This window comes from Segatella salivae DSM 15606, from assembly GCF_000185845.1.
Taxonomy (GTDB): domain Bacteria; phylum Bacteroidota; class Bacteroidia; order Bacteroidales; family Bacteroidaceae; genus Prevotella; species Prevotella salivae.
This window is the reverse complement of record NZ_GL629647.1, coordinates 1667763-1725433: the sequence shown is the minus strand read 5'-3', so window position 1 is coordinate 1725433 and position 57671 is coordinate 1667763. Positions and strand designations below refer to the sequence as shown.

Sequence of the window (57671 nt, the reverse complement as noted above, 5' to 3'; positions counted from 1 at the left end):
TAATCGGCATTGTTGTGCTCATCGAGGAAGGCAAGTGACAGCGATGACTTGCTATCGGGATAGCAATTGACGTGTTCTGTGTGTACACCATTGTCATGAAGAAAGTCAATAACGGCCTTGCCTACACGGTCGTTGCCGGCTTCTCCAATAAAAGTGGTGTCAACACCCGAGCGTCCCAGCGAGATGATGGCATTGAAAGCCGAGCCTCCCGGCACTGCATTGATGGGCTTGTTGTCTTTGAAAATAATGTCAAAGGTGGTCTCTCCGATTCCTATTACCTTACGCATAATGATGTCAGTCTTTGAGTTTTGTTAGCAGAAATGAAGCTTGCCATCCCCTCATAAGGCGGTCAAGACAGGATAACTGCCGTTATATTTTACTGCAAAAGTAAACGATTCCACGCGCAAATGCAAATTTTTAAGTAACTTTGCACCATGAATTTATATAATACAATGACGCTTTCTAACGGCTTACGTGTCATTCATCAATCGTCTGATTCGAATGTCGTTTATTGCGGATATGAACTCAACGTTGGTACGAGAAACGAGGAACCAGGCTATGAAGGCATGGCCCACTTCTGCGAACATGTGTCGTTCAAGGGTACGAAACGACGCAAATCATGGCATATCAGCAATGCACTTGAGAGTGTGGGAGGCGACTTAAATGCGTATACAAACAAAGAAGATACGGTCTATTATGCGGCAGTTTTGAAGGAACATACAGCGAGAGCGATAGACCTTTTGACGGATATCGTGTTTTATAGTACCTATCCTCAGGCCGAGATAGATAAGGAAGTAGAAGTTATTTGTGATGAAATTGAGAGCTATAATGACTCTCCTGCCGAGCTTATCTATGATGAATTTGAGAACCTTCTCTTTGCCAATCATGCCTTAGGACATAATATTCTTGGCACAGCGGAACGTGTAAGAAGCTTTAAAACTGCCGATGCACAGCGCTTCACTCAACGCTATTATCGTCCTGAAAACAGCATTTTCTTTCTCTATGGTGACGTAGATTTCAAACGCGTTGTTAGACTTTTGGAGCGAGCAACGAGTGATTTTGCCCCATCAAAACCTATTATCGAGCCTGCATTAAATCAGCCATTACCTCCAAATATGCCCGATTTCATCGAGAAAAATCATGGCACTCATCAAGCTCATGTGATGGTAGGCACACGCGGATATGACATTCATGATAAGCGAAGAATGAGCCTTTATCTGCTCAATAACTTATTAGGTGGGCCGGGAATGAATGCGCGTTTGAATCTCTCTCTACGCGAACGACATGGTTTAGTCTATACGGTTGAGAGCTCAATGGTTAGTTATTGTGACACCGGTGTATGGGCAATTTACTTTGGATGTGACCCAAAAGACGTCGGCCGTTGCCTGAAATTGGTGCGTAAAGAGCTTGATCGTATCATCCAAAAGCCCTTGTCTGACACCCAGCTTAGAGCCGTAAAGAAACAGATAAAGGGTCAGATTGGTGTGGCATGTGACAACAGAGAGAGCTTCGCTTTAGACTTCGGCAAGAGCTATTTGCACTATGGTTGGGAGCGCGATCTTAACTCATTGTTCCGTCATATCGATGAAGTGACGGCGGAAAGTATGCAGCAAGTGGCTGCAGAGCTCATGCAACAAGAGCGACTAACGACGTTGGTGATAGATTAATTTACATCATAAGACGAGACGTCTTTATGGTGTTCGCAAAGTATTGACAGCCAAAAGGTTATGCGAAATGTGTGGCTTCTTTTTGTGTTATGAAAGAAAAGGCGTTGTGTTTTAGGTCATTTTGAGCCGCGATTTGCATCATTTTATGCGATGAAATCGGTCATTTTACACGATAAAGTGATAGCTTTTATTTTTCAAACGAATAGAGACAATTTGCAAAGCGGATAGGAGGCATTATTTAAGAAGAATCTGTTGTTGATGGATTATGCCTGTTTTGGGGAGGAAAACTTTGGCAAATAAGGTTAAGTTTTAGGGGGAAACGTCTTGCAATCTGTTTGGACTGAATACCTCATTCATTTTAAATCGAGAGGGCCTGCGACTCATTATGGAGTGCAGGCCCTCTGTCGTTAGTATGTTATGAAAAATTTGAGAGAATAGAAACTTCACAGTTTCATTGGTTGTTTTAACTAAACATGATTTATAGAGAAAGCATAGAAATATCTACTTTAGAATCGGTTCGGCCGGCGTTTCGACTGCTTCGATGCTGCTATGATGCATCGTATCGATGACGGCGGAATCGCTTAGTGCGACTGAATTGCCTTTATGTGTGGCAGAGTTCAATTGCATTGAGGGTGTTGTTGCCTCCGAATCACTGTTCATAGAAACCTGCGCCGCATTGCCCAATGTAAGCATAATTGCCACCACTGCTGCTGCTTTGAAAAGCGGTTTGAGCTTTTGTTGCAGTGTGATAATACGGACTTTGACAGGCGCAGGTTCGTTGATGAGAGACAGTATACGCTCGTCGAAGTCATTACTCAATACATCTTGTCTCGGCTCGGCAGTCTGATAGTCGAACAAAGGCTTGTATTTCAGCAATTCGACGGGTATGTCGTCTTGACTGAAAAAGGCTTTAAGAATCTGCTCTTCTTCAAGAGAAGTCGTGCAGTTCCAATAGCGTTCGAGTAATTGAGTAATGTATTTATAATCCATAATCTTCTATTTCTTGAAACTTAATTTTAACCGTCTGACGCGCTCGGTAGATATTAACCTTCACTTGTTCCTCGGTAATTCCGAGCACGTCAGCAATGTCTTTGTAACTCTTTCCCTCAAAATCTCTCAGCTGCATACAGCTTCGTTGTTTCTCGGGTAGGCTGTCTACGATTTGCTTTACCACGCTAATCTTATCGCGATGGATAATCTCTTCGTAGGGGTTATAGGCGCTTTCTGGAGCAGTTTTGTTGTCGAGTGAGTCGTTGTTGTTGTCGTACTTCTTGAGCGAATCAAGGGAAAGATTTCGACATATCGTGAGACTGAAGGCCTCTATTGATTCTAACTCGGTCCAAATATCACGTTTGTTCCAGACTTTTATCAGTGTTTCCTGCACAATGTCTTCGGCTTCTGCGCTGTTCATTGTAATGCGAAGCGCAAGCCGGTAGAGTTTATTCTTCAGCGGCAATACATCGTTTCGGAAGCTGATATTCTTCATCTGCGCTCTATATTGATGACGATTGGTGAACGGTTTTGTTACAGCAAATGTTATGCTTTAACGTCTTTTAAGTTTTGAAGTCAGGGATTTCTTACCTTATTTTAATAGTGTTCTATTCAAGATAGGTATATCCGTAGAGTCCTGATCGATAGTTGTTGAGGAACTCTTTGCCTTCTTCGAGCGATATTTTGCCTTGTTTTACGCTCTTAGTAACCCATTGTTCGAGCTGACGTACAAGCTTTTTAGGATTATATTGCACGTAATCGAGCACCTCTTCTACGGTCTCTCCGTCGAAGATTTGGTCGATATGGTACTTCCCATCCTTAACCGATACGTGGGCAGCATTGGTATCTCCGAAGAGATTATGCATGTCTCCAAGAATCTCTTGATAGGCTCCAATGAGGAAAACACCAAGATAATAGGGTTCGTTTTTCTTCAAAGGGTGGAGTGGAAGGACGTGACCGACGTGACCATCTGTAACGAAGTTGGCTATTTTTCCATCGCTATCGCACGTGATATCCTGTAGGGTTGCGTTGCGTGTTGGGCGTTCTGTAAGTCTCTGTATAGGCATAATAGGGAACAATTGATCGATAGCCCAGCTGTCAGGTAGACTCTGAAAGAGAGAGAAATTGCAGAAGTATTTGTCGGCAAGTAGCTTATCTAAGTTCCTAAGTTCCTCGGGAATATGCTTCATTGTCTTTGTAAGCATGTTGATTTCATGGCATACACTCCAATACATTGCTTCGATTTCAGCTCGTGTTTTCAAATCAACGATGCCATGAGAGAAAAGCTCTAATGCTTCTTCTCGTATCTGTTCAGCGTCATGCCAGTCCTCTAACATCGAGCGAGAATCAAGATTATCCCATATATCATAAAGGTCTTTGACGAGTTGATGGTCGCTTTCCTTAGGCTCAAAGTCCTCATTCATCTCTGGAAGACTGGCCGCTTCAAGGACGTCAATGACTAAAACGGAGTGATGAGCAGCAAGACTTCGGCCGCTCTCTGTAATGATATTAGGATGTTGAATGTCGTTCTTATTCGCTGCATCTACAAACATATAGACGCAATCATTGACGTATTCTTGGATGGAATAGTTAACAGAACTCTCGCTGCTTGATGACCTTGTACCATCATAATCGACACCAAGTCCACCACCACAATCCACAAAATCGATGTTGAATCCCATCTTATGAAGGTTCACATAGAATTGAGCGGCTTCACGAAGTGCTGTCTGTATACGTCTAATCTTTGTGATTTGGCTGCCTATATGAAAATGAATGAGGCGCAAACAATCATGCATTCCCATTGCATCGAGCTTGTCGAGGGCTTCTAAAAGTTCTGAACTGGTGAGCCCAAATTTAGAGGCATCGCCTCCACTTTCAGCCCATTTACCCGATCCCGACGATGCAAGTTTGATGCGAATACCAAGATTTGGTTTCACATTTAGTTTCTTGGCAGCGTGTGCAATGATATCAAGTTCGTTGAGTTTCTCTACGACAATAAAGATACGTTTACCCATTTTCTGGGCCAACATGGCCAATTCGATGTAGCTTTCATCCTTATATCCGTTGCAGATGATAAGCGAATCGCTCTTACACTGCACAGCAATGACGGCATGAAGTTCAGGTTTTGAGCCTGCCTCAAGACCGAGATTAAATTTCTGTCCGTGTGAGATAATCTCCTCAACTACAGGTTGCATCTGATTCACTTTAATCGGATAGATGATAAAGTTCTCTGCTTTATAGTCGTATTCTCGCTTTGCTTTCTGGAAACAACTAAAGGTTTTCTCTATCCGATTGTCTAAGATGTCGGGGAAACGCAATAGTACTGGTGCCGTGACATCACGCAAGGCAAGTTCATCCATGACGTCGCGCAGGTCGACTTCTGTATTGTCTTTACAGGGTGTTACATAGACATCGCCATTCTCATTGATGCCAAAATAAGAGGTTCCCCAGCCATTAATGTTGTAGAGTTCCTTTGAATCGTCAATCGTCCACTTTTTCATTATCAGTCAAAAAAACGTAATTATTAAAGTCGTTTATGTATGATTGCCTTGACATTAGAGTCTTAGCATTGTTTTTAATTGCTCAATAGAGCGTTCAATTTTATCGTAGTTATCAAGCAAATCCACATGATGCACATATTTAGCTTTGGCATAATAGGGTTCACGTTGCGTCAGTTGATCTTGTATAAACACCTTAACCTCCTCGGCAGTTTTATTCAAAAGTAAAGGTCTTATGACTTTACTCATCTTTAGATGTCCATAGAGAACCTCAGGGTTTGCTTTCAAATATATGGTCTCTCCCTGTTGATTCATGTAGTCGATATTATCGAAAAAGCATGGTGTTCCGCCTCCACAACTGATGATAACGTCCTCAAATTCGGCCACTTCATGCAGCATATTATACTCTATTTTGCGAAATCCTGTCTCGCCATTTTCATCGAATAGTTCCTTCACTGATTTGTGCATGCGACTTTCTATGTACCAATCAAGGTCATAGAAAGCCATACCTGTTGCGTTGGAGAGAGCCTTTCCAATTGTAGTTTTGCCGGCTCCCATGTATCCGATGAAGATGATTCGTCTCATTTATTTCTTCTTTCTGCTCTTTGGTTCGGGTGCATTGTTCACAATGTTCATACACTCTTCAAAGCTCAGTTCAGCGGCTTTTTCGTGTAAAGTCTTAGGCATACGATAGTTTTTCCCATCATAAGCAATGTAAGGACCATAGCGACCATTGAGCACTTCGAGTTTAGGATCTTCCTCAAATGTTTTGATGTGGCGTTTTTGTTCCTGCTCTCTTTTCTCTGTAATGAGTTGGATAGCCTCGTCAAGTGTTACTTTCATTGGGTCTGTTCCTTTGGGAAGAGACACATATTTCTTGTTATGCATGACGTAAGGACCAAAGCGTCCTGCGCCAATCACTACCTCACTGCCTTCAAATTCGCCTATTGTGCGGGGAAGTTTGAATAGCTCTAACGCCTCGTCTAAAGTGATTGTCTCAATACTTTTGTCGCTCGGCAGTTGAGAAAAGCGTGGCTTTTCCGCATCATCTGCAGACCCAATCTGGACTACCGGGCCAAATCTTCCTATCTTAACAAACACGGGTTTGCCCGTGCCTGGCTCTTCTCCAAGTTGTCTTTCGCCTGCTTTGTGCTCCGAACGAGCATTCATTACCTTGTCAACGGTAGGCTCAAAGCTTTTATCAAAGAGCTTCATCATGGAGTTCCACTCCTCATTTCCCTCGGCAATTTGGTCGAACTGCTGTTCTACTTTGGCTGTAAAATTGTAGTCCATGATGTCTGGGAAGTTTTCCATCAGAAAGTCGTTAACAACGATTCCGATATCCGTGGGCAGCAGTTTTCCCTTTTCATTGCCCACCATCTCTTTGCGTTCACGGCTCGTTACCTTTGTTCCTTTCAGCGTATCAATAGTATAGGTGCGCTCTTCTCCTTTCTTGTCGCCCTTCTGTACATACTCTCTTTGTTGTATTGTTGATATGGTTGGTGCATAAGTAGACGGACGTCCAATGCCCAATTCTTCGAGTTTGTGCACCAAACTGGCTTCCGTGTAACGGATAGGACCCATGCTGAATCGCTCTGTTGATGTGATTTCATGACGTTCAAGCACGTCGCCCACCTTCATAACGGGTAGAATATGTGCAGTCTCTTCCGTGTTGTTGTCTTCGTCATCGGTTGATTCTCGGTAGACTTTCAAGAAGCCATCAAACGTAATGACTTCTCCATTGGCAATAAACTTGGCTTGACTGCCGGCGATATCTATTGTTATTGTTGTCTTGTCTATCAGTGCATCAGCCATCTGACTGGCTGCCGTTCTCTTCCAAATCAGTTCATAAAGTCGTTTCTCTTGAGCCGTTCCGTCAATCTGAGTGTTACTCATGTATGTGGGACGGATAGCTTCATGCGCCTCTTGTGCACCCTTTGAATGCGTATGATAGTTTCTAACTTTGCTGTATTCCTTTCCCCATAGCTTGATGATCTCATCCTTACTGGTGTTTATAGCAAGTGAAGAGAGGTTCACAGAGTCCGTTCTCATATACGTGATATGACCGTTCTCGTAAAGCCGTTGAGCCACCATCATGGTCTGACTCACCGTGAATCCCAACTTACGTGCAGCCTCTTGTTGCAGTGTTGAGGTAGTAAAAGGAGGGGCCGGAGTGCGGTGTAATGGCTTCTTTGTTATGCTTCCAACGCTAAATTTGGCATCCTTACACTGCTCAAGAAAGTCAATTGCTTCCTTATGTGTTTTGAAACGAGTGTCTAATTCGGTTTTAACCTCTCCCTGACTACCGTCAGAATTGGTGATACTAAACACTGCGTTGATGCGGTAATATGGTTCAGAATGGAATGCTTGTATCTCTCTTTCACGCTCTACAATAAGCCTTACTGCCACGCTCTGTACACGCCCGGCACTGAGTGCCGGCTTTACTTTTCGCCAGAGAACTGGGGATAATTTGAAGCCAACTAAACGATCAAGTACACGACGAGCTTGCTGTGCATTGACCAAGTTCATATTCAAATGGCGAGGCGATTTGATAGCATCGAGGATGGCAGATTTCGTGATTTCATGAAACACAATACGGCTTGTCTTAGCCTCGTCTAAGCCTAACACTTCGCAAAGGTGCCACGAAATGGCTTCTCCTTCGCGGTCTTCATCGGAAGCGAGCCATATCTTTTTTGCCTTCTTGGCATTTGCTTTGAGTTCTGAAACGAGTTTTTTCTTCTCGTCAGGGATTTCATAGTCAGGTTCTAAAGTCTTAGGATTAATACTAAGTTCCTTTTTCTTTAAGTCACGAATATGACCATATGATGACATCACCTTATAGTCGTCACCCAAAAACTTCTCTATAGTCTTCGCCTTTGCAGGGCTCTCTACGATAACTAAATTCTCTTGCATACTCATTAATGAACTTTTATCTTGGTGCGCAAAAGTAATGAAAACTTTCACGCTATACCTTATTATATGATGTTTTTTCAACTTTTTTAAGAAATGAACGCAAGCACTTCAGACGCCATTGAAATCAAAACCATACCACGAATGTGGCATTTTTCAAAGAAAAATAATACTTTCTATTGGAAAATATTAATTAAATTGCTTATATTTGCAGCGTACTTTTTGATGTCGTTGATTTGACATCACAAGACTTAACAACATTATTAACGAAAAAAAATGATTAAACAATGGAAAGAATAACAAAGTTTGTAGAGTCAATTCTCCATTTAACAGCCTCACTAAACGGCTTGGGTGTGCATCTCATACGCGTTGCAATCTTCATTATTTTTATTTGGATTGGCGGCTTAAAGTTCTGGAATTATGAGGCCGAAGGCATCGTTCCGTTTGTTGCTAACAGTCCTTTCATGAGTTTCTTCTATGAAAAGAAGGCTCCGGAATACAAGGATAATAAGCTCAAAGAGGGTGAGTTTGATAAGAAAAAGCATGAGTGGCACGTGGAAAATAACACTTATGGTTTCTCACATGGCTTGGGATTGCTCATCATGTCGTTTGGAGTGTTGACGCTCTTAGGCATTTGGTTCCCCAAGATTGGCTTCGTTGGATCTGGTCTTGTCATTCTTATGACGTTTGGAACGCTGTCGTTCCTTGTCACGACACCCGAGTGTTGGGTGCCCGATTTGGGTAGTGGCGAACATGGTTTCCCGTTACTTTCTGGTGCAGGTAGACTCGTTATTAAAGATACAGCGATTCTCGCCGGTGCGTTAGTTGTGCTGTCTGACTGTGCACAACGTATCTTAAAACGGAAGTAAAGCTTTTGTTTTAAAGCCTCACCCCAGCCCCTTTCAGCCTCACCCCCAGCCCCTCCCCGAAGAGGGAGGGGAGTAGTTAGCCTTGAAAATATAGCAGGATGGCCTGGGGTTATTGGGGAATTGTTTTATAAATTATATATTTCAACGCCGTAGGTGTTGCGCTTTTTAAGCGCAATCCGACATAAATTTTAGCGTAAGATAACGCAATTCATGTTACGGATTGAATGCTTCAACGCCGTAGGTGTTGCGCTTTTGATAGCCCAGGGTTGCCAAACGATAGTGCAGGCTACCCTGGGTTAATGTGTGGTTTGTGGGGAACAACGCCGTAGGTGTTGCGCTTTTTTAGATTAATCCGCCATAAAATGTTTCATTGTTAGCGTGTCTTCACAGAAAAAGCTCAACACCTATGGCGTTGAATCTCCTTGCGAACGTTTACCCGGGGTAGGCTCGTCCCTTGCCAACCCCGGGCTATCAAAAGAACAACTCGTACCGAGTTGCATCATGAGGGCATTTATAATGTCAAACACATGTATTGAGTAATCATCATAAAATGCACGATGTTGTGTGCCGGAAACATTCACTATGGCAAATACAATTATTGGAATATTGGCACCAAACCTACGGCGTTGCGTCATTGCAATATCCGTAATGGCGGGTGCATTCATTGGGAATTTACTGCGACACCGATGGCGTTGCATCTCTATAACATTCCTTTTTGCGCATAATTTATATTTTGTGCGTATTCCCAATAATATTTATCATCTTTTCATTTGTTTTTAATGGTAAAATGGTTTGCGCCAAATCATCGTGCAATTTGATGTGTTTTATCCGATGAAATGACGCAAAATGTGGCATGAATTGGCACAAATCGTTTTATCGTTTGTTGTCTATTGACGTATGGTCCTTATTGATTGGTTGAATCGTTTGATTCACAACAGCTTATGAATTCAAATGAGGGGACTTGTGCTTCGTCATCTTCCACCACGTTTTTTCCTGAATTTTATACACGAAAACAGGTGAACTTAAATTCTAATTATGCCTTTTTGACGCTATCAATAGCATCTTGAAATCTTGCAAAATCCCTTTCCTTATCCTTTGTTTTATGGCACACGGCAAAATCATTTTTATGCAAGTGTGTGAAAAAATAAATCGAAAAATATTGTCAGATGCTTGCATCTTGATTGTTTTTATTGTATATTTGCCACGCAATCTCATTCGTGTTGTGCCCCATAATAGGGCATGATGCCATGCAAAACCTTTGTAACAATCCAATTTAACCTATCAATAACATGTCTATTAAACCATTTCTTATCAGTTTGTGCTGTGCATTTGGCAGCGTTGTTTGCCATGGACAGACCCTTTATGACCTATCCGATGTTTACTTAAAAAATGCCGATTTCAACGCGAATTATGACCATGCAGTCGGTGAAACGGGTAATGTTGCGCAACAAATTTGCGAACTTCCCGGTTGGAACAAAGACTTTTCAGTAAATTATACGATAGCGGGTGTCTATCAAATTGGTACAAACAAGACGTTCAATGGAGCAAAAGTACCTGATAAAGCCTTTGATGGGACGACATCAGGAGGCGTACTTGCCTTGAGCACGGGGTGGGAACAAGCGCTTAAGTATTATCAAACGGTGACGCTTCCAGCTGGAAATTACACGATGAAATCGGCCTTTTTTAATGGTAGTGATAAGTCTTCTGGCATCTCACTTATGGCCTGGTTACCTGATGGAGGCACACCTGTTAAGTCGTCGTTGACCTCGTTTTTGGTTGACAACTGGACCGAAGATGTTGTTCATTTCACCCTAACGGAGACGACAACTGGCCGTATTCAGCTTGGTTTTCAAGCGCCAGAGAGCAGAGGAAGCGCCAATTTCGCACGCGTATGTATGGACTTTATCCACCTTTATAGAGACACTCCAGTGGGTAAATTTGAGGTGGATATAAAGAAACACGACTTATTGAATGCTATTAACCAGGCCAAACAGCAACTTGGTTCGACTTCAAATGCGTCGGCAACTGCGTTTCGTGAGGCCATCACTAAGGCGCAAGAGGTGTATGATAACGCCTCGGCCACACTTGAAAATGTCATGCAGGCATGTGCTCATCTGGCTCAGGCTGCCCAGACATTTGCTTGGGCTAATCCCACCGGAGAGGTGCCATTGGTGACCACTGACAGTCGTTTCGCGTGCGGATCTACCATGGCTTTCGCCCGTATTCAAGTCAAAGGAGAAAACATTGTGGAGCAAGGTGTTTGCTGGAGTACGTCACCCAACCCCACCATTCGCGATGAACGAACAACAGAAGTCATTCATCACAAGGGGCAAATCTATTGGATGAAGAACCTCCTTCCAGCCACTTGTTATTACATACGTGCCTATGCTATCACGCAAGGGAAGCAGGTTGGTTATGGCGATAACATCAAATGTTACACCCTTCCGAAAGGAACGTTGTCGTATACGCTGCGAGATGGTGGCGACAATGAAACGAAAGCACGAATAGAAGCGGCTATGAAGACGGCCGTAAATTGGTGGAACAACCTCACTTCTATACATGGAGTTACGTTCAATGTTGGCTTTAATTCGGGCACGCCTACAGCCGATTGTTCTTATGGAGGCTATATCCGTGTGGGGGCAAACACAGCCTATCAACGCACTGGAACGATGCTACATGAGATGGCACATGGCGTTGGTGTCGGCACACATAACCCTTGGTGGGATGGTCGAATGCGTTCAAATGGAAATCGCGGACTATGGCTTGGCGACCGCGCTACAGCCGTTTTGCGCTTCTGGGAGGATGATAACACGGCAACATTAACAGGAGATCACATCCATTTTTGGCCTTATGGCATCAATGGAGCACATGAAGATGATGGGTCGGATGCCTTATATATCATTCAATCGCTTATCGTTCAAGCACTCGGAGAGGATGGACTTCCGCCGTCAGGAGGCTTTGCAACGCCGGCGTATAGCTTCGAACAAGAGGATAATCAGCGTTATTATTTGAAGAATGAAGCCATAGAAAATGGGCGTTATTCGATGTTTGTTACCGAACAAAAAGATGGGTGTTTGGCACTGAAAGAACTCTCTTCAGAAGATGTTTTGACGAATGATAGTGCGACATGGCACGTCATTTTTAACGCCGAAAAGAGTCTTTATAGCTTCAAAAATGTGGCAACTGGTCATGTGATTACCTATGACACACACACTTCTTCGATGCGAACTGGCGAGGCAGATGGGGCAACTGATGATGTGCTTTTCCATTTGATGCGTGGCCGAAAGGATGTTGTTGAGGGCAGTAGTGTGAGAGGTTATTGGATGATTCATAACGATGGGTCGGAGAGTCCGAAGGTAATGAGTGCGGAAAATGGTTCAACACTCACGACAGCCACTTATAATTTGGGGAATGATGCCACAGCACAACGCTGGTTAATCCTTGATAAAAACACGATGGAATCGATAGAAATGCAAGCTAAGAAGGATTATTCTAAACAATTAGATGACTATCTTGACCTTGTGAAGAAACTGCGTTCTACCCCTCATCGTGAGGATATTGCAGGCACAGATAAGGCTTTTGACAAAGGGTTGGAAGCCATTAAATCTCGCCGTTTGACGGCAACGAGTGCGGGAAAACTATCAAGTTTAGTAGCCGAAGCACATGCTTTGGCCTATAATTTCCTGTCACATGTGACGCCATTGAGTAAGTATGAACCTTTTGATTTGACGTTTATGGTGATGAATCCCGGCATGGATCAGCTGAATGGTTGGACTGGAAAGCCAGCCTTAAATCACTCTTCTGGTGAGTTCTATCAAGCCACTTTTGACTTCAATCAGACGGTTTCGAATTTGCCAGTAGGCAGTTATCAGCTGCGTGTTCAAGCCTTTCAACGTCCTGGTTCAGCAGAAACGGCTTACCAAGCACACATGTCAGGAGACGATAAAGTGACTACAGAAATCTATCTTGGTGACCGCTCTTGCAAGGTGAAACAGGCGGTAACTGAGGCTCGTGAGACGCCAATTGGGGTTGGAAATGAATCAATGTTGCCGAGCAATCCAGCCAAATATATTCCCAACGATATGCTTTCGGCGAGTGAATATTTTGCAAATGGGCTCTATGAAAACAATGTTTCAGCTCGGGTAGAGACTGAAAACTCAAGTTTGAAACTTGGTATTCGTTGTACGTTTAGCGACAATATGTATTGGAGTATCTTTGATAATTTCAGGTTATATTACTTTGGTAACATGCCGTTTGACGAGGTTATGCCGGTTAAAAAGATACAGGTGCAGACGCAAAGTGTTTCAGATAGGGTGTTTACTATAGACGGAAGAGCGATTAATATGCATGGAAAAGGGGTTGAAAGTCTGCCTCATGGTGTGTATATTATAGGCGGAAAGAAGGTTGTTCGCTAAGTCTTTATGGGCTGCAATGCATTGAAATATTCGCAGTTAAGTTTCGTTTGATAAAGAAAGGGACACCAATTGATGGTGTCCCTCTTTATGTATTAGGATAGGAATAGTGTTGTTTTAGAAAGCAAAGGATAACATTATTTCTCCTGTAACCAGTCTTTCAGTTCCTGAAGCATAGTCGTATGGAACTTGAAATTCGGTCGAATGCCCCAGCCATGTCCACCACTTGGGAAGACATGTAGCGTCGCAGGAACGTCATGTCTGTATAGTTCTAAGTAGTAATTTACGCCATTTGCGGGCATAACGGCCTTGTCATCATCACTTAAAGCAATGAAAGCTCGTGGTGTAACTCGAGTCACTTGGAGGTCACTACTGTAGTCTTTCTCGTCCTTCTTTCGGGCATCTTTCCCTAATAAATTGTCGTGACTTTGCTGATGAGTATAGCCAGGTAACATCGTAATGACAGGGTAGAAGAGAATCTGAAAGTTTGGTTTTGCATCGCCTTTACTATGTGTTGCTATGACCGAAGCTAAGTGGCCACCAGCCGAAAAGCCCATGATGCCAATATCGTTTCGGTTGATATGCCATGAAGAAGCATTGTCGCGAACGAGCTTAATGGCTGCTTCGGCATCGGCAATAGGTACTTCTAAGTTGCCATTTGGCATGCGATATTTCAATACAATGGCTGCAATACCGAGGTTATTTAAGTAACCTGACCAGTCTTTTCCTTCGTGATTCATGGCCAATCTGGCGTAAGCGCCACCGGGACAGATAACAATTGCGCGCCCCGTTGCAGTCTTTGTATCGGGCAGGTAGACATAAACCTTCGCCGTGTCTGCATCATTTCCATTGCTCACAGCGGGCTTTCCTTGCCACAAATTGATTTCCATGGGAGTTTGAGCCTTGGCATTTGTTAGACAGAAACAAGCCAAAAGTGCTAACATTAAGTGTTTTGTTTTCATATGATTATATTTAATTTTTCTGATGATTTTCGTCATTGTAGTTGCAAAGATAACGAAAAAATCGTAATATTGCAGCATTAATCAATGAATAACCAAAACGATGTTACTCTTAGAACGAATGGCCTTTTGCCCACTATGTGGCTCATCTCATTTTGTGGTTAATAGCGAAAAGAGTCGCCGATGCAAGGATTGTGGCTTCGAATACTTTATGAATCCCAGCAGCGCGAATGTGGCTTTGATCTTCAATCAGCGTCAAGAACTGCTCGTGGTAAGGCGTAAGAACGACCCCGCCCGCGGCACTTTAGACCTTCCTGGAGGCTTTGCTGATATGCAAGAAACGGCAGAAGAGGGAGTCATTCGTGAGGTAAAAGAGGAAACCGGGCTTGAAGTGACCTCGCTACGCTACTTGTTCAGTTTGCCCAATCGGTATAAATTCAGTGGCGTAGTGCTGCCAACTCTTGACCTCTTCTTTGCTTGCGAGGTGGCCGATGATAGCAAATTACAAGCTTCTGACGATGCTTCTGAGGCCTTTTGGGTGGCATTAGATAAAATTAATCCCAATGAATTCGGACTCGATTCCATTCGAAAAGGGGTTGAACGATATGTGAAAGCCATGGCAATCAAAAAGTAATTACTATGACTGGAAACTGTTTTGATGATTTTTACACCAAGTGATTAGCTCCTGAATAGCAGGTAAAAGTGATGTGCCTAAGCTTGAAAGCCGATAACATTCGTGGTCTTCCACGATGATGTTATCTTCTTTTAAGTGGGTTAAAGTAGTTATAATTTCTTGAATTTCCAGTTCCTTGATTTCCCTTTTGAAATCATTTTGTGTCAGCGTTTGGCTTTTCCCAAGCAATTGAATGACCCATAATGCGTCGGGTTCGCAAAGCCTTGAGAGGACATTACGAACCGGACAAGTGGGAAATTGCACGTCAACTACCATTTCAATTCATCGTTTAATATAACGCCATCTGAAGCATCTTCTGCAGTGAAAGTATTGCCCTTGTATTGTACACAAAGCATTAATAGCTCGTCATCTCCAGTATTTTTGAGTGCACGTCGACCCTCTGGAGCTACTCGAATGATGCTTCCTTCGGTCACAGGAACCTCTTCTCCGTCCACTTGATAAAGGCCTTTACCTTTAAGAATGAAATAAAGTTCCTCGTGATTCTTATGAGTATGCAAGAAGCCGCTATCCTGGTTAGGTGCTAAACTCTGAAAGGAGAGCTCACTTCCTGTGGCATTTAAGGCCTGACCTACAAACACTTTACCTGGTATTTTGATGTCACCTAATGTCAGCAAATAGTCCTTAATGTCGCTCAATTTGCCTACGTTTACTACCGTAAAGTTCTTTCCTTGTTTCGTTGTTTCAATTGTTTTCATCATCTTGTTCTTTTACTTTATTGTTTAATATGTTTGTTATTTCTGTTGCAAAGGTATTTGTTATCAATAGATTATACAAGTAGGTACGAAAAGGTTGGATAGTTACGGCGAGGTAAGTAATGTGGATTGAAAAGGTAAGTGGAATTGAAGTTTTACATTGTTTAACACTAAAACTTTCGTAATCAATGGCTCGGTTTCTATCTTTGTGATAGAAAATAGAATAAGAAAGCATATGAAAACTAATGAAATCCGTAATGCGTTATACCCTAATTGCCCTATCCGCAACGTGCTTTCTCGCGTTGGTGACAAGTGGTCTATGCTGATATTATTTACCTTAGAGAATCATCCCACGATTCGATTTAAGGAACTCCAGCGCAATATTCCTGACATTTCACAGAAGATGCTCACTGCAACGTTGAAGGCATTAGAGGCAGATGGGTTGATAAATCGTGAGGTTTTCCCCGAAGTTCCGCCTCGGGTGGAGTATGCATTGACGGAAAAAGGGAAGTCGCTTCTGCCACTTATTGATAATCTTCTTACCTGGGCATCAAATAATATGGAAGATATTATCGCTTCACGCGAGCGGTTTTATCTGAAATAATGCTATCAATAAGGTCTATCAATGAAGGTCTTCATCACACAATCCACCTTATTATAAAACCTGATAAAATAAGAATCGTGATTTAGAAGACCTATCGGTTGCAGCGCTTTACTATCTTTTGAGCTTCTTTTAGCGGGAATAACTCGGGGTCATATCTAAAGCCCAACCACTCCATTTCATTCAAAGCATCGGGCGAAGCCGGTTTTTCCATGAGCATACAAAGGCGTTGATAGCCCGGCACTCCACCGCAATCATTCGGCGGACACGCACGTTCGCCACCGAGAAGACTCACTTCTTTCTTCTCGTCTCCATATTCGTTGACGGCCAAAAGCGTTACCGTGTGCAACCAACAATCACCATAATCATATTCAAAGGTAACCGAATCGCCCTTTTGTTTCAGCAGATCGGCAATGCAATATTGGCGTCCATCCTTTGTCTCGGGTTGCATTCGGCTTTCCATTATCTCATGAATCGAAGTGGCATAAAACGTAGATTGTCGTCCATTTCGCATGATAAACTGATGTAAATGCTCTTCCGCCCAGCCCATAGAAAGCAGGATTATTGACGCAATGGAAGTCAAGGTAATCGACGAAGGGACTTCAATCTCGCGCCATATCGGTGGTTTTATCGTGTCAAGAACAATGCGAAGGCGATATTTCCACACGTGCATCACGGGCTTATATGTAGCCATTGGGTGCTCTACCCAGCCGTCAAAATTCTGCCAATCATAATCATCGACGTTGAGATTTTCAACGATTTCATCGGTGTTTTCAGTGTCTTCATGCTCAGGTGTAAGTTCTTCGGTCCAACGTTCTTCGTCTTCTTCATCAATGTTGGGGTGCGAAAAATAAGACAACGGCTTACCCAAAAGGGGATGAGAAGAGGTGTCTTGGCCTATGGTTTGCCCATGGAAGGGACGCTCTTTGGCTATCCTGAGCTCTTCATTGTCGTTGGAAGACGCGTCGTGAAGCATCGAAAGCACCGACTCTATATCAGCCGTTGTGAGCTGCTCACCCCCAGCTTGCTTGGCCACTAACTTGAAAAAGTCTTGCACAGGGCGTGTCTTCACAGCCTTCTTGATGTCTTCTTTCATGGCCTTTTCGGCCTGAACCTGCACTATTTCACAAAGTTTCTGGAAATGTTTTGCGGTCTTGTTTGCCTTCAACTCGGGCGCTTCAGCCAATCGTTTAGCCAACTTTCGCGACATAGAAAGGTTACAATGCCAAATGTCTTCAAGCGAAAGACGCAACCGAAGCACATCAGCTGCGGCGTTGGCTGCTGCATAGTTGATGACAAACTCGCTGTATTCACGTGCTTTTGAGGCAGACAACAATTTCTCTTTAATGAGTTCTGAACGGTTCTTCTCTATGAAGTCGAACAGGTCAGTGGTGTAATTTATGAAGTACTTCCTGCCCATATGCACAAAAATAAATGTTGTCTTGTATGCAAATATAACATAAATTTCGAGATAACAACGCATGTTATCCATACAAAAATAGGGTCTATAGATAAAGTTTTCGGCTTTTATTACAGGCCTTTTTGGGCCTTGTAGTCTTTTTTCAGCACTCGGTTTTATCCCCTATTTATAGGGGATTTTACTGCGGCTGGATAACTTTTGTAAAATGCGTAGTGTCAGAAGTATAAATTCTTAAGCCTAAAATGTAGTTTAATGCGAAGGGAGGTGCGGTGTGGAGATGTAAAGTTTATTGGCCGAAAAACAGGGGGTTATGAAATCGCCAAATAGAAATGATGGGTTCATGAAAGTCTCTTGGTTGGCCCATTTCATTGTAAAGAAATCACAATTTAGGGTGAAAGAAGTTGTGATTTTCGTCGTTTTGTTTCCTCATTTGCATGTTTTTAGAAATAAAATCGTTCATATTGTGTTATGAAATGACGTTTGTTGTCGTATGAAATGAGTCATTTCGCACGATGAAATGACTCAGTTTACAACTTAAATGTATGTAATATTGCACGATGTTTTCGGTCAATATGTATAAGTGTTTGATTGATAGAAGGTTGTAAAACCGCGAAAATCATGGGGTATTTTGAGGGAGAGGACTTTACGTTTCAAATACGCTCGTTGTGCGAAGGCTTTTGTTAAACTAATTCTGAACCTTTATTTTTTATCCCTTTTCCTGCTTTTTTGAATTATTAACGCAATGTTTTCATGTCGTCATTCAATTTTATTTTGTTTGAGAAGTGATTTGGTAAATCGCATGGCGTGAGCGGGGGCATTGGGTGAGTTGTGCGTTTCTATGCCGTTGGCGTTGTACTTTAAGCGCGTAATAGCTGTGGGGTTGTCATGCGCTTGATTGCAAAGGGCACACGAAATGATGTGAATCATTCGTCAAAATGGGGCAATAAATGGTATAATGTATGCCTCGTTTCCCTGTTTTTACGGGATAATCTATGCGTAGAACAAGGCAAAGAGCAACACAAGTTTATGCTAAGAGGAAGGCTTTTATGCGGTTGAGCTCAGCCAATCCCTGCTGTTTTCCCATGTCATATACCTCTTGCATGATTGCAGGGTCATGCGAAGTATGGTTGATTTTCAACTTCCTTTCTGGTGCAATAACAAGCGTTTGACCGAGTTTTTCCTGCTCTTCGAGATAACGAAGTTGGGCATTATACATCACATGTCGATGCATTAGGGCTGATAACATGTGGGGATATTTGCGCAGAGCAAGGCGCATTAAGGGCATGAACGATGTGGGCTGTTTCACGTAATTGCGTGGTTGTGTGAGAATAACCACGTTGCGTTGGAAGCCTATTTCTTGGAAATAGCGCAAAGGAATCGAATCAGACACACCGCCATCGAGCAGCTTTCGCCCACCAATCTCAACGATTCGTGACACTAAAGGCATGGAAGCTGAGGCTCGAATCCATTCGCATAGCTCGTCGATAGACATCTTTTGTTCGGCCTTTTGATAGACAGCACGACCAGTTTCGACATCCGTGCAGACCATATAAAAGTCGGTTGGGCTGGCCTTGAACGTCTCAAAGTCGAATCGGTCCAGCTGTTGTGGCACGTGATGATAGGCAAATTCGGCCCCGAAAAGGTCGCCTGTGCGTAGCCAAGAGCGTAGACTGCAATAGCGCCAATCATGAGAAAAGCGCTGGTTATAACGCAAAACACGACCCGGTTGGCGGCTTAAGTAGTTGCAACCAAAGGCTGCTCCCGCCGAAACACCAATCAAACCATCGAAGTGAAGGTTGTTTTCGATGAGCACATCTACAATGCCCATCGTGTAGAGTCCACGCAAAGCACCTCCTTCTAACACAAGACCTGTTTTTATTTTTGTGTCATTTGTTGTTGTCATATCCGTATCTTTTACCTTCAAAATGAAGATTCTTGCGACAAAGATAAATATTAATTCAGAAATAATTGGTATTTTTGTAGTCTAAAATATAGATATAACTAAGGCGTGCTATGATAAAGATTAAAGAAGTAAGGAACTTGAATGATTTGAGGAAATTCGTTCAATTCTATTATGATTTATATCGCGATTGCAAACAGGCTGTGCCATTTTTGTACGGTGATGAAATGAAAACACTGCGCAAAGACCGCAATCCCTCGTTTGAATGTTGCGATGCTTGCTATTTCATGGCATTCAAATCAGGGCGTATGGTGGGCCGAATTGCAGCCATTATCAACCATCGTGCCAATGAAAAATGGCATAGTAAGGTGGTGCGTTTTGCTTGGTTTGACTTCATAGATGACGTAGAAGTATCGGCTGCTTTGTTGCATGTGGCAGAACAATGGGGGCGTGAACGGGGCATGACAGAGATTGCAGGACCACTCGGTTTCACGGATATGGATCGCGAAGGCATGCTTATTGAAGGGTATAATCACCTTTCTACGATGTACATTAACTACAATTTTCCGTATTATCCGCGTCATATTGAGCAATATGGAGGCTTCCGTAAGGACAACGATTATTTGGAATATCGCATCAAAATCCCAGAAGTTGTGCCACCAAAGATGCAGAAAGTGGCAGAGATGATAGCCTCGCGATATCATCTGCGCACCCATAAGTTCACACGAGAAGAGTTGGTTCGCGGCGGAATGGGACGCGAATTGTTTGAGATTCTCAATGCAACCTATAAGGATTTATATGGCTTTTCGGAGCTTTCTGATAGGCAAATCAGCGGCTTAGTGAATGAATACATCAAGAAAGCCGACTTAAATCTCATCACGGCGGTTGTCGATGAAGAGCGTGATAACAAGATGATTGGCTTTGGAATTTCATTCCCTTCGTTCTCTAAAGCCTTGCAAAAGACACGCGATGGGAGGTTATTTCCCTTTGGCTGGTGGCCGTTGTTGCGCGTATTAAAGTGGCATAAGACCGACACAGTAGACTTACTTCTCATTGGTGTTTTGCCTGAATATCGGCGCAAAGGAGCTAATGCGCTCATCTTTAAAGACCTCATTCAGTGTGTTCATTCCTATGGTTTTAAGTGGGCAGAAGCCATGCCTCAGATGGAAACGAATACTGCTGTGCAAAGTGAATGGCAATATTTTGATGCCGAACAACACCGTAGACACCGCTGCTATCGAAAGGAAATAGGTTGAAACGGGGCTGAAGTTGTTGTTTGTTGTGGAGCAAACGAGTAATCATTCGCTTGCTGATGCTGACCTTTGTTGTGTGCAATGTTGATGAGTTTTGCCGTGTTTTGTGCAAAATATCGCCATTTCATCGTGTTTAAAAGCAAAGAAATCATTCGCTAAGGGCTTATGCTGTCTGCATTTTATAGCCCTATATCATGAAGAAAAGTGATAGGCATTTGGTGATGTTTGGTGCGAAAATACTATCCAATCACTGTGCATAACTTAGCCACTTCGCTTTCAAACGGATCTTTGAGTATAGCCTTTGCCTTGATAGCCGACCTGTAATTATAAATGGTTTGTGGGGAGTAGAAGAGCAGGTTTGCTATTTCTGCGCTTTCGTTTACACCCAAACGGACGAGTGCCATGATGCGTTGTTCGGTTGTCATTGCATGCGAACTGGGTTGTATTATCTGGCAATCGGGTAGCAGAAGTGCGTTGAGTTCCTGAGGAAAGGTAGGGTAGAGGTCGAGGAAAGCGCGGTCAAAGCGCGAGAGAAATGTAGCTGCATCCTCTTCGGAAAGACGCTCAGAAGACAACAGACTGAGTAGTTCTTGGGCTTGATTAGCCTTGATTTTTCGCTTCACGAGCGTCTGTTGCTTCTTTAATCTGTTGATATATCGAGAACAAAGGTCAATATATAAGCGCACGAGTCCTTCGCGTTTCTTATTCGTTTTGACTAATTGCTCGTTGAGATCATGCAGTTGTTCGTTGAGGCTTCCTTGTCTTTTATTCATTTCAGAGAGTCGGTTGTTGGACTCTTGTAACTTTTGTCGGCTTTGGGTTAGACGGCTGTTTTGTTTGAAAATGAAGCCAACGGCAGCGATAAGGAATACAGCCAACAGCGAAATGGCAAAGAGAGTGTTGCGCAAGTTGGTGTTGCGTTCACTGAGTTGTGCCTGATAACTATCGACAATGGCAGGCAAGCGGTCGGATATTTCGAGAATACGTAGGCGGTTGTTATAGAACTTTGCGTTCTCAAGAGAGATGTTAATATAACGTTGTGCGGCTGCAATGTCGAGATTACCATGGCCGTGTTCGAGGATATACATGGCCAAAACTTGGAGTGCAAGGTTCTCCATGGTCAGACTACGGGCATCACTAATGCATGCCATTACAATGTAACGTTCGTAAAGAGAGATTTCATTTGGGGCCGAATATGTACAGGCTAAGGCGAAACATGCCATGGCATGAACACGTGAATTCTCTGGAGTCATGGCAATAGCCTTAAGATAATGTTGCTGCGCCTCTATTGGATTATTGAGAATATAGCCACAATACTCGCCCTGATAATACTCATAAGTGCGGTCTGTTTTATCGAGAAAAGGCATGGCAAGACTAAGATTTGTGCGTGCATATTGGCGGTAACGAGGAGCATAGATGGCATCGTTGCAGAAGTCACTCCAGTAGGAATAGATGCGGAAATGTGTCAAATAATAGTTGAAAAACTGTCGTCTGCTGAGGTCTGTTGTGTCTACAAGTTCGATGGTTTGCAGTGCCTCATTGTATAATCCGCCGATAGCCAGCAGCTCAGCCTTATGAATAAGGTTGTCGGCATAATAGGTTTTATTATGTAAATTATTGGCAAGTTGCAGTCCCTTCTCTACGTAAGTCATGGCTGAATCAAATTGAAACACATGGTAAGCTTCATAAAGTTGGTCGCAGAGTTGAAGCTTTTGGAGTCCATTTCTCTCGTGATTTAATCTTGTCTTTAGCGTCTTTATTTCTCGTTCTTTGCCTTCAATTTGCAGAGATTGGAGCTTTAATATGCTATCCAATCGGTCGATAAGATGGTCATTAACTACTGCCTTCATGGGAAGAAATCCCATGAGTAAGCATGTCAATAGCATTAGTTTGTTGTGCATTATATAATGTCTCTTATTTGTTATTCAAACAAATGATTTGGTCATTTTATAGCAAAAGTAATGAAATCTATTATATTTTGTTGTTCTACTTGAATGAATTTAATAAATTTTATAATATCAAGAGAATCAACACTTTATGCAAATAATGATTTTGTTACAATCTACTTGCACCCTACTAACAAGCAGATTTAGGTTCAAAATACATTACCTTTGCGAAAAAGTAAATTAAAAGAAACCTAAATTTAAGATTATGCTGAATTCTAACAACCGATTAACAAGTAGACTTCTTGTTATTCTTTTCATGATGTGCATACCTCTTATAGGAGTTGCACAGAATGCATTCTCTGTTGAAGGTGTTGTGAAAGACGCCAACGGAGAGCCTATTATCGGTGCCAGCGTTGTAGAGAACGGTACACAAAATGGTACGGTTACCGACATCGAAGGTGCTTACAAGTTGAAAGTTAAGAATGGAAACGCCGCCTTAAAGATTTCATATTTAGGGTATAAAACACAGACAATTGCGTTGAATGGACGAGGAAAACTCGACGTGAAACTTGTCGATGATGCTGCTAATCTCGGTGAAGTTGTCGTGATAGGTTATGGCACTATGGACAAGAAAGAGCTTACTTCTGCGGTGTCACATGTGTCATCTAAGGACTTCACTCGTGTGGCAAGTGTAGACCCTTCCATGATGATTCAGGGTAAGGTTCCTGGCGTTTCAATTACCAATACGGGTGCAGGTGACCCGAATAATGAGGCAAGTATTCAGATACGTGGAGTCTCTTCACGTGCTGCAGGGCTTGGTCCTTTGATCGTAATTGATGGTGTTGTAGGGGGTAATTTGACGAATCTTAACCCCAATGACATTGAGAGTTTCGACATACTTAAAGACGGAGCAGCCAGTGCTATCTATGGAACGCGTGGTTCAAATGGTGTGATTCTCGTCACAACTAAAAAGGGAGAACGCGATGGAGTGCTGCATACTTCTTACAATGGTAACGTGTCTTTTGATGTTATTAAGCATGAACTTGACATGTTAAATGCTGATGAATACCGTGCGAATCGATTGGCTTCTGGTACTGGTTATGACCTTGGTGCTTCGACAGATTGGCTGAAAGAAGTAAGTAGAGTGGGTGTACGCACGCAGCATACACTAACATTAAGCGGTGGAAACGCACGTTCAAACTATCGCGCTTCTATTGATTATCGTGATGCAAAGGGTGTTGATAGATACTCTGGTCGCCAAGAGTATGGCGCACGTTTCTCTGTAAACCATACCACGAAGAGTGGCTTGTTTACCTTCAATGCCAATGTAGCGCCACGTATAGCATATAGAAAAGGTGCGCAGTGGGACGTCTTTCGGAACGCTATTGAGGCTAATCCTACGACGCCAATCATGGACCCTCATCAGCCAAACTTATATTATAACTTCAAAGGACAGATGGCAGGTTACAACCCTGTTGAAATGGAAAAGTTAGAAAAGCATACGGGAACAACGAAGCTGTTAGACTGGGATGGTACGATAAAACTCAATCTCTTCCCGCTTCTTTTGACCAATCCCGGTAAGCAAGTACTGACAACTCAGCTCACGTTTGCAGACCATCAGTATGACAATTACAATCAATGGTTCCGCCCTTCTACAAGCACTTTAGCTATTGAATCAGGTCGAACGGGTGAGGCATCTCAGGATTACTCCAAATCTTCTTTACACAGTTTAGAGTGGATAACGAATTATAGTAACTCGTTTGGTGACCATAATGTAAAGGTCATGGCAGGCTACTCGTATCAATATAACAAGTATTCGGGGTTGAATGCAAGTAATAAAGACTTCCCCAATGACGCTTTGGAAGACAACAACCTCGGTTCAGGTACGTTTGCAAAAGACGAGGGTGAGGTCGACATGGGTTCTTATATGAACGACAATAAGCTTATCGCTTTCTTCGGACGCGTTAGTTATGACTGGAAAGGTCGCTACATGATGACAGCTTCTTTGCGTCATGAGGGCTCATCAAAGTTTGGTAAGAACTACAAGTGGGGTAACTTTCCAGCTGTTTCTTTCGGTTGGCGTATCTCGGATGAACCCTTTATGCAGGAGACAAAGAGCTGGCTTACAGACCTTAAACTGCGTGCAGACTACGGCGTAACTGGTAATCAAAACTTCGACAGTTATAAGTCTTTGAACACTATGTCGGGCTTCGGCTACTATATATATAATGGTAAGTATTACCAGGTTTGGGGCCCAGGAAAGAACGTTAACCCTAATCTTCGTTGGGAGAAAGGCAAGAACTGGAACATTGGTCTTGACTGGACACTCTTCGGTGGCAAGCTCTTTGGTTCGTTCAACTACTATAATCGCAAGCAACAAGACCTCTTGGGAGACTACAAAGTGTCTATCCCTCCTTACTTGTTTGACCAAACTTTTGTCAACGTTGGTACCATGCGCAACAGTGGTTTCGAGTTCGATATCACATGGAATGCTGTAAAGACCAAAGACTTCAGTTACTCTTTGAATGTCATTGGCGCTACAATGAGCAACAAGTTTGTTAGCTTTAGCAACAACAACTTTGAGGGACAAGACTACTATGACGTAGTAAGTCCACAGGATCCCTACCCATTCCACACGCTACAACGTATCGAAAAGGGACGCCGTATCGGTAGTTTCTATATGTTAAAGTATGCCGGAGTAGACCCACAAGGCCGTTGGATTGTCTATGACAAAGAAGGAGATAAGGTGCTCGCAGATAATGCAACAGACGATGATCGCCAATTCCTTGGCAACGGACTTCCTAAGTTTACAGGTTCAATGACCCACACTTTCCGTTACAAAAACATTGACCTCTCGTTGTTCTTCCAAACAGCTTTGGGCTTTGATATCTTCAATATTCACGATTTCTACTATGGAACGAAGAACTTCCAAGGCAATGTTATGGACAAGGCTTATAGCAAAAACAAGATTATTTCGCAGAATCCTATCGTCTGTGATTACTTCCTTGAGCCAGGCGATTACCTCAAATTATCGTCTATAAACCTTGGATATACGTTGAATTTGAATAAGAAATACGTTGATGCTATACGTCTTTATGCAACGGCAAGCAACCTATTCACCATCACAAAGTTCTCGGGAATAGATCCTTCTAACTATCAGTTGAATGGGTTAAATCCTGGTGCTACGGGTTCACGTACTTACTTCCCATCTACCCGTCAGTTTATGATTGGTATGCAAATTGATTTCTAATAAACTACGAACCTATTATTTTCATTTCAATATGAGAAAGACTTTTATTTATGTGGCAAGTGCTTTACTGGCGGCTTCTGGCCTATCCAGTTGCACTAATCTGGACGAAACACTTTACGACCAGGTAGCCTCTGGCAACTATTATAATACAAAGGAAGATGTTATTCGTGCCGTCTTACGTCCTTTTGAGCATGGATATTGGAGCATACAAAGCCGTCAAGTACTCAATGAAGAGACTGCCGATCAGCTCATAACGCCTACACGTGAGGACTGGTGGGACGATGGTGGCCGCTGGGCTCGACTGCATCGACACAAGTGGTTGACTACAAACGGAGAGGCACAAAGCGAATATAACGGCTGCTTTCAAGGCATAATGCAAGCTAATCTCGTGATAGAAGACTTGGAGAAACGCTCTGCCCGGCAGTTTGGTTTCAGTGAAGCTGAGTTCAATAACCTAAAGGCTCAGAACCGCGTTCTGCGTGCTTGGTTCTATCTTCGATTGCTTGATGCGTTCAGAAATGTGCCACTTGCGGTTAGCTATTATGACACTTCAAAGAATTCTGAGGGTCAGGTTGAACCTCAAAAAGTTTATGATTTCATCGAAACAGAACTCAAAGAAGCTATTCCTGAGCTATCAAAGAAGACCTCACTCGGCGGTAATCAGAATCTCGAAGGCGAGTGGACACAAGCTGGTGCGGCTTCATTGCTTGTGCGTCTTTACCTCAATTCAAAGACCTATATAGGCAGAGAGCGTTTCAACGACTGTGAAAAGGTGGCACAAGATATCCTTGATGGCAAATATGGTGTTTACAAAGTAGCCGATCGTTGGGATGCCGCTTTCGACTGGAACAACGAAACTTGCGATGAAGTTATCTTCGGTTTCCCAGGTGCTCCGGGGTATTCTCACTGGCATTATTCGGCAGATATGTACATGTGGACAGTTCCTGCAAAGTCTAACGAGTGGCTACATGACAAGAAAAACAAGGCTGGTGGCCACAACATTAAATACTCTTGTTCACCCAGTTTCAATTCAGATGGCACTCCATATCATTTCGAATTGGGTATGCCTATCGCCCGTTTCAAGGACTATCCATCAGATGTTCGTCTGAAGAAATACCGCAACTTAGGCAACAGTCAGCGTGAAGGTATGTTCGTATATGGCAAGATTCAGTACACCGATGATGAGGGACATACTCAGTATTTAATGGATCATAACAGCAAGTTTGTACTCGACTTGCGCGATGCTGTGGGTCGTTTTGGTGGCATGGATGGTGATAGATGGCTCGCATCGGGCGACAGTAAACTCGAAAACGGGGATGATAACTCCGGGTGGATGTTCGTGAAATATCCTCTCTATCCCGATGGAGATGCAGGCCAAACGCAAGCAGATTATGCCGAGATTCGCTTGCCAGAGATTATCTATAGCCTTGCAGAGTGCAAACTTCGCAAGGGAGATGCGGTCACTGCTGCTAAGCTTTTGAACAGTGTTCGCAAGCGCAACTATCCGTCAACCGACTGGGCTACGGCGCTCTATGCACCCGAAGGAAGTGCTCATCTCGATATGAAAGAGATGTTGAATGAATGGGGTCGTGAGTTCTTTGCAGAGGGACGACGCCGTGTTGACCTTATCCGCTTCGGCAAATTCCTTGACTCTTGGTGGGACAAAGATGCTGATGCAGACAATCACACGCTGATTTTCCCATTGCATCCTGATATCCTTGGTGCCAACAAACACCTCGTTCAGAATCCTGGTTACGAATCCGGCAGATAATAAACACACACACATGATGTTTTGAAGTAAGTTTCTGAGACAGAGGGAGGTAGGCTCCGTGTGAGCCAATCCCTCGTCAACGAGGCTATGATTTCATGCAAATTGTACGATGAAATGGCGCAAATTGCGCGATGAAATGGTACAAATCACACGATAAAATGACCTAAATCACTTCACTACTTCACTAAGAAATAAAAACAACTAAACTTTTGTGATATGAAAAAACTATTCAAATATGGATTGATTCTGTTTGCAGCGGTCTTCATGCCAATGCTGTTTCAGTCATGCAAAGACGACAAAGATATCGTCATTATCGATGAAGAGTTGCCGTTAAAGGTTGACCATGTCTACATGGTTGGCGATGCTTCGCCCGTAGGTTGGAATATAAGCGACCCGTTTGAACTAACTCGTGACGCTTCAAATAAATATGTTTTCACTTATCATGGCGTGTTAAAGGCGGGCGAAATGAAGTTCCCTTTGGCTAAAGGTGATTGGGGAGGACTGTTCATTTACGCTCCGGCTGCCAACACTGAGATTAGTGCTAATGGTGTAGCTAAAGACGGAATAGACATCCGTAAGGGTGGAGACGATTTGAAATGGAAGGTGACTAAGGCTGGAATCTATCAGCTTTCACTCGACTTAAAGACACGAAAGATTGAGGTAAAATATGAGGGTGCAGAACCTGAAAAGCCTCTCACCTCAGCATGGCTCACGTTTATTGGTGATGCAACGCCATGGGGATGGAACAATGACCCGGCGGGGATGGAGAAGTTCCAAAAGACCTCTGACAACCCACTTCAATTCACTTATGAAGGTGTTTTGAAAGAAGGCGAGTTCAAAGTTGCCTTTGATCAGACCGACATTCCAGCCTGGTCTAACTATCTTCAGGCTCCCGAAGCAGGCGTAACTCTTAACCATGAGGGCGTTTCTAAAGACGGAATGGTGAAAGGCGGCGAGGATAATAAGTGGAAAGTAACCGAAGCTGGTGTCTATAAACTTGTCTTCGACCTGACCAATAAGAAGATAACCGTGGCCCACTTTGACCCAAACATTCCTGTTGTTACTGAATGGGATACGAAAGTTCTCTATATGGTTGGTGATGCAACGAGTGCCGGATGGTCGGCTGAGAACCCTGTAACCATGACAAAAGCAGGTGACCATCTGTTTACGTTTGAAGGCGAATTGAAGGTTGGTGAGTTGAAGTTCACCCCCAACAAAGACGGCTTCAGTGGTTCAAAGCCTTGGTTCTTGGCTAAGGAAAGCGGTGCTGTCATCAACGAACATGGTGCTTCTGTTGCCGACATTGTTTATGGAAGTGAAGACAAAGGCACACCCGATAACAAGTGGAAGGTAGAGAAAGCCGGTAAGTATAAGGTCACTGTAGACATGACAACGCATAAGATTAAGGTTGAATATCTTGGTGCTTGATATACAGAACGTATTTAGTAGAGAGAGGTTTTGCCCCTTTTCATGAGACATTGCACAGCCTCTCTCCCTTACAATTCAAACAAAACGAAAAGAAATGAAAAAGTATATTCTTGCCAGTTTGGCTTTCGCAACATTGCTTTCTGGCTGTAACAGCAACGAATGGGACGTCACAAGTGACCTTTCAGTGGATAAAACTGATCCGACAATTGGGCTTACTCCTGTTGCCGAAAAACCCGGAATGGACTATGCTCCGCTTTATTGGAGTCTCTATGGCAACCTGTATGACCAGGAACAAGCAAGGTCTTTTCCTAACATTTTTACCCCCGACGATTGGGATACAGCCATTGATTATGTAGCCACTAACCTCAAACCTTATGGTTATGACATGCTTGTGACCGATGGTTTTGCATCGATGAGTGGTGAGAATGGCTATATGACACGTTATAGTCACACCCAGAAAGACAACAATTCTCCTGAAGTTCGTCTCTCAGATATCGTTGCAAAGTTGAGTGCCAAAGGCTTAAAGCTCGGCGTTTATGACAGTCCTTTCTGGCTGCATTACGACAATGGAGACGCTGTTATCCCTGGAACAGACGGGATAAAGGTTAGTAGTTTGCGCTTCAATCCTAAGACAGATAAGGTTCTTCACCCTGAAAAAGAAGACTACTTCTGGTGGGTTAACACCTCACATCCAGGCGCAGAACAGTTCTTTGAGGGCTTCTTTAAGCACTATGCAGACTTAGGTGTGCACTTCGTTCGTATGGACTTCCTCTCTTGGTACGAGGATGGCATGAACTATACTGACGTGATTGATAAGGGATATGGACGCGAAAACTATGTTCGTGGCATGCAATGGATTTGCAAATATGCCCAGAAATATGGTGTATATGTATCGCTTGTAATGCCTCATTTGAAAGATAATGCCATCATAGAAAAGTATGCCGGCAACATGGTTCGTATTGATGCAGACGCTTTAAAGGGTGGATGGTTCCGCTTCTCTGAAAACAATCGCGGTAATATTCGTGGCGGTTGGCCAAACTCAGAAACTGCTTTCGACGGCTTTGTCAACTGGTCTAAGATCTCAGGTCGCAAGAAAATACGTCTTGATGGCGACTTCATTCGCATAGGTTCTTATGCAAACGACGATGAGAAGATGAGCGTTGTGTCACTTCCTTTGATGGCCGGTGGCCCAGTTGCAGCTACAGATATGCCGACAGGTCATGACCTTTCATTCTTCCAGAACGCTGAACTCTTGGCATTACAAAAGGATGGTTTCGTCGGACAACCAGTCGCTCGAGACCTTTGGAACACTGATGGTGAGATGTGGTATGGCCAGATGAAGGACGGAAGTTGGGTCATTGGACTCTTCAACCGCAGTGAAGATACAGCCTTACGCAGCTTAGAACTCTCAAAGATTGGACTCACTGGAACTTGGAATGTGCGTGATCTTTGGAAGCATGCAGACGAGGGAAAGGTCAGTGAAAAGATAGAAGCTTCAGTGCCTTCTCATGGTTGTAAGATTGTGAAGTTAACGAAAGCAAACTGATAAGGCTTAGAGATTACGACTTGGGTGCATAGTAATGAAATACAACCTGTTATTATTGATTGCTTTGATTCTCGTGGTCTTGCCTGCTAAAGGCCACGTGATTGACGGGGAAGGAGCGCCTTCCTCGTCAACAAATCAAAGGCTATCGGCCAACCATTCGCTTCGAGCGCCCCTCTATTGGAGCGTATATGAGCACTGCTGGTTAAAGGAAAAGGCGGGTGAACAGCATATAGACATCACGCAAGCGCAATGGGATTCTATTATAAACTGGGTTGCAACAAACCTCAAACCCTATGGTTATGAGATGATATGTACCGATGGTTTTATCCCTATGTTGGCTGAAAACGGCGCGCCATATATGACGCGTTACGGCAGCATTACACTCAAAGAGCTCATCAAGAAGTGTAAGGCTAAGGGGCTGAAAGTGGGTGTTTATGACAATCCTCTATGGATTCATGGCGACGATTCGGTTCATGTCAGAGGCACAAAAGATGTTACTATTGGCGATCTTCGTTATCGTTCGAGCGACAAGGTGCTTCATAAAGACACAACAGATCGCTGGTTTTCGTGGGTCGTTGCTACGCGTCCGGGAGCCAAAGCCTATATAGATGGCTTCTTCAAACACTATCATGACCTTGGTGTTGACTTCATTCGGATGGATTTTCTGAGTTGGTATGAAGATGGTTTTGACCGAAATATGGGGCGCGTTGGCCGTGGATATGGTCGTGATTCCTATCAGTTGGCGTTGCAATATATCTGTGAAGCAGCCCGTAAATACGGTGTTTTCACGTCGTTGGTGATGCCACATCTCTATGAAAAAGCTATGCTTGAAGCACGCTATGGCAATATGATTAGGGTGGTAGCCGACACAGGTGATGGTGGCTGGAAGCACTTTTCAGCAGCTCATCGCGGTCAGTTCTTTCCCACATGGCCCAATTATGACAACATGTTTGATGGCTTTATCTATTGGTCTTCGCTATCAGGCAGGGACAAAATCATCTTAGATGGTGATTTCACTCGGCTCAATACGTTTGCCAATGCCAATGAAATGGAGAGCGTAATCTCGTTACAATTGCTCGCCGGTGGCCCCATTGCAGTGGCTGATCGCCCTTCGTCGATAGGCAATCGCGTGTCATTTTATCAGAATAAAGAACTGCTTCGACTCAACAAAGAGCGTTTTGTTGGCAAACCTTTATCTGTTGATCACCACGATGTTCGCAGTCAGATTTGGGCAGGAAAGCTTACAGATGGCAGTTGGATTATAGGCTTTTTCAATCGCGAAGACACGCCCCAAGTAAGACAAATAGACTTTCGTCAGCTCGGCTTAAAAGGCAAATGGCACATCAGAGACATGTGGAAACACACTGACGAACGACCCGATGAGGCCTATCAAGTAACGCTTGCGCCACATGCATGCAAGGTGATTCATCTGACGAAAGCAATGAAAAGTCGTTGACATCTCAATAGAAAATAATATAGTTATCACTCAATAGCAGAGATAGCCATAGGTTTGTTATGGCATCTTCTGCCTACGATAAAGGATAAAAGATTGTTCATTTTCAATGTAAAGCCAGTGTTGTGCTTTGCAAAAGAGAGTTGAACTTACTGAAATTTAATTAGGAAACAGTAATCAAAAGATATGAAACGAATCAAGAACAGCATTGCTCTTGGAGCAATCCTCCTCATGCTTTCACCGAACGTAAAGGCACAAACGGTGAAGTCACCCGATGGGAATGTCGTCCTCACTTTTGCCTTAAAAGAGGGTGGTGTGCCTACGTATACGTTAGATTATAAGCATAAACCCGTTATAAAGCAATCGGAATTAGGACTCGAACTCAAGCGCGATAAGCACGCAAGTAAGGGGATGAACGAAACCGATCTATTGGCAGGATTCAACGAAACCAGTCATAAGGTGTCGACATTTGACGAAACTTGGAAGCCCGTTTGGGGCGAAACAGCCACGATTCGCAATCATTATAACGAATTAGAAGTAGATCTTAACCAGCCAAGTAGCAAGAGAAACATCGTGATTCGATTCCGTGTATACAATGATGGCATGGGATTGCGCTATGAATTTCCACAGCAAAACGAGCTAAACTATTTCATTGTGAAGCGTGAACACACGCAGTTTGCCATGGCAGGAGACCATACTGCCTACTGGATTCCTGGAGATTATGACACACAGGAATACGAAACACAAATCAGTAAGCTATCGGAGATTCGCCAACGGATGAAGGCTGCTATCACCGATAACTCCTCTCAGACTCAATTTTCGCCTACAGGCGTGCAGACTTCTCTACAGATGAAGACGGCCGATGAACTCTATATCAATCTTCATGAGGCTGCTTTGGTGAACTATCCTGCCATGCATCTTGACCTCGATGATAAGAATATGGTGTTTGAAAGCTGGCTAACGCCCGACGCAGTAGGCAATAAAGCCTATGTGCAAACACCCTTTAATACGCCTTGGCGCACGGTGATTGTCAGCGATGATGCCCGCCAAATGTTGGCAAGTAATCTTATTTTGAATCTCAACGAGCCTTGTAAGTTGACCGATACCAGCTGGATTCACCCAACAAAATATTGTGGAGTTTGGTGGGAAATGATAGCAGGTGGCAAGCCATGGAGTTACACTTTTGACCTCCCTTCGGTGCATATTGGTGAGACAGATTACACGAAAGTGAAGCCTAATGGACTTCATCCGGCGAACACAGCCAACGTGAAACGTTACATCGATTTTGCCGCAAAGAACGGACTTCAGCAAGTACTTGTCGAAGGATGGAACATCGGTTGGGAAGACTGGTTTGGCCATTGGAAGGAAGATGTGTTTGATTTTGTGACGCCATATCCTGACTTTGATATCAAATATCTTAATGAATATGCACATGAAAAAGGTGTAAAACTCATGATGCATCATGAGACCTCAGCCAGCACAGCAAACTATGAACGTCGCATGGAGAAAGCCTATGAGCTCATGAATAAGTATGGTTATGACGCCGTTAAAAGCGGATATGTAGGCGATATCATTCCACGGGGCGAATATCATTATAGCCAAAGCATGATTAACCACTATCTTCATTGCGTTAAAGAGGCTGCAAAACATCACATCATGGTCAATGCTCACGAGGCGGTTCGACCCACAGGACTTTGCCGTACCTATCCAAACCTTGTTGGAAATGAAAGTGCCCGTGGTACGGAATATGAGGCGTTTGGCGGTAGTGAGCCTTATCACACGGTGATATTACCCTTTACTCGTTTGCAGGGGGGACCCATGGACTACACTCCCGGCATATTAGAGACGAAGTTAAACAAGTGGTGTAACAACCAAAGTTACGTGCATACAACGCTTGTTGGGCAACTCGCGCTCTACCTAACGATGTATAGTCCGCTCCAGATGGCAGCCGACTTGCCTGAGAATTACGAGAAGTATGACGATGCGTTCCAGTTTATTCGTGACGTAGCTTGTGACTGGGATGACTCTAAATACCTTGAAGCTGAGCCGGCACAATATATTACTGTGGCCCGAAAAGCAAAGGGAACGAACAACTGGTTCATTGGAGGTAAGTGCGATCAGAACGGACATCAGAGTACGATTAAACTCGACTTCTTGGATAAAGGCCGTAAGTATGCATGTACAATCTATGCAGATGCGCCCAATGCTGACTATGAAAAGAACCCTGCAGCCTATCGTATCACAAAGAAGATTGTGAAGCGTGGCGACACGTTGAAACTCACAATGGCTCGCGGTGGAGGCTTTGCTGTTAGTTTGATAGCAGATAAATAGGACTTTTGTAAATTTGAGTGAATCATGAAGAAGCGGGGATCAGGTGTATCATCTGAGTCCCTGCTTCTCGCGTTTATGGACTTGTTGTCTAAGGGGTTGATTCACAAGAGGTTGTAATCTCTGTGATTTTATGGAATGATTTGATTCATTTCACTCGATGAAATGGGGCGTTTTGTGGCGCGAAATGCGTGTGTTTGCAATAGGGATAAAGGCAGATGGGGTTGCAACCTGTCTGGCGCAAGGAAATGGGTTGTGTTAGGTTGGGTTGTGTTTGGCTGCTATTGTTGGGAAAAGGTCTGTTGTTTTGCGGAAAGTTTTGTTGTGTTGTTCATTCTTTTTAGAGGTTGATTTGCTCTTAATGGGTATATAACAAAAATGCCCTCGCATTTGGTTTTCACCATTTGCAAGGGCACTACTTTAAATAATACTTATGTAATAATTCGTTAGAAACTATTCAGCGGTATTGTTGTCTTCCTCATTTTCATGATGCTCGAAACGGCGACCACGATGATTTTCGCGGTTATCTCCGTCGCGACGAGGGCGGCGTTCGCCACGATCTGGACGTGGACGGCGTTCGCGTTCAACATAGCCTTCGGGCTTTTCAAGCAGTACTCGGCGAGAGAGTTTATACTTACCGGTCTTTGGATCAATTTCCATGAGTTTCACTTTCACCTTGTCTCCTTCTTTGATTCCAGCCTCTTCAACGGTTTCAAGACGCTTCCAGTCAATCTCAGAGATATGGAGTAAGCCATCCTTTCCAGGCAGAATCTCTACGAAACAGCCATAAGGCATGATGCTACGGACAACACCTTCGTAGACTTCGCCTACCTCAGGAACAGCCACAATGGCTTTAATCTTGCCCATCGCAGCGTCAATGCTCTCCTTGTTGGGGGCTGAAACAGTGACATGTCCCTTACCATCAGCTTCGTCGATAGTAATGGTTGCGCCAGTCTCTTCCTGCATTTGCTGGATGATTTTGCCACCAGGACCAATGATTGCACCAATGAATTCCTTAGGAATATCAAAGGCTTCGATGCGTGGAACCTGTGGTTTGAGCTCTGCGCGAGGCTCAGATATCGTCTCAAGCATGCAGTTGAGGATGTGCTCACGGCCTGCTTTTGCCTGCATTAATGCCTGTTCAAGGATTTCGAAAGATAGTCCGTCACACTTGATATCCATTTGAGTTGCGGTCAAACCATCACGTGTTCCGGTCGTCTTGAAGTCCATATCACCTAAGTGATCTTCGTCACCAAGGATGTCACTTAGTATGGCATACTTGTCTTCTCCGGGGTTCTTGATGAGGCCCATTGCTATACCACTGACTGGCTTCTTCATGGGAACACCGGCATCCATGAGTGCTAATGTGCCGGCACAAACGGTTGCCATTGACGAAGAACCATTCGATTCGAGAATCTGACTGACTAAACGTACAGTGTAAGGATAGTCTTCTGGAATCTGACCTTTAAGGCCTCGCCATGCCAAATGACCATGACCTATCTCGCGACGGCCTACACCACGTTGTGCTTTTGCTTCGCCGGTAGAGAATGGAGGGAAGTTATAATGCAACAAGAAACGTTGGTAACTCTTTTCCATTACGTCATCAACCATCTTCTCATCAAGCTTTGTTCCCAGTGTACATGTGGACAAAGACATCGTCTCACCACGCTGGAATATGGCGCTACCATGAGGCATTGGGAGAGGTGAAACCTCACACCAGATAGGACGGATATCGGTAGTTTTGCGGCCATCAAGACGCTGTCCTTCGTCTAAGATGCAACGACGCATGGCGTCACGCATAACATCTTCGTAGTAACGGGTAGCCTCTGCGTGCTTCTCTTCAAGGTCTTCTTCAGACAAATCGCTATGAGCGGCATCGTATTTCTCAAGGAAATCGGCCAAGATCTTATCGAAAGCATCGTGACGAGCGTGCTTTTCAAGCGCCTGCTTATTTACATCATAGACAGGCTGATAAAGCTCGTTCTTGATTTGTTCGCGTAGTTCCTCGTCGTTAATCTCGTGATCATATTCACGTTTTACATTGGTTCCGAGCTCTTTTGAGAGTTCTTCCTGAAGCTCACACATAGGCTTTATTGCCTCGGAAGCAGCTTTGAGAGCATCGATAAGGTCTTGTTCTGAGACTTCTTTCATCTCACCTTCGACCATCATAATATTGTCTTTGGTTGCAGCAACCATTAAATCCATGTCTGCATCTGCCATCTGTTGGAATGTTGGATCAATGACAAATTCGCCATTAATGCGTGCAACGCGGACCTCAGAAATAGCATATTCGAATGGAATATCTGAACAAGCCATGGCTGCAGAGGCTGCAAAACCGGCCAAAGCATCAGGCTGGTCAACACCATCGGCTGATAAAAGCATCACTTGTACATACACTTCAGCGTGATAATTGGAAGGGAAGAGTGGACGAAGTGCACGATCCACGAGGCGAGATGTTAGGATTTCATTGTCACTCGCCTTGCCTTCGCGCTTGGTAAAACCACCAGGGAATCGACCAGCAGCACTGTACTGTTCACGATAATCAACCTGCAAAGGCATGAAATCTGTACCCGGAACTGCATCCTTTGCTGCACAAACAGTTGCCAATAGCACTGTGTTGCCCATGCGAAGTACCGCAGCTCCATCAGCTTGTTTTGCAACTTTTCCGGTCTCAATTGTGATGGTTCTTCCATCAGGCAATTGAACTGATTTTGTAATAACGTTCATCTAAAATTTAATAACTTATTGTTTTGTCAAACATCTATATTCTTTGCAAAGTTACCTATTATATATTAAACAAAAGAAAACGAATGTAAGTTTTCAGCATTTTTAAATATAAAATAAGACAGCAGCCCTCTCTTTGAGGGGCGACTGCCGTCTTTCATCAAGCTAATTTGAAAGAAATGTTTGTGAAAACTCATTTCGTTTATCATGTTTGCAGCAATCAATCATTGCAGAAAGTCATGCAAAGAATGAGCCTTACTCACATTAGCCTGAAATCAATTTACCTATTTAAAAGCTCTACCTATTGAGAAATCGAATAACTCTCTCCTTTTTTCTGTTTGCAAAGGTATAGCTTTTTATTGTATCGTTCAAGAGGAATTTTCCTATTTCTAAAGGGGGATTTCCCTATCTATGTCATAAAATTTAAGTGGTATGTGAGGTTTATTTTAGGCTTATATCGTTGGAAATCAATGGTATATACTATTCCCTTATTGTGTTGTTTGCAGGGAGAAATTTCCCGAATAGAATGATATTTCTTCGCGTTTTTTATGCAATAAAAGCATGAAAATGTGTATCTTTGCCAAAGATATGTTGCAATCGATTTTCTATATTGCCATTGGAGGTGCCTTGGGATCAGTCTCTCGATGGCTTCTTCCAAAGCTTTTGCAGGGCACTTTCCTTGCCGTTTTCCCGATGGGTACAATGACTGTAAACCTCTTGGGCTGTTTGCTTATCGGATTTTTCTATGGCCTTGCCGACCGAGGTACAGGCATGTCAGAGAGTTGGAAACTCTTTCTTACGGTGGGATTCTGTGGCGGTTTCACCACCTTTTCTACGTTTTGCAACGAAACTTTGACTCTTCTTCGCACCCAACAGCTATGGCAAGCCGCCACATATTCTGGCGGAAGCGTCGTCCTTGGCATTGTAGCTGTTTATATAGGGATGTCACTTTCCCGCGTGATATAAAAAACTTCACGTTTTATTACCTTTTTATCTATTTACTGTTTTACTTTTCTAAATTTTGTGTACTTTTGCATATAGAACTTGAAAAAACAACAATCATGAAGATAAAAAGCCTTTTCTCTGTTGCAGTATTGGCACTTGTGACATTGAGTTTTGCATCTTGCAACAACAAGAAATTCCATGTAAATGGTGAGATTTCGAACGCTAAAGACTCCACACTTTACTTTGAAAACATGAGTCTTAATGGCCCTGTAGTCGTTGATTCGGTAAAACTTGGAGAGGATGGAGCCTTTTCTTTCAGCGAGAAAGCACCCGAAGCACCCGACTTTTATCGTCTGCGCATCGCCGGACAAATCATCAATGTGAGCATCGACTCTACGGAAACAGTCACTATTAAGGCTGCTTATCCACGCATGTCTTCAAGATATGAGGTCACAGGTAGTGAGAATTGTAGTCAGATTAAGACGCTCGCGCTCATGCAACAAGGCTTGCAACACCAGATCAATGACATCATTTCAAGTCCTACTCTCGGTGTAGATTCAGTGGAAAGTAACATCAATCTATTGCTCGAAAGCTATAAAAACAGGGTGAAATATGACTTCATTTATAAGGCTCCAATGAAGGCTTTTGCCTACTTTGCACTATTCCAAACCGTCGTAATTGGTAATCAAGAGACCTTGATTTTCAACCCTCGTAATAACAAGGAAGATAACAAAGTGTATGCTGCTGTGGCGACAAGTTGGGACACGTATTACCCCAAAGCAGAACGCGGATTGAATCTACATAACATCGCAATACAAGGTATGAAGGATGTGCGTATTATCCAAGCGGAGCAACAAAAGGCTCAAATTGATGCCAGCAAAGTTAAAGAAAGCGGCATCATCGACATTGCATTGCCTGATAATAAAGGTCATGTGCGCCGATTGTCTGACCTTGCCGGTAAGGTGGTGATGCTCGATTTCCATGTCTTTGCCAATGAAAACAGTTTGAAACGCATCATGATGTTGCGCGAACTTTATAACAAATATCATGCCCAGGGCTTTGAAATCTATCAGGTTTCTATAGATCCCGATGAGCACTTCTGGAAGACTCAAACGGCTGCTTTGCCTTGGATTAGTGTGCATGATGACGCAGGTGTCAACTCGCCCACACTCTCTCAGTATAATGTTCAGCAAATCCCCACCTACTTCCTTATTGGAAAAGACAACAGCGTTAGAATGAGAGATGTGCAGGTTAAGGATATCGATGCATCCATTAAGAGCTTGCTTTAAGCGATGTTTCTGAACATTTCAAAAGCATAAATAAGGGATAGCACAAACGCTATCCATTCCTACGGCCTTTCAATGCAACTGCTATTGAAAGGCCGTAGGGTTTTAATAGGTTTTCAATTTGTGTGATTTTATCGTATGTTTTGCGTCAGATGATGCCCTCTTTCCATTCATTTCATACGACCATCTGACGCATTTTGTTTCCTCACTTTATGGGAACAATAAAAAAGGAGGAAAGCCGTGATAACTTCCTCCCTGTTTCGTCTCTTACTAAGGTCTTTCACCTGATGTTATTCATAGGGTTCGATGGGTTCAACACTCCATAGCATTGTCCACACCTTTGCATCTTTAATCATCTGCTTTCCGTTAGCCAAGTTGAAGAAATCCTGGTAAATCCAGTCGGGACAATAGCTGAAAAGATTGAGTGCAAGCGGTTCAATCTCGTCGTCGGGAATCGGCTTTTGTGGAAGGAAATCTATCAACTGGTAGTCTATGAAGGCAGGAATCACCTTATGATGTTCGTAGAGATATTTCGCAACAGCCATGTTTTGTGTGGCTGAAATGGCGGGACTCACGATGTCTATTGGGCACCATGCCAGCAACTGCCAAGGCTCTTTAACGGGTACTTCGCAAAGAAGCAGCCGGCCTTCAAACGTGTCATCAATGAGGAAAGTGGTGGAAAGTTCGACCTCAGTTGGCTCTCCCATCAACTCCTTTAGCCAGTCTTTACCCAGGTCTTTATTTACATTTATGCACTCGTTTAGCCACTGATCGAAGAGCACTTTGGCATCGGGTAGGGGATAGTTCATCATCTCATTACGATATGTTCTGACGCGTTCGATGTCGCCATTTGCAGCCTTCATCTGTGTCAGCATAGCCTCAAGGTTTTCTTGTCTCACATAGATGAGCAGTGGCCAGAAGCCCTCTTTGCGTCCTCGTTCAAGGCATTGCACATAGGTTTTCATTATCTCTTCACCGGCTGTTTTGGCTGAGAGTATGGTATAAGGGCAGTCTATGAATGTCGTAAAGTCATTGAGCATGGTCTCGCTGTGGGCTGTAACGTCTCTATAGTCTGCCGTCTTTTGCATGTTATGTTTTACGAGAATAAGGAGTCGTATATACTTATACAGGCGGTAATAGAAGACTGCTACGATGCTCACTGCAAAGATAACTCTGTAGTTTTTGATGATACACACGATAAGAAAGGCCGTTGCCAACAGGGCAAGGGCAATCCAACCCCACAGCTCTTTGAATATAAAACGGCGCACACCAGGCCAGTCTAATTGTTCAAGGAGCGTTGCTAAGTCGCTTTTGGCCTGCTCTTCTTTCTCTTTCTTACGTGGATAAAACAGGGCAACGAACATCAGAACAAACCCAGAGATGGCCAAAAACACGTAGAGCGTAGACTGATTCATCATCCTAATTTGACTTGTTTGCTCTAATCATGCAGTAGATTCCGAGAAGTACAAAGGGAATACTGAGTAGCTGTCCCATGTTGAAGAGCATGCCCGACTCAAAGTTAACTTGAATGTCTTTGGTGTATTCGATGAAGAAACGGAAGGCGAATATCAGCGTGATGCACAGGCCAAAATAAAATCCTTTGCCTACGGGGTGCTTGCCTTTCTTATAGAAATACCAGCCCACAAAGAAGAAAACGGCGTATGCATTGGCTTCATAGAGCTGGCCAGGATGGCGTGGATACTTATCAACTTTCTCGAAAATGAAAGCCCAAGGCACATCAGTCACCTTGCCAATAATCTCACTATTCATTAGGTTTCCCAATCGAATGAAGCAGGCAGTAATAGGAGTTGCGATGGCAATATCATCCAAAACCTGCCACATTTTGACTTTATATTTGCGACAATATAGCCACAAACTAAACATCAATCCGAGTGTACCGCCGTGACTTGCCAAGCCTTCATAGCCCACGAAATGCCACGAACCATCGGGCAAATTCTTAAACGGCACAATCATTTCTATAAAGTGTGTGCCTGAAGAAAGAAAGTAATCGGGTTGATAAAAGAGGCAATGTCCTAAGCGAGCACCTATCAATATGCCAAGGAAGCAATAGAGAAAGAGGGGATCAAAGACGTTAACCTCCTGTTTCTTTCCGTCAATAACGACTGTCTTTACAGCGATGTTTTGATGGAAAAACAACCAACGTACCATGAAATAAGCACCAACAAGTCCAATCAGCCAGCACATTGAATACCAGCGTATGCCCCAGTTTCCTATCTGAAAAAGATAGACATCGGGATTCCAAATGATGTAGTTTAGCATAAGATGTCACCTATTTCTCAGGCTCTCCACATAGGAAGGGCGAGAGTGTTTGCGGTATTTTATTTAACGATTTGTATTCTGTCAGCTTCAAGATGCTGTTGAATCGCGATCACACATTAAACCTAAAGTGCATAATATCGCCATCCTGCACAACATAGTCTTTACCTTCTATGCCGAGCTTTCCAGCCTCTCTAACGGCTGATTCAGAGCCATACTTGATGTAATCTTCGTATTTTATGACCTCAGCACGAATGAAACCTTTCTCAAAATCGGTATGAATGACGCCCGCACATTGGGGTGCTTTCCAACCTTTATGATAGGTCCAAGCCTTCACTTCCATTTCACCTGCGGTGATAAATGTTTCAAGATTCAGCAGTGCATAAGCCTTTTTAATCAGTCGATTGACTCCACTTTGCTCCAAACCAAGTTCTTCGAGGAACATTTTCTTATCTTCATAGGTCTCCAAAGAGGCTATATCTTCTTCTGTCTTGGCTGCAATTATCATGGCTTCTGCACCTTCTTGCGCTGCCATTTCCTCTACTCGGCGCGAATATTCGTTGCCCGTTTTAGCACTGGCTTCGTCTACATTGCAGACATAGAGCACCGGTTTGGTGGTCAACAAGAATAAATCGTGGGCAGCTTGTAGCTCATCTTTGCTCTCAAAAGTCACCTCGCGGGCATTCTTTCCCTGTTCAAGCACAGCCTTATATGCCTCTAACACCGTGCACATTAGCTTTGCATCTTTGTTTCCTGCGGCTGCCGCCTTCTGCTGTTTACTAAGTTGTGCATCGATGGTTTCAAGGTCTTTGAGTTGCAATTCGGTATCAATGATGCTCTTATCTTCCAATGGATCAACGGCCATTCCGCCTTCACGCACGATGTTATCATCGTCAAAACAGCGGATGACATGAATGATAGCATCACACTCTCTGATGTTTCCGAGGAACTTATTCCCAAGTCCTTCGCCCTTCGAAGCACCCTTAACAAGTCCTGCTATGTCTACAATCTCACAGGTAGCTGGTACAATTCGTCCCGGATGTACTATCTCTGCAAGCTTATTTAGCCGTTCATCGGGAACGATAATCACCCCTAAATTCGGTTCAATTGTACAAAAAGGGAAGTTCGCCGACTGCGCCTTTGCACTCGACAAACAATTGAATAGTGTAGACTTTCCTACGTTTGGAAGACCTACAATTCCACATTTCAAAGCCATGTTTTAATCTTTTATTTCTGCATCGGAATTGTAATCCGACGCTCATTTGTTTCTGATTGCAAAAATACACAAAAAGTTTTAAGAGTAAAAACGAATGGAAAACTTTTAAGAATAAAAGGAGAAAATCGCGAATAAAAGCTGAAAGAAGAATATGGAGTGCGTGAGCGAATGATTGAAAATGAAACGTTTTTAGTCACGAAGCCTTACAGAAGGTTGTGGAATCACCTGTGAGTGGTTATCGAAACACTTATGAAATGTGCTCGAAATCCATTCCATCTGCTAACTCCTTTTATTCAACCGCTCTTATTTTTTCATCGAAATCACGGGCTCCACCCTTTGCAGTGAAGAGTTTAATCAATAGGCGTTGGCGCAAGTTTGTAGCGTTTTGTGGACTTATTCCCAATAAGGTTGAAAGTTCACTTGGGATGAATCTCAGCCTAATGAGCATGCAAATGTGGCGCTCTTTGTCGTTGAGATTGTGTGTAATAAGCAAGTTAAACAGGTGTGGATCGTGGCTTGCCATGAGCTGATTGAGGGCTTGCCAGAGGCTGTCTGTCGCCATTTCACCTCGCGCTGCCTGTCGATGTAGGGTGAAAACGCAGTCACTTGTGACCATTGCGGGATTCAAATTCCATTGCTCAGGCTGCTGTTTGTCTTCCTGATAAGCCGCAATGCGTTGTTCAAGGTGTTTGATTTCTGCACGCGTTTGCTGATATTGCTCAAGGTCGTTCAAGTAGCGTGCGTTGATACTGCTTAGGTGTTGGCGGAGTCTTTTGAGTTTACGTTTATAATAATGGTAGCCAAAAAACGCTGAGATTATCAACACTATCAGGGCCACCAACAAGAAGTTGATGCGCTCATAAGCTTTCTTTTGCAGGATGGCTTGTTCGAAATCAGTTTGCAACTGGGCTATTTCGTCAGTATTCAATCGTGGTGCATAGCGTGTTGTTTGTTGGTATAGTTGTAACAGAAAGACATTTTTGGGGTCGAGTTTCAATAGAGAGTCGAGTGCCGCAAGTTGCGTTTCATAGTCATTACTGTTAGCCGCCTGATACCAATAATCCTTTGCAATAGAGGACTTTCCTTTGGCTTGCCACAGATTTCCAATGAGCATTGCCGCGTTATTCGTGTCATCAATGGCATAGGCTGCAATGAGAAGCTGGCGTGCTTTCTTGCTGTTGTGGTTGTCAAGATAGCATTTTGCCAAGTTCGTTAGTATCTCGGCATAGAGATGTTGTTCTCGTTTGTCCACCTCGTTTAAGGCTTGTTGCAGGCATTGCATAGCCTTTTTATTCTTCCGAAGTCGTTTATATGCGCGACCTTCCAATAGATAACATTCGGCAACGAGGGCTTTGTTTCCCTTTACATGCTGTGCGTTGGCCGTGGCTTTCATGAATTGTTGCAAGGCGCGCTCATAGCAACCATTGTCAAGATTGATGCGCCCCAAGTTCTGGTTGACCAAACATTGCTGATAATTGTCATTGCTTTCAGTAGCTTGTTCGGCTGCAATGGCGTTGCTCAATGCCTCTTTATATGCCCCTTGTTTATATTGATTTAGGCTTTTACAAAGCAAGGCCCGCGCATAGAACTCAGGTTCGTTTTGTTGTTGAAAGTATTGAATCAGCGTATCAATACGTTGGTTTGTTCCGAAGGAAAGTGGCTTTTTCAGGAATGTTTCACAATAGAGCAGGCTGTAATAGGCCTTATCTTCTATGGTCAAACATAAAGAATTACTTTCGTTGAGCAGGTTGAATGCTGAGTCGGGAGCAATTCTTTGCAGACTGTCTATCTGCAAAAGGTGATTGTTGCGGGGCTGCTTCACCTGGCATCCCGCAACAAAGAAGATGAATATTAAACCAAAAAGGCAGTGCCTTTGCATCCTTTTACTAGAGCTTAAACATTACAGGTAGGTTGAATCGCACGCGTACTGGCTTGCCATTCTGCTTGCCGGGAGTCCATTTTGGCATGCTTTTTACCACACGAACAGCCTCTTTATTTAATAAGGGATGCACAGAAAGGACAGGTTTTACATCACTAATGCTGCCATCTTTCTCAACGATGAATCTCACCGTTACGCGTCCTTGAATGCCTTCTTTCACTGCTTGTTCGGGATATTTAATGTTTTTCATGAGGTATTGCAGCATTGCTATTTGGCCTCCCGGAAATTGAGGCATCACTTCAACTACGTCAAACACCATATCGTTCTTTTTCGTTTGAGCCGTTGAAGTCATAAAACTGAAGAGCAGCACAAGCATCATCAGTGCCACCTTCAAACTCACATTCTTTCTTGTTTTCATTTTTGTTTCAAATTAAAGGGTTTGTAATATTAACGTTTGTCATGACGATACAAAAGTAGAAAAACCTTTTTTGATTATCAAATAAAACGTTACACAGGTTTACACAAAGCTTTAATTTTATCCATAAATGGCGCAAACCTCGTATTTCATTGACGTTCACGGCATTATAATTTGGGTCGAATGGTGCTGTTTTTTGAATGGAATTGCGTGATCATTTGACCGATTTCTCCGTGTGAAATGCCTTTCTTTGAAAAAGGATATCCATGAATATGCGAAAACATCTCAATCATACTCCATCAAAAAGCGGACTATCATTGCAGTTGGTTTGCAACAATAGTCCGCTCTCTTTTTATGGTTTTATCGTGTGAGAAGGCTTATTGTTCAAGCACTTTGAACTCAGCTCCGGTGGCAAAGTCTTGGCCGTTGTGTTCACTAAGCGCCATAAATCTGACGAAACGAGCCTTGACGGGCTTGCTAAGGAGAATGGATTTCTCCTTTCGGTTGTGCTCAAATGCACCCTCTGCAACAGGCTTACTCCAGGTCTTTCCATCGTTGCTGACAAGGATTCGATAGCCCTTGATGTTGCCATTGTCGCTATCTTGTCTTGGCAGATAGGTGAAACCCTTGATGGTTTTTGTCTCTCCACAGTCAAAGTCAACCCAATGCGGATAGTTAGCTACCGTGACCGAGTACATCGTATGCCAGTAAGTGTCGGGATCTCCGTCTGTAAGAAGGGTGGCATCTCCCTCACCATTCTCCTGACTTGAAGCGAAAACAACTGAAAGAGGAATGCTCTCTATGCGTGAGAATGTTTGAGAAGCTTTCATCCAGTCATTGTTTTTGGTCCATGCAGTGATAGTTCCTCCATTGCGGAACTTTATCTTTCCGGTATATTTTACAGGCTTTTTCGCCGTATTTGTGGTATAGAAGATGTCCGCGTTTGGTGCATTTGCATCAATGGTAACATATCCTTCGGCATCCCGCATAATGGTAAGTGGAGTCACTCCAGCGGCACTTACGTTGGCCTGTTGGGTGAGTTCCTGAGGCGCTTTCGTGTTTACGGGGCGGATGATATAGCCAAACGTGTGAGGCGTTGCCATCACTCGGTCTTGCATTAGCGGGCCACCTTGTCCGCAACTGTTACCTCCCAATCCCGTGATAGCCATGTCAAGATGCAGATAAGTGTGTTCACTCTTGGGCAATTCGTAGGGGTGATTGGCCATCGCAAGGGCGTTGTCAGACCATGGAAGGGCTGAAAAACTCATTCGGTCTTTGGCTATGAACAGCGCACCGGCACCGCTGTCATCGGTCAATGAAAGCCAGCGTGTGTCCTGATGATTGCCTGTATCCTGTGGTTTTGGGAATGGAACAAATTCATTTTCAACCTGATTTTGCTGATAGATACCCATCATCTGTCCAGTCTTTCGGTCGGGATAATTGTCTATTGGGCCACGTCCGTAGTAGGTGAGTGCGTGGAGTTGTTTCGGAATACGCAGCGTATAACCGAGTTTTGCAAGTGTCAGCGTCGGCTTATTGCTGGTTATCGAACTCTCACTTTCGATGCTTCCGTCAGGGAAAATGGTGTAAACCACCTGACTATTGAAGTGGAAATCGTCTTTGCCGAAAGGCTTATCGTTAAAGGTTATCAGCTTTTTCCAGTTGGCATTGCCGCCTTCAAGGCGATAACCACATGGAGCTTGCGAGGTGATGTTAAAGACAATTGAGATTGATCCGTTAGGATTGGTGTGCGTAGTATAGGCATTGCATTTGTGCAGAAGATTGTTTAGACCATTTGCATACCATGCATCATAAGCCCAATTATCATTGTTAACCCATGCGCGGAAAGCGTTTAGTTCAGGTCCGCAGCCATCAGCGATGATGGTTTTCCCACCATATTGCAGGTTGTAAAGCGTGCCTTTGGCTAAATCAAACGTAGAGATGAAGCGGTCGCCCGACACGGTGAGTCGGTTGTTGGCTATTGATGTGCGCAGTTTTCCGCTTGCCGTGAGCACGGGACGTGATGCTGCTGGCTGCACCGGCAGTTGCTCTTCAGCCTGTATGAAGCCAGCCTTTGCCCAGGGTTTATCGTGTTTCAGTCGATAGGTTACATGCAAAAGATACTCTTTGTTAGGGTCAAGGTTGGTGTTGAGGCCTTCAATCTGTAGTGTCTTATGCGTGCGTGGTGCAACCGTTCCAAGCGCAATGGTGCCCTGTTTCACGTTTAGGCCGTCGGCAGTAAGGGTATAAGCCATCTCATAATCGCTGAGATTGTCTGCATAATAGTTCTTGTTGAAGACGTCCAACGTGGCAGTTTTTGCATCCTTCCAAGTTGTTTCGATATACTGATACACTTTCTTTACCTCGTAATATTGGGGTTTCGGCGTCTCATCTCCAAAGATAATACCATTCATAACAAATTGTCCGTCGTTGGGAGTATCCCCAAAATCGCCGCCATAAGCAGCGTAACGCTTGCCTTCTTTGGTATAGTTGTACATGCTTTGGTCTATCCAATCCCAGATGGCTCCACCCATAAAGTAGTTTGAAGACTCAATAGCTTTCCAATAATCAACAAGGTTTCCAACAGCATTTCCCATGGAATGAGCGTATTCAGAGATGTGGAAAGGGTATTTGATATTCATCTTTCCTTTCACTGCTTCGTTTGTCCATGCGATGCTGGGATATTGATTTGAGCCCATGTCTACAATGTCGTTGTTGCGTTCATACTGCACAGGGCGCGACGCATCGAAGGCTTTCAGCGAGTCGTATGCCACAACAAAGTTCTTGCCCGGACCTGCTTCATTACCTAAACTCCAAATCACAATGCTGGGCTGGTTAACTAACTGGTGGGCCATTGTCATCACTCGGTCGACGTGAGCAGGCTCAAACTCGGGAACATGTGAAAGCGATGCCTTGCCATAGAAATATTCATGACTCTCTATGTTGGCTTCACTCTCAAGATAGATGCCATATTTGTTGCAGAGATAATAAAAGTAAGGATCGTTAGGATAGTGGGAAGTTCGGATGTGGTTGATGTTGGCTTGCTTCATGAGCATAATCTCATGTTCCATCTGTTCACGCGAAATCACCTTACCAGTCAAAGGATTTGTGTCGTGACGATTAACGCCTTTGAGCTTCAAAGCCTTACCATTGATGTAGTAATATCTGCCTGCCAAGCCGAATTCGTCTTGCTGAGCAGGAGTATCTTTGATTTCAACTGTGCGGAAACCTGTTTGGAAACTGATGGTCTCCACCACCTTTTTGCCTTGCATCAATTCACCCACCAACACATAAACATTAGGTTCTTCGGCTGTCCATGGCGCCACATGGCTGACCGTAATGGTTTGGCGTAGCTCACTGTTAGCATTGCCATTGCAGGCGGTTTGAGCATTTTTGTCATTGAAAGTGGCCACCAACTCGTTGTCATCACTAAACACCTTGTTTTTATAAAGACTCCAACGGATAGATAAGTCCTTCGCCTTTTTGGTTGTAAGGTTTTGTAGTGTGGTGCTGAGTGCAATGGTTCCTTGTCCATTGTCGTAGGTAGGAATGGCCCTTACATCGGCAATATGCACCTTCGGAGTAGCCGTAATGTTTACGTTTCTGAATATACCGGGCAGGCGAAACATGTCTTGTGCCTCAAGGAAACTACCGTCTGAAGAGCGATAAACCTCAACAGATACGTCGTTTTTGCCTGCATGTATATACTTGGTTACATCGAAACGTGCCGTGTTTCGAGAGTTCTTAGAGAATCCAACATATTGACCATTCACCCAAAGATAGAAGAATGAGTCTACACCGTCAAAGCTTAGGAACACCTCTTTGCCTTTCCAGTCGGCAGGAATATCAAAGTTTCGCTTGAAAGATCCTACCTCATTGCGGTATTCATAGGTAGTATAGTTCTTTGGAGGAACACGCATCACACCTTTCTTCCAGTCACCTGGTTCGATGTTATATTTGAAAATAACCCACTGGTTGACGTAGATGGGCACACCATATTTCAATGTTCCATCCTTTTGAATGCCTGCCATGTTCCAGCTTACAGGCACTTGAAGCAGGTCCCATTTACTGTCGTCATATCCTTTTTCAAAGAAGTTCTTGGGGCGTTCATCGGGATTCTTTGCGAAGTGGAAACGCCATTCGCCGTCAAGCGAGATATAGTCTTTGGCGTATTCGGGCAATACCTTTCTTGCATCATCCACCGAAGAAAATGATGAAAACAAGGCTCGAGCCGGAAGTTTATTGTATCCTAACAACTCGGGTGCCTGCCATTCGTTGCCTGTGGGAGCTGTTGCCTGGCCATAATGATAGCCACGTGTGGGCGTCTGGTCAGCCATGCTGGGAACCGCCATCAAGCTTGTTAGCAACAATGCAATTACTTTTTGTGTATACATAATGGGTAAAAGGTTAGTGAATGATATTCTTTTTGGCCTTAGTATAGAAAGGCTTCTTTTGATATTCTATCTTGTTTTAGGGATGCAACATAGGCAGACTGCGTGCAGGTTTACAACTCTTCATTTGCGAAATGAGGCGTTTGGCACTGTAAAATGAAGGCTTTTAGTCCCTCAAATGGCTGCTTTTGTGCTTCAAAACGTGGGCTTTCTGTCATCAAACAAGGGATGCACGTGAAATGCATCCCCTTTTGAGACATTATGGCTTGTTATTGTTCCTGTTGCGAATTACTCGGGACATCTCACTCCATCGACAAATGAAGGAACGCCATTGTCACCCCAACTGAAATAATAAGCATTGTAACCATTTCCTGTAAGGTCTGTTACAACCCAGTAGTTGCCCTGTTGCTGTGCCTCATTGAAGCGCCAATAAGCCACAAGGTCTTTTGAAGTTGGGTCGACCCAGCAAACATTATTCTTCAATTCTGCAGCTGTTCTGGCTGTTGCCCACACGCGAGCTTCGCACACCCAGCCTTCCATAAGGCGGTCGTCGGCAGCAGATTGCCCTATATAGAAGAGGTCATCTTGACCATAAGCGTTTGCTAAACTGATGGTATGTCGGCTGTCTGTGGTCTCACCTTGAAGCTCACCATTGATATAGATGTATTTCTTTCCTGTTTCACCATTATATACACATGCTAAATGTACCCATTTATCATTTGGCAAAACATCTCTTGAGCTCATGGCATTAGGGTCACCTAATTGCAGTCTCCAACCTGTTTTTGCACTTCCTGCAGTACGTAAGCAGAGGTTTTCTTCAAGTCCCATGACCGAATAACACCACTTAGTGCTGGATGAATTCATTTGTCTGAATCTGACACGTGCTTCAAACGTTACGCTCTTCATAGCGTGAGTATCAAACTTTCCGCTGTTATTACTGAAGTCCGCATAATAGTAACGCCATCCTCCTTCAAGGTTAGCTGCCTTGGTAATGATAACCTGATTGACGACCAAATAAATAGTACGTGAAGCCTCAATCACGGGCATGCTCGTTCCTGTTACACGGTCGATGCTCACTGGAAGAACGTAGGTTGTACCGAATTTCATCGCATCTCGGTCGATGATGCTCAGCTTTAGACCCATTTCAGTCACGTGACTTCCCGATGCAATATGCAGGGTAGTGTTTTCTAATTTATAAGCAGCCTGGGGCAGAAGTTCATAGTTTTTGTTATGTGTTTTATTGAAAGACTCAACCAACTGAGGTTCAACTTTCATGTCAATCGTAACATCACTATGTGTAGGTTCGCTGGCAGCAACGTTTACAGCGATAGCCGATGGAACATCATCAACGGTGAGTGTGGCTGTGACCTCTTTGCCTTGAGTGCCTACAATGTATAGTCCATCGTAGCTTTCAATACCCTCTTTGCATGCACTTATGAGCAATAAGGTCATAAGAATGGGTATAAGTCTAATAATATGTTTCATAATTTTAATTCTTTTCTGTTAGTATCTATTCGGTTGTTACAATGTCAACGATGGTTTTGCATTATTTGAATGGCTTGGCGAGTGAACTTATAGTTAGGCCAATTGTAGTAATCATTCTCCATGTGGTATGTGCCACAGCCACCTTTTCGAGTAGCTTTCTTACCATTATATATAGGTAGGAATTCAGCCATACCCCTGAGAGATGGTACATAGGTGCCATCTTCTAATCGATGTCTGACGCCACCTGTTGCCGCATTTGGACCTTCAAAAGTCTCTGCAAAGATGTATTGTTCGGGCTTCCACCCACGAGATGCGGCACGATTGAAACGGCTTTGTAGGTTGGATGCACTTGAACTGTTGTAAGCTTGAACGACACCATAGTTGAAATATTCAGCCAATTCAGGTTTTACATCGTAAGGAACACCGTCGATGATGAGTAGATATTGCGTTCCACTTTTGGGGCCAATGAACTCTCCTAACTTCTTAACGAAGATCTCCATGTTGTCTCGATAGTCTGGATAAACATAGGAAGGGCCAACCAACGGACCCGTAAATGGGCCACCTGCAGGGTCTTGATAGCCTGGTTCATAGTCTAAATCGATGCCTTGATAGCCATAAGCCTTCATGGTATCTACCAAAGAGACGGCGTAACGCTCAATGCCTTCGCGGGTGACTTGGTCTTTGTTCTCACCGCCCATAAAGGCTTTTGGTATTTTATGGGCAAAGATTGTGAAGGTTACGCGCGTACCTTTCACTTTCTGCACATATTCAAGATCTTCTCTGTCGTAAGTGCCACTCCAAATAGAAATGATGTCAACACTGTCGGGAACACTTCGGAGAGAGCCACGCATATTGGCTGACTTTGTGTTCCAACCACCAAACCATCCAAAAAAGACTTCGTGGTCGTTGCGTTGTTTGTAAGCGCGAAGGTCAGCATAATATTGTTCACTTTTAGCCTCGGGTTTTACGATTTCCAAAGGTTCTACCTCTGTATTACATGAGGCAAGTGATATTGTTGCCACTGTAAAGGCTACAAATGATTTTATTATATTCTTTGTATACATGTTGTACAATGTGTGATTTGAGAATGAATAAAAATATGAGTTGGACGAGATTAATGCTTATCCCACCAGAGCTTTGTGCCTCCAGTATCTTCTCCTTCAAGTAGTTTGATGGCTTTTTCTACCTCACCCATGTTGCCAGAATACTCGCTTGCAGGGAAGGGAACGCGTCGCACTTGTTCAGTGGTACTAACTTTCCCGTTGCTGAGATTATTCACAATAGGATAAATTTTGGGGTATCCTGTTCTGCGGAATTCACTCCATGCCTCTTGTCCTAATGGGTATATAGCAATCCATTTCTGGGTGATGATGCGCTCAAGCTTTTTCTCTAATGTTGCATTGTCATCCCATGCAGGAGTAATATCCGAGGGCGCTTCAGCCGAAGGACTTCCATCTAATCCTTGATAAGCAGCGGGAGTATTTGTACTTGCAAGATAGTTGTCGGCCTCTGCAGATAGTCCATATTGAGCAAATGAAGAGCGGATGCCTTTTTCATACAATGTTTTTGCATCGCCACCCATGTTCCAACCCAACAGCGCGCCTTCTGCTCTGAGTAGCCAAATCTCTGCTGCGGTCATCCAAACATAAGGTGTACCACGCGTGATGGTAGGCATTGAGAGATAGGGGTCACCTTGGAATTTGTTACCATTGCGTAATCCATTGCGCAGTCCACGATAGTAACCATCTTCTGTAGTCTTAAAGAATTTTGGCAGACGAGGGTCTTCAAAGCCATTGAGATAGGCGTCCATAGAAGCTCCCATGCGGTCTTCGTTGTAGCCTTCTGGGCTATAAAGATTGTAGAAAGGATTAAAATAAGTAAACGACAGCGCATTGTTTGTCTGCATCTGTGCATTATCTTGATAATCTTCAAGCACGCCATAAGGATTATTTACAGCTTCCTCGGCTAAGGTTTTTGCATCATTATAGACTGCATGACAGCGCATTGCTAAGCGAAGTTTGAGTGAATTGGCAAAGCGTATCCATTTCTTCAGGTCGCTACCATAAATGAGATCGAACTTTGCTAAGGGCTTTTGTCCTTCATTTTGAGTATCGAAGCGTGTTAGAATAGCAATGGCATGATTGAGTTCTTGGAAGAAGCGTTTGTAGACGGTTTCTTGGGAATCATAAGGTACAGGATTCTGAAGACCAAAACGAGTATAAGGTATTGGACCATAAATATCCGTTGTTTTGTGCATTGCTTCAACTTTAACCACTTCGCTGACAGCAAAGAGCACGCTGGCAGAATCTGTTTTATGACGAAGGTTTTCCCAGGTACTCATAAACTTGGTAAAGGCCACTGAGAACGGACGGTCTTTCCAAGCGTCGGGGAAAGCATAGGTGGTTCCATTATAACCGCCTTCCCAATTCTGGGTGCCAGCATAATATCCTGCATACATATTGCCTACAAGATCTTCGCAAAGCTGGAAGTCGTTCTGGTCTTCTGGGGCTACATGACGTTGCAACGAGGTTAGGTAAGTACCCCAAAGGTTGTCTTTGTTTAATTCTTTTGGAGCAATTTTGTCTGGGTCGTCATTCAGATTAGAATCTAAACAACTATTCATTGTTATGCAGAATACTGAGGATGTCAGTAATGTTATAATTATCTTTTTCATTATAGTATGGTTCTTGTTTTGGCAATTAGAAGTTCACTTTTACACTGAAGCCAATATTTCGCTGGCTGGGTGGCATGAAATAGTCAAAGCCCTGATAGTAAGTGCCGGTATTGGCAGTTAGTTCTGGGTCGAAAGGAGCTTTGTTATAGAGCATCAGTAGATTGTGTGCAGTAAGTGAGAGGTTTACTTTTAGCTTGTTTGTAAACCATTTCTCGGGAAGATCATACGAAAGTGACATCTCGCGTAGTCGTACATTGGTTGCACTATAAGCATAATGTGCAAGCAGACCTGTACGTCCTCCTGCCACAACGGCATAGTATTGTTCTGCATTTACCTTGCCATTGTTTACGTTGACTCCTCCTGCATCGCGTGCGTCTGCAGTCTGTTTAGAAACTCCAAACTGGTCCATGAGTGCCTGTGTTGCTGAAACAACAACGCCACCTACACGTGCATCAATCATAAATCCGAACTCTATTCCTTTCCAAGCAAAGCTGTTGCGAAGGGATAAATTATAGCGGGGAGCTGCAGAACCCACCTTGATAAAGTCGTTATCATCCTTTTGCACATTGCCATCAACAAGGATATTGCCTTGATAGTCTTGTTTTAAGTGTGTGGCATAAATGTCAGACATGGTACCTCCTTTGCGTAATATCATCTTATAGGATTCAGCAGAAGACACCTCAAACTCTGTTGGTGCTTTTACCGTAGTGTTTGTTGTGCGGTCGGTTACAAACTCTGGTAATAGCTCCTTAATCTTGTTACGGTTTAATGAGTAGATGAGGTTTGCGGTCCAATCAACAGGCCCTATCTTTTGGTTATAAGATGCACTGAGCTCAATACCCCAGTTATTCACCTTACCAGCATTCTCAAATGCGTATTCATATCCAGAGCTTGGAGGAAGTTTATAGCGGAACAACTGGTTATAAGTGTTGCTATTATAGTAGGTCGCTGCAATGTTTAATTTGTTTTCAAACAAGCGAAGATCCATACCTAATTCAAATGCTTTGGTCATTTCTGGTTTCAAATGATCGGCTGGTGTGTGTGCTTCGCTTACGGGATTACCATTAGATAGTGCAATGGCTTCACGTGTAAGATAAGGTGAAGGAGGATTACCTACCTGCGCATAACTGCCACGTAGTTTCCACAGAGAAACAATCTTCTTTGGGAGTGGCAATACTTCGGAGAGAAGAATAGATGCACCTACAGAAGGATAGAACACATAATCTTTGCTTGTGCCTAACAAAGTAGAGAAGTAGTCGATACGACCTGTTGCATCAGCAAATAGGAAATTGCGATAACCCACTTCTACCTTGCCATAGAACGATTGGGTTTGTGTGTGTAGATTCGAATAAACAGTACTGCTCTCTGATGGTGTCATGTTAGAGGGATGGAAGAAATTGGGCACACGTGTAAGGTTTCCTTCAAACACATGGCTCTTATATTTCTCATCAAAATAGCTTCCACCAATGTTCGCTAAGAGTCTAACGTCTTCATTCAACTGCTTGTCTATGTTGACTAAGAAATCCAAATAGGTAGATGTATTCTTGTCTTCTTGCGTCATCCAGTTACCCGGTGGATTGGCAAATAGCCCATCTGTAGAGGCGTATAGCTTGCGTTCAAAATCTGTATAAGCATTATCCATGCGCGCTCTGCCTAAAATGTTCATCCATGATGTAATCTTCCACTTTGCAGAGAAACTGCCAATATAACGCTCTCGCTTTGTATCGAAGTTGTTACGATTGACAATCCAGAAGGGGTTTTGTATGCCAAGGCCTAAGTTTCCGTATGGCCAGTTCTGTGTCTTGAACTTACGTGTGGCATTATACATTTCATAAACGGCATAACGTTGAATGTCATCACTGGGTGGAAATAGGTATATTGGAACCAAAGGATTATAATACATACCTTGACCTATACCGTTTTTGGTGTTCTGTCTTACATAAAGTAGGCTAAAATCAAACTGTAATTTGTCTTTTATAACATCCCATGAATTGCGGAAAGTGAAGTTATAGCGGTTGTATTTATTTTTGGGAATGATGCCGCCTGCATTCACAGAACCTATAGATATGTGGGTTTGATTGGTTTCACTACCTGTTGATAGTGCCACAGAATTCATGACATTGTAACCTGTATTGAAGAAATCGAGCGGATTATAGCTTGAGGGATGCTCCAACTTCTCACCCCAACTGGCAAACTCTCCTTCTTTACGACCATAAGTGTTTTGGAATTTTGGAGTCACAAATGGGCTTGAGAAGGTTGTGTTGTTAGAGAAAGATACGCGTGGTTTGCCTACAGTTCCTTTCTTGGTTGTAATCAGGATTACTCCGTTTGCACCGCGGTTACCATATAGTGCGGCTGCTGAGGCACCGGTAAGTACAGACATGTTTTCGATGTCATCAGGGTTTATGTTGGAAATTCCATCGCCATCGGCAACTTCAACTGACTCATAAAAGTTGTCGCTTTGCTTTGTACGTAGGCCTTGCATGGGTATTCCGTCCAATACATATAACGCATTGTTTTCACCAAAAAGTGATTTTGTTCCACGCATTACGACACGAGATGATCCACCAACTCCTGAAGCATTCTGATTAATCGTAACGCCTGCAACCTTTCCTGCAAGTACATTGATGAAGTTAGCGTCTTTGATTTTCGTTACTTCGCTGCCTTTAAGGTCTTGTACATTATAGGTAAGGGCCTTGGATTCACGCTTTATACCCAAAGCGGTTACAACGACTTCGCTAAGTTGTTTCTTGTCTTCTTCCAATACTATCGTTAAAGGAGTCGCCGAATTAATCTTTACTGATTTTGTAACATACCCCACATAAGATACGTCGATGGTTGCATTTTCGGGCGCTTGAATGGTGAATTTGCCATCAATGTCGGTGATTGTACCGCCCTGTGCGTTCTTAATTCTTATGCTCACGCCAATAAGTGGGTCGCCATGAGCATCTGTTACAGTACCAGTAATGGTTTTGCGCGTTGCTTGTTGCAATGCCATTGAATGAAGGTTAGTTGAACTTTTGGCCGTTGGCCCCCACGCAATAGACGTGAAAGTTAAACAAGCCACTAATGCTGCCCTGTTTATTTGTGGCAGCAGTGCATAATTTTTTCTCTGCATTTTCCTGTTAGGTTAGTTGTTGTTGATAGAACAAAGGTTTTAGTCAGGTTGGTATTTGACATAAAGTTTTATTCTGTGTGCAAAGATAATTAATATTTTCCGTAAAACCATACAAAGCAGACGGGAAAAATCATTGTATTTGGATTTGAGACCTTTTATGGCGAGTAAAAAAATTGTTTTCTTCAAAGTCTAAAGTAAAATAGGGCATATGATCGTTGTTTATGGGTGTGTTTACGCTGTAATTTCAATGCTTTTGTTGACTGAAATAAATGATTTCTCGGTGTGCGTAATGAGGTGGAGAAAGATGAGGTAAAGTCCGTCATTTTGTTCTTGTCTTCACCTTATATATATTATAGGTGTATTCTTTAATGGCATAACCCTGATTCTATAGCGTAAAGTCATTTTCAAACTTTGTGAATTTTCCTTAATTCTTGCTCGGTTTTCACTCCAATTTTCTCCCATTTCTCAGCGAGTGTTCAATGGTTTAGATAAATTAACAAATGGAATTACTGATAATCAAGGAGTTAAGTTCCCTAAGAACTAAGAACGAGAACTAAGAACAAGAACGACGAAAAGAAAGAAAGAAAAGGTCGCCGCCGTCGTCGTTTTATTGTCGAGGATTATTTTATGGGTTTTTCTTTGCCTGATATTGCAGTGTGCTTTGTGTGGAGTTGTCGTCTGAAGTCATGCATTTGGTCATGCTTTTTGCCTTGTTTTGTCAAACAACGCGAAAA

The 57671-nt window shown here is 43.4% G+C and carries 38 protein-coding genes (1 of these 38 only partly in view); 14 read left to right on the top strand and 24 right to left on the bottom strand.

Features of this window, described 5'->3' with window-relative positions; translation table 11 throughout:
* Nucleotides 1-287, bottom strand: the beginning of a protein-coding gene (locus HMPREF9420_RS07015) for a PfkB family carbohydrate kinase (RefSeq protein ID WP_007134838.1). 649 nt of this gene lie to the left of the window's left edge; the window shows 287 of its 936 coding nt (coding positions 1-287); the start codon lies at nucleotides 285-287; the stop codon falls past the left edge of the window.
* Between the two features lie 147 nt (nucleotides 288-434).
* Between HMPREF9420_RS07015 and HMPREF9420_RS07010 the strand changes: the two genes are divergently transcribed.
* Nucleotides 435-1667 carry a M16 family metallopeptidase gene (locus tag HMPREF9420_RS07010; RefSeq protein ID WP_007134837.1) on the top strand — a complete coding sequence of 411 codons (1233 nt, stop codon included), beginning with the start codon at nucleotides 435-437 and terminating at the stop codon, nucleotides 1665-1667.
* 501 nt (nucleotides 1668-2168) lie between these two features.
* Here HMPREF9420_RS07010 and HMPREF9420_RS07005 read toward each other — a convergent pair.
* From HMPREF9420_RS07005 to topA, 5 genes are all read right to left on the bottom strand, one after another.
* Nucleotides 2169-2657 carry a hypothetical protein gene (locus HMPREF9420_RS07005; protein ID WP_007134836.1) on the bottom strand — a complete coding sequence of 163 codons (489 nt, stop codon included), beginning with the start codon at nucleotides 2655-2657 and terminating at the stop codon, nucleotides 2169-2171.
* A complete protein-coding gene (locus HMPREF9420_RS07000) occupies nucleotides 2647-3153 on the bottom strand; it encodes an RNA polymerase sigma factor (RefSeq protein ID WP_007134835.1) in 507 nt (168 codons plus the stop codon). Before HMPREF9420_RS07000 ends, HMPREF9420_RS07005 begins: the two co-directional genes overlap by 11 nt.
* 112 nt (nucleotides 3154-3265) lie before the next feature.
* Nucleotides 3266-5158 (bottom strand): biosynthetic arginine decarboxylase, encoded by a 1893-nt coding sequence (gene speA / locus HMPREF9420_RS06995; protein WP_007134834.1) that lies wholly within the window; start codon nucleotides 5156-5158, stop codon nucleotides 3266-3268.
* A 54-nt stretch (nucleotides 5159-5212) separates the two neighbouring features.
* Nucleotides 5213-5740, bottom strand: coding sequence for a shikimate kinase (locus tag HMPREF9420_RS06990; protein ID WP_007134833.1), 528 nt, complete (start codon nucleotides 5738-5740; stop codon nucleotides 5213-5215).
* Nucleotides 5741-8068: a type I DNA topoisomerase gene (topA, locus tag HMPREF9420_RS06985; protein ID WP_044079149.1), complete on the bottom strand. Its 2328-nt coding sequence runs from the start codon at nucleotides 8066-8068 to the stop codon at nucleotides 5741-5743.
* A gap of 284 nt (nucleotides 8069-8352) precedes the next feature.
* Here topA and HMPREF9420_RS06980 point away from each other — a divergent pair, with 284 nt between their 5' ends.
* Nucleotides 8353-8934, top strand: coding sequence for a DUF417 family protein (locus HMPREF9420_RS06980; protein ID WP_007134831.1), 582 nt, complete (start codon nucleotides 8353-8355; stop codon nucleotides 8932-8934).
* A 404-nt stretch (nucleotides 8935-9338) separates the two neighbouring features.
* Here the strand turns inward: HMPREF9420_RS06980 and HMPREF9420_RS06975 are convergent, their stop codons facing one another.
* A complete protein-coding gene (locus tag HMPREF9420_RS06975; RefSeq protein ID WP_044078827.1) occupies nucleotides 9339-9632 on the bottom strand; it encodes a hypothetical protein in 294 nt (97 codons plus the stop codon).
* A 591-nt stretch (nucleotides 9633-10223) separates the two neighbouring features.
* On the opposite strand from HMPREF9420_RS06975, the gene HMPREF9420_RS06965 reads away from it, so the two are divergent.
* Nucleotides 10224-13349: a hypothetical protein gene (locus HMPREF9420_RS06965; protein ID WP_007134828.1), complete on the top strand. Its 3126-nt coding sequence runs from the start codon at nucleotides 10224-10226 to the stop codon at nucleotides 13347-13349.
* Nucleotides 13350-13483: 134 nt separating this feature from the next.
* Here HMPREF9420_RS06965 and HMPREF9420_RS06960 read toward each other — a convergent pair whose 3' ends face one another.
* A complete protein-coding gene (locus tag HMPREF9420_RS06960) occupies nucleotides 13484-14308 on the bottom strand; it encodes an alpha/beta hydrolase (protein ID WP_398393948.1) in 825 nt (274 codons plus the stop codon).
* 100 nt (nucleotides 14309-14408) lie between these two features.
* On the opposite strand from HMPREF9420_RS06960, the gene HMPREF9420_RS06955 reads away from it, so the two are divergent.
* The gene (locus HMPREF9420_RS06955; RefSeq protein ID WP_044078824.1) at nucleotides 14409-14939 is read left to right on the top strand and encodes an NUDIX domain-containing protein; all 531 of its coding nucleotides are present in this window, start codon (nucleotides 14409-14411) and stop codon (nucleotides 14937-14939) included.
* A gap of 3 nt (nucleotides 14940-14942) precedes the next feature.
* Here HMPREF9420_RS06955 and HMPREF9420_RS06950 read toward each other — a convergent pair whose 3' ends face one another.
* A complete protein-coding gene (locus HMPREF9420_RS06950; RefSeq protein WP_007134825.1) occupies nucleotides 14943-15254 on the bottom strand; it encodes a hypothetical protein in 312 nt (103 codons plus the stop codon).
* On the bottom strand, nucleotides 15248-15694 hold the full coding sequence (locus HMPREF9420_RS06945) for a cupin domain-containing protein (RefSeq protein WP_044079147.1): 447 nt from the start codon (nucleotides 15692-15694) through the stop codon (nucleotides 15248-15250). The genes HMPREF9420_RS06950 and HMPREF9420_RS06945 overlap by 7 nt, the downstream gene beginning before the upstream one ends.
* 232 nt (nucleotides 15695-15926) lie before the next feature.
* Between HMPREF9420_RS06945 and HMPREF9420_RS06935 the strand changes: the two genes are divergently transcribed.
* Nucleotides 15927-16295, top strand: coding sequence for a winged helix-turn-helix transcriptional regulator (locus HMPREF9420_RS06935; RefSeq protein WP_007134823.1), 369 nt, complete (start codon nucleotides 15927-15929; stop codon nucleotides 16293-16295).
* Nucleotides 16296-16386: 91 nt separating this feature from the next.
* Here HMPREF9420_RS06935 and HMPREF9420_RS06930 read toward each other — a convergent pair whose 3' ends face one another.
* Together HMPREF9420_RS06930 and HMPREF9420_RS06925 are read right to left on the bottom strand one after the other, a co-directional pair.
* On the bottom strand, nucleotides 16387-17712 hold the full coding sequence (locus HMPREF9420_RS06930; protein ID WP_147625642.1) for a plasmid pRiA4b ORF-3 family protein: 1326 nt from the start codon (nucleotides 17710-17712) through the stop codon (nucleotides 16387-16389).
* Nucleotides 17713-18736: 1024 nt separating this feature from the next.
* Nucleotides 18737-19615, bottom strand: a complete 879-nt coding sequence (locus HMPREF9420_RS06925) for a patatin-like phospholipase family protein (RefSeq protein WP_081457484.1) — start codon at nucleotides 19613-19615, stop codon at nucleotides 18737-18739.
* A 110-nt stretch (nucleotides 19616-19725) separates the two neighbouring features.
* Between HMPREF9420_RS06925 and HMPREF9420_RS06920 the strand changes: the two genes are divergently transcribed.
* Nucleotides 19726-20868: a hypothetical protein gene (locus HMPREF9420_RS06920; protein ID WP_007134818.1), complete on the top strand. Its 1143-nt coding sequence runs from the start codon at nucleotides 19726-19728 to the stop codon at nucleotides 20866-20868.
* 236 nt (nucleotides 20869-21104) lie between these two features.
* On the opposite strand, the gene HMPREF9420_RS06910 is transcribed toward HMPREF9420_RS06920, so the two are convergent.
* Entirely contained in the window at nucleotides 21105-22766 is a 1662-nt protein-coding gene (locus tag HMPREF9420_RS06910; protein WP_007134816.1) for a DUF6377 domain-containing protein, read from the bottom strand.
* A gap of 250 nt (nucleotides 22767-23016) precedes the next feature.
* On the opposite strand from HMPREF9420_RS06910, the gene HMPREF9420_RS06905 reads away from it, so the two are divergent.
* From HMPREF9420_RS06905 to HMPREF9420_RS06880, 6 genes are all read left to right on the top strand, one after another.
* Complete coding sequence (locus HMPREF9420_RS06905; RefSeq protein WP_007134814.1) at nucleotides 23017-26001, top strand: SusC/RagA family TonB-linked outer membrane protein; 2985 nt, start codon at nucleotides 23017-23019, stop codon at nucleotides 25999-26001.
* Between the two features lie 31 nt (nucleotides 26002-26032).
* On the top strand, nucleotides 26033-27772 hold the full coding sequence (locus tag HMPREF9420_RS06900) for a RagB/SusD family nutrient uptake outer membrane protein (RefSeq protein WP_007134813.1): 1740 nt from the start codon (nucleotides 26033-26035) through the stop codon (nucleotides 27770-27772).
* A 216-nt stretch (nucleotides 27773-27988) separates the two neighbouring features.
* The gene (locus HMPREF9420_RS06895; RefSeq protein WP_007134812.1) at nucleotides 27989-29200 is read left to right on the top strand and encodes a SusF/SusE family outer membrane protein; all 1212 of its coding nucleotides are present in this window, start codon (nucleotides 27989-27991) and stop codon (nucleotides 29198-29200) included.
* 94 nt (nucleotides 29201-29294) lie between these two features.
* Nucleotides 29295-30746 carry a hypothetical protein gene (locus tag HMPREF9420_RS06890; protein WP_007134811.1) on the top strand — a complete coding sequence of 484 codons (1452 nt, stop codon included), beginning with the start codon at nucleotides 29295-29297 and terminating at the stop codon, nucleotides 30744-30746.
* A 34-nt stretch (nucleotides 30747-30780) separates the two neighbouring features.
* The gene (locus tag HMPREF9420_RS06885; protein ID WP_007134810.1) at nucleotides 30781-32202 is read left to right on the top strand and encodes an alpha-galactosidase; all 1422 of its coding nucleotides are present in this window, start codon (nucleotides 30781-30783) and stop codon (nucleotides 32200-32202) included.
* Nucleotides 32203-32385: 183 nt separating this feature from the next.
* Nucleotides 32386-34530: a glycoside hydrolase family 97 protein gene (locus HMPREF9420_RS06880; RefSeq protein WP_007134809.1), complete on the top strand. Its 2145-nt coding sequence runs from the start codon at nucleotides 32386-32388 to the stop codon at nucleotides 34528-34530.
* Nucleotides 34531-34980: 450 nt separating this feature from the next.
* On the opposite strand, the gene pnp is transcribed toward HMPREF9420_RS06880, so the two are convergent.
* Nucleotides 34981-37254: a polyribonucleotide nucleotidyltransferase gene (gene pnp / locus HMPREF9420_RS06875; RefSeq protein ID WP_007134807.1), complete on the bottom strand. Its 2274-nt coding sequence runs from the start codon at nucleotides 37252-37254 to the stop codon at nucleotides 34981-34983.
* A 558-nt stretch (nucleotides 37255-37812) separates the two neighbouring features.
* On the opposite strand from pnp, the gene crcB reads away from it, so the two are divergent.
* Together crcB and HMPREF9420_RS06865 are read left to right on the top strand one after the other, a co-directional pair.
* Nucleotides 37813-38217 carry a fluoride efflux transporter CrcB gene (crcB, locus tag HMPREF9420_RS06870; protein WP_007134805.1) on the top strand — a complete coding sequence of 135 codons (405 nt, stop codon included), beginning with the start codon at nucleotides 37813-37815 and terminating at the stop codon, nucleotides 38215-38217.
* Between the two features lie 95 nt (nucleotides 38218-38312).
* Nucleotides 38313-39485: a TlpA disulfide reductase family protein gene (locus HMPREF9420_RS06865; RefSeq protein WP_007134804.1), complete on the top strand. Its 1173-nt coding sequence runs from the start codon at nucleotides 38313-38315 to the stop codon at nucleotides 39483-39485.
* Between the two features lie 287 nt (nucleotides 39486-39772).
* Here HMPREF9420_RS06865 and HMPREF9420_RS06860 read toward each other — a convergent pair whose 3' ends face one another.
* From HMPREF9420_RS06860 to HMPREF9420_RS06815, 10 genes are all read right to left on the bottom strand, one after another.
* Complete coding sequence (locus HMPREF9420_RS06860) at nucleotides 39773-40900, bottom strand: DUF4253 domain-containing protein (protein WP_007134803.1); 1128 nt, start codon at nucleotides 40898-40900, stop codon at nucleotides 39773-39775.
* A gap of 1 nt (nucleotide 40901) precedes the next feature.
* The gene (lgt, locus tag HMPREF9420_RS06855) at nucleotides 40902-41762 is read right to left on the bottom strand and encodes a prolipoprotein diacylglyceryl transferase (protein WP_007134802.1); all 861 of its coding nucleotides are present in this window, start codon (nucleotides 41760-41762) and stop codon (nucleotides 40902-40904) included.
* 109 nt (nucleotides 41763-41871) lie between these two features.
* Nucleotides 41872-42975 carry a redox-regulated ATPase YchF gene (gene ychF, locus HMPREF9420_RS06850; RefSeq protein WP_007134801.1) on the bottom strand — a complete coding sequence of 368 codons (1104 nt, stop codon included), beginning with the start codon at nucleotides 42973-42975 and terminating at the stop codon, nucleotides 41872-41874.
* Nucleotides 42976-43264: 289 nt separating this feature from the next.
* Nucleotides 43265-44770: a hypothetical protein gene (locus HMPREF9420_RS06845; protein ID WP_248628084.1), complete on the bottom strand. Its 1506-nt coding sequence runs from the start codon at nucleotides 44768-44770 to the stop codon at nucleotides 43265-43267.
* A 91-nt stretch (nucleotides 44771-44861) separates the two neighbouring features.
* Nucleotides 44862-45272 (bottom strand): energy transducer TonB, encoded by a 411-nt coding sequence (locus HMPREF9420_RS06840; RefSeq protein ID WP_007134799.1) that lies wholly within the window; start codon nucleotides 45270-45272, stop codon nucleotides 44862-44864.
* 374 nt (nucleotides 45273-45646) lie between these two features.
* Nucleotides 45647-49663 carry a glycoside hydrolase family 2 TIM barrel-domain containing protein gene (locus HMPREF9420_RS06835; protein WP_044078820.1) on the bottom strand — a complete coding sequence of 1339 codons (4017 nt, stop codon included), beginning with the start codon at nucleotides 49661-49663 and terminating at the stop codon, nucleotides 45647-45649.
* Between the two features lie 285 nt (nucleotides 49664-49948).
* Nucleotides 49949-51145 carry a DUF1735 and LamG domain-containing protein gene (locus HMPREF9420_RS06830; RefSeq protein ID WP_007134796.1) on the bottom strand — a complete coding sequence of 399 codons (1197 nt, stop codon included), beginning with the start codon at nucleotides 51143-51145 and terminating at the stop codon, nucleotides 49949-49951.
* A 44-nt stretch (nucleotides 51146-51189) separates the two neighbouring features.
* On the bottom strand, nucleotides 51190-52209 hold the full coding sequence (locus HMPREF9420_RS06825; RefSeq protein ID WP_007134795.1) for a glycoside hydrolase family 18: 1020 nt from the start codon (nucleotides 52207-52209) through the stop codon (nucleotides 51190-51192).
* A 50-nt stretch (nucleotides 52210-52259) separates the two neighbouring features.
* Nucleotides 52260-53819, bottom strand: a complete 1560-nt coding sequence (locus tag HMPREF9420_RS06820; protein ID WP_007134794.1) for a RagB/SusD family nutrient uptake outer membrane protein — start codon at nucleotides 53817-53819, stop codon at nucleotides 52260-52262.
* Nucleotides 53820-53844: 25 nt separating this feature from the next.
* Nucleotides 53845-56937, bottom strand: coding sequence for a SusC/RagA family TonB-linked outer membrane protein (locus HMPREF9420_RS06815; RefSeq protein ID WP_007134793.1), 3093 nt, complete (start codon nucleotides 56935-56937; stop codon nucleotides 53845-53847).
* Nucleotides 56938-57671 lie beyond the last annotated feature (734 nt).

What these genes read in the sequence shown, in the direction of transcription:
- HMPREF9420_RS07010 (WP_007134837.1), top strand. Translation starts at nt 435, where the DNA reads ATGAATTTATATAATACAATGACGCTTTCTAACGGCTTACGTGTCATT.
- HMPREF9420_RS07005 (WP_007134836.1), bottom strand. Translation starts at nt 2,657, where the DNA reads ATGGATTATAAATACATTACTCAATTACTCGAACGCTATTGGAACTGC.
- HMPREF9420_RS07000 (WP_007134835.1), bottom strand. Translation starts at nt 3,153, where the DNA reads ATGAAGAATATCAGCTTCCGAAACGATGTATTGCCGCTGAAGAATAAA.
- speA (WP_007134834.1), bottom strand. Translation starts at nt 5,158, where the DNA reads ATGAAAAAGTGGACGATTGACGATTCAAAGGAACTCTACAACATTAAT.
- HMPREF9420_RS06990 (WP_007134833.1), bottom strand. Translation starts at nt 5,740, where the DNA reads ATGAGACGAATCATCTTCATCGGATACATGGGAGCCGGCAAAACTACA.
- topA (WP_044079149.1), bottom strand. Translation starts at nt 8,068, where the DNA reads ATGCAAGAGAATTTAGTTATCGTAGAGAGCCCTGCAAAGGCGAAGACT.
- HMPREF9420_RS06980 (WP_007134831.1), top strand. Translation starts at nt 8,353, where the DNA reads ATGGAAAGAATAACAAAGTTTGTAGAGTCAATTCTCCATTTAACAGCC.
- HMPREF9420_RS06975 (WP_044078827.1), bottom strand. Translation starts at nt 9,632, where the DNA reads ATGCAACGCCATCGGTGTCGCAGTAAATTCCCAATGAATGCACCCGCC.
- HMPREF9420_RS06965 (WP_007134828.1), top strand. Translation starts at nt 10,224, where the DNA reads ATGTCTATTAAACCATTTCTTATCAGTTTGTGCTGTGCATTTGGCAGC.
- HMPREF9420_RS06960 (WP_398393948.1), bottom strand. Translation starts at nt 14,308, where the DNA reads ATGAAAACAAAACACTTAATGTTAGCACTTTTGGCTTGTTTCTGTCTA.
- HMPREF9420_RS06955 (WP_044078824.1), top strand. Translation starts at nt 14,409, where the DNA reads ATGTTACTCTTAGAACGAATGGCCTTTTGCCCACTATGTGGCTCATCT.
- HMPREF9420_RS06950 (WP_007134825.1), bottom strand. Translation starts at nt 15,254, where the DNA reads ATGGTAGTTGACGTGCAATTTCCCACTTGTCCGGTTCGTAATGTCCTC.
- HMPREF9420_RS06945 (WP_044079147.1), bottom strand. Translation starts at nt 15,694, where the DNA reads ATGAAAACAATTGAAACAACGAAACAAGGAAAGAACTTTACGGTAGTA.
- HMPREF9420_RS06935 (WP_007134823.1), top strand. Translation starts at nt 15,927, where the DNA reads ATGAAAACTAATGAAATCCGTAATGCGTTATACCCTAATTGCCCTATC.
- HMPREF9420_RS06930 (WP_147625642.1), bottom strand. Translation starts at nt 17,712, where the DNA reads ATGGGCAGGAAGTACTTCATAAATTACACCACTGACCTGTTCGACTTC.
- HMPREF9420_RS06925 (WP_081457484.1), bottom strand. Translation starts at nt 19,615, where the DNA reads ATGACAACAACAAATGACACAAAAATAAAAACAGGTCTTGTGTTAGAA.
- HMPREF9420_RS06920 (WP_007134818.1), top strand. Translation starts at nt 19,726, where the DNA reads ATGATAAAGATTAAAGAAGTAAGGAACTTGAATGATTTGAGGAAATTC.
- HMPREF9420_RS06910 (WP_007134816.1), bottom strand. Translation starts at nt 22,766, where the DNA reads ATGCACAACAAACTAATGCTATTGACATGCTTACTCATGGGATTTCTT.
- HMPREF9420_RS06905 (WP_007134814.1), top strand. Translation starts at nt 23,017, where the DNA reads ATGCTGAATTCTAACAACCGATTAACAAGTAGACTTCTTGTTATTCTT.
- HMPREF9420_RS06900 (WP_007134813.1), top strand. Translation starts at nt 26,033, where the DNA reads ATGAGAAAGACTTTTATTTATGTGGCAAGTGCTTTACTGGCGGCTTCT.
- HMPREF9420_RS06895 (WP_007134812.1), top strand. Translation starts at nt 27,989, where the DNA reads ATGAAAAAACTATTCAAATATGGATTGATTCTGTTTGCAGCGGTCTTC.
- HMPREF9420_RS06890 (WP_007134811.1), top strand. Translation starts at nt 29,295, where the DNA reads ATGAAAAAGTATATTCTTGCCAGTTTGGCTTTCGCAACATTGCTTTCT.
- HMPREF9420_RS06885 (WP_007134810.1), top strand. Translation starts at nt 30,781, where the DNA reads ATGAAATACAACCTGTTATTATTGATTGCTTTGATTCTCGTGGTCTTG.
- HMPREF9420_RS06880 (WP_007134809.1), top strand. Translation starts at nt 32,386, where the DNA reads ATGAAACGAATCAAGAACAGCATTGCTCTTGGAGCAATCCTCCTCATG.
- pnp (WP_007134807.1), bottom strand. Translation starts at nt 37,254, where the DNA reads ATGAACGTTATTACAAAATCAGTTCAATTGCCTGATGGAAGAACCATC.
- crcB (WP_007134805.1), top strand. Translation starts at nt 37,813, where the DNA reads ATGAAAATGTGTATCTTTGCCAAAGATATGTTGCAATCGATTTTCTAT.
- HMPREF9420_RS06865 (WP_007134804.1), top strand. Translation starts at nt 38,313, where the DNA reads ATGAAGATAAAAAGCCTTTTCTCTGTTGCAGTATTGGCACTTGTGACA.
- HMPREF9420_RS06860 (WP_007134803.1), bottom strand. Translation starts at nt 40,900, where the DNA reads ATGATGAATCAGTCTACGCTCTACGTGTTTTTGGCCATCTCTGGGTTT.
- lgt (WP_007134802.1), bottom strand. Translation starts at nt 41,762, where the DNA reads ATGCTAAACTACATCATTTGGAATCCCGATGTCTATCTTTTTCAGATA.
- ychF (WP_007134801.1), bottom strand. Translation starts at nt 42,975, where the DNA reads ATGGCTTTGAAATGTGGAATTGTAGGTCTTCCAAACGTAGGAAAGTCT.
- HMPREF9420_RS06840 (WP_007134799.1), bottom strand. Translation starts at nt 45,272, where the DNA reads ATGAAAACAAGAAAGAATGTGAGTTTGAAGGTGGCACTGATGATGCTT.
- HMPREF9420_RS06835 (WP_044078820.1), bottom strand. Translation starts at nt 49,663, where the DNA reads ATGTATACACAAAAAGTAATTGCATTGTTGCTAACAAGCTTGATGGCG.
- HMPREF9420_RS06830 (WP_007134796.1), bottom strand. Translation starts at nt 51,145, where the DNA reads ATGAAACATATTATTAGACTTATACCCATTCTTATGACCTTATTGCTC.
- HMPREF9420_RS06825 (WP_007134795.1), bottom strand. Translation starts at nt 52,209, where the DNA reads ATGTATACAAAGAATATAATAAAATCATTTGTAGCCTTTACAGTGGCA.
- HMPREF9420_RS06820 (WP_007134794.1), bottom strand. Translation starts at nt 53,819, where the DNA reads ATGAAAAAGATAATTATAACATTACTGACATCCTCAGTATTCTGCATA.
- HMPREF9420_RS06815 (WP_007134793.1), bottom strand. Translation starts at nt 56,937, where the DNA reads ATGCAGAGAAAAAATTATGCACTGCTGCCACAAATAAACAGGGCAGCA.